Below are 57,671 nucleotides of genomic sequence, written 5' to 3'. Positions count from 1 at the left end.
GATTCCACGGAGAAAGTGCAGCTGGTGCTGGAGCGGATTGAGCGGGCGTCCATGGAATCTGGTCTGCAGCCGGTAATTATCACCAGCATCGTCTCCGACGAAATCCGCCGACAGCTGCACCGCAGCCCGGCGCTGATGCTGGATGTGTTCGAGAGCTACCTCACGCCGCTGGCGAACCTCTTCGGCCGCGATCCGGCGCAGACGGTGAATATCTCCCACGGCATCGCCGACGACCGCCGCTACAGCGAGCGCATCGAGGCGGTGCACTTCGCCATGGATAATGACGACGGCCGCCGGGTGCGGGAGTTCGAGCGGGCGGACATCATCCTGGTGGGCGTCTCCCGCTCCGGCAAGACGCCCACCTGCCTCTATCTGGCTCTACAGTTCGGCCTGCGCGCAGCCAACTACCCCATCACCGAAGAAGATATGGATTCCACTGCCCTGCCGAAGATCCTGCGGCCCTACCGCGACAAGCTGTTCGGGCTCACCATCGACCCGTGGCGACTGATGAGTATTCGCCAGGAACGCCGCGCCAACAGCCGCTACGCTTCATTGGAACAGTGCGAATTTGAGGTGCGCCAGGTGGAGCAGATGCTGCGCCGCGCCCAGGTGCCCTTCCTCAACGCCACACAGCTGTCGGTGGAGGAACTGGCCACGCGGTTGATGTCCCAGGCGGGTATTGAGCGCCGTATTAGTTGACAGAGGCCGGACGCCAGAAGACAGATAGGGTGGTCGCCACACCCGGTTTACGCTAATGTGCGCCGTTTTCCGTAGTCAGGTATCTGTCCTCTAAGATGCAAATCGTCTCCCTGCCCTATTCCGTCAACACCCCGGTGGCCTTTCAGGCGGTCGCGGACCTCCCCGCGCCGGTTTGGCTGGACAGTGGCCGGCCGCTGGCATATGGCGGGCGCTTCGACATCATCAGCGCAGATCCGGTGCAGACCCTGCAACTGCAGGCGGACAGCCCGGAACCCTTCGCCCACTTGGATGACCTGCTGTGCGAACTCTGCCCCCAGGAGAGCGACGGACAACTGCCCTTTTGCGGCGGTGCCATCGGCTACGCCGGCTACGAACTGGGAGGTGAGGGAAACCACCTCGACATCGACCCTCGTGCCGCGGACCTGCCGGCGGGTTTTTTCGGGCTCTACACCTGGGCCCTGATCGTCGACCACCAGCTGTGCGCCAGCCACCTGGTGTTCCACCCCGCCTGCACCCAGATACAGAAACGCGACCTGGTCGCCCGGTTTACCGCGGTGCGCTGGCAGACAGAGCCGCGCACGGAATCATTTCGTCTGCTGTCGCGCTTCACCCATGAATTTTCCTCTCGGGAATATCGGGATCGTATCGGGAAAATTCTCGACTATATCCGCGCCGGTGATATCTACCAGGCCAACTTTACCCAGCGCTTCTCCGCCGGCTATGAAGGCGACCCCCTGACCGCCTATCTGGCGCTGCGCCAGCGGGCCGCCGGCCCCTTCTCCGCCTATCTGGAACTGCCCCAGGGCAGCCTGTTGAGCCTCTCCCCGGAGCGCTTTATCCGCGCCGATGGCGGCGACCTGCAGACCGAGCCTATCAAGGGCACGGCCCCCCGGGCGGATGACCCTGAGGTAGACACCCGGCTGGCGAATGCGCTGCAACACAGCGCCAAGGACCGGGCGGAAAACCTGATGATCGTGGACCTGTTGCGCAACGACTTGGGCAAACTGTGCGAGCGCGGCAGTGTGCGGGTTCCGAAACTGTTCGAGCTGGCCAGTTTCGCCAATGTTCATCACTTGGTGAGCACTGTGACCGGGCGCCTGCCGGAGGGGCGCAGCTTTGCGGAGCTGCTCGCAGCCTGCTTCCCCGGCGGCTCCATTACTGGCGCGCCCAAGCGGCGGGCGATGGAGGTCATCCGCGAGCTGGAACTCAGCCCCCGCGGCGTCTACTGTGGCAGCGTCAGCTACATCAGCAGCTGTGGACGTGCGGACAGCAACATCTCCATCCGCACTTTCACTGCCGCCGGGGGCCGGCTTACCTGCGCCGCCGGCGGTGGCATAGTGGCGGATTCCGATCCGGCGGCGGAGCATGAGGAGTGCCTGAACAAAGTCCGGTTGTTGTTGGAAACGGCAGAGCAGTTTCTTGCCTGACTGCCCGTTGTAGGAGCGGCCGCTGGCCGCGATCGATCTTTCAGTGTGCGCTGGGATTCTGATCGCGGCCAGCGGCCGCTCCTACAGGGGAGAGTTTTCTCACGCTCAAAAGTTATAAACCTATCCACTATTGATATTTCAAAGTTATTAGACGCTCTGCTAGATTTTGCGCCACCCCGGAAAAACTCCGGATCTCGGAATAACAAGGAATCTGAAGTGAAAATAACCCTGGTCAAGAAAATCCTCGTCGACGGCTCCCCTTGCGCCAAGTGCCGGGATGTGGAAGAGAGACTGGAGCAGAACGATCAGCTGCGTTTTATCGATGAGACCCTGATCGCCGACGAGCGCGATTCAGAGAGCCCGGGCATGCAGGTGGCGAGAGAGCACAATGTGAGCCGCGCCCCTTTCTTCCTGGTGGAAAACGAAGATGCGGAACCGCAGATCTACACCGTGTATTTCAAGTTCGCCAAGGAAGTACTGGAGCCAATGACCAATTGATTATTGGTCGCGGGCAGTTGATTCAGTAGACCGGCAGTTCCATCCCCGAAAACAACTCGTCCACTTCCGCCCGCGAAGTCGCGTGCGTGGCTTGGTCCACTAAGTCCCGAGTCAGATGCGGTGCGAACTGCTGAATAAATTCGTACATAAAACCGCGCAGAAAAATCCCCTTGCGGAAGCCGATCTTGGTGATGCTGGATTCGAACAAGCCGCTGGCATCCAGTGCCACCAAGTCCTCATCCGCTTCTTCCACGGCCATATCCGCGACAATACCGATCCCCAGTCCCAGGCGCACATAAGTCTTGATCACATCCGCGTCCGCGGCGGTGAACACCACTTTGGGCGACAGCCCTTTTTCCAGGAAGGCCTCGTCCAGCTTGGAGCGCCCGGTAAAACCGAACACATAGGTGACGATTGGGTGCTTGGCCACCTCTTCCAGGGTGAGCTTGCCGACTTGGCACAGGGGGTGGTCCCGGGGTACCAGGATACAGCGGTTCCAGCGGTACACCGGCATCATCACCAAGTCGCTGAACAGCTCCAGGGCCTCGGTGGCGATGGCGAAGTCCGCGGTGCCGTCCGCGGCCATTTCGGAAATCTGCATCGGCGTGCCCTGGTGCATATGCAGGGACACCTCTGGGTAGCGGGCAATAAAGGACTTGATCACCGGCGGCAGCGCATAGCGCGCCTGAGTGTGGGTGGTGGCGATGGACAGGCTGCCCTTTCTGTCGTTGCTGAACTCCTGGGCAACCTGCTTGATATTCTCCACCTTGCGCATGATCTCGCCGGCGGTTTTCAGTATCGCCTCGCCCGCCGGGGTAACGCGGGTTAGGTGCTTGCCGCTGCGGGCGAAGATCTCTACGCCGAGTTCGTCCTCCAGAAGACGGATCTGCTTGCTGATACCCGGCTGGGAGGTGTAAAGGCTCTGCGCCGTCGCGGAAACATTGAGGTCGTGATGGGCCACTTCCCAGATATAACGCAACTGCTGAAGCTTCATGGTTTCTCCCTGGCGATTTTCCCTCTGCAGGAGCGGCTTGTGACCGCCTGCACAAGTTATAAAAACTTGGTTAGTTTATGCGAGAAAAGAATAGCAGCCAAACCTTACGAGAGCCAATCACTCAAAGGTGGGAATGTGAACCGAACCCATTTTCCTCTCGCGGCGAGGCTACTGACACAAGCTGACAGTCAGGCTCTTTTACCCTGGCGATCTTCGTCAACCAATTGGAGATCTCCATGAACCAGACCGAAAACCCCTCCATGATGAGCCATGTGTCCATCGGAACCAACCGCTTCACCGAAGCCACGGCATTCTACGACAAAGTGTTTGGGACACTGGGAGTGCAGAGGGTGCTGGATTTTCCCGAGGCTGTCGCCTATGGCAAGGTTTTCCCCGAATTCTGGGTACACCCGCCCCACAACGGCGGAGAGGCCAGCGTGGGCAACGGTGTGCACTTTGCCTTCCTGGCCGATAGCCCGGAGCTGGTGGATGCCTTCTACGGCGCCGCCCTGGACGCTGGCGCCACCGACGAGGGCGAACCCGGTCCCCGCCCACAGTACGGAGAAGCCTACTATGGCTGCTTCGTACGCGATCTGGACGGGCACAAAATAGAGGCCATGCATTGGGATGAGAGCAAAGCCGCCTCCCACGGCTGATTCCCGGGCGCCTGTCGGGGGGCCGGACTTTCCGGTATCGTTTTGCGAAAGATCCGCACGGCCCCGCCCCGATGAAAAAATCCGAACGACTGTTGCAACTGCTGACTCTGCTGCGCGCCCGCCGTTCCGCCATTACCGCCCGCGCCCTGGCGGAGCGGCTGGGAGTATCGGAGCGGACTCTCTACCGGGACATGCAGTCGCTGGTGCTGTCCGGTGTGCCGGTGGAGGGAGAGGCGGGTGTCGGCTATCGGCTGCGGCGGGGATCGTTTATCCCGCCGCTGATGTTCAGCGAGGAGGAACTGGAGGCACTGCTGCTGGGCGTACGCATGGTGCAGGGCTGGGGCGATGAGGATATCGGCAGCGCCGCGGATTCGGCACTGCACAAGATCCGCTCGGTACTGCCGGACAGGGTGATTCAGGAACAGGACCTCCAGCGGGCTACCCTTCTGGTCCCGGACCTGCACCGCCGCGAGAAGGCCCGCTTCGGCGCGCTGATTCGCCAGGCAGTCAAAGCCCGGGAGATGTTATGGCTGGACTACGAGGATGAACAGGGAAATCGCTCTCAACGGCACTGCAATCCCCTGGGGCTGATTTACTGGGGGGCAGCCTGGACACTCCTTGCCTGGTGCCGGCTGCGCGGCGACCACCGGTTGTTCCGACTGGACCGTATCCTAGGCGCAGAGCTGACCGGCGAGCAGTTTCAGGTGGAGCCCCATCAATCGCTGGCCGCCTATTTCCGCCAGTACAATCCGGAATTCAATGATCGGGCCTTTTGAAAACCCTGTAGGGGCGAACAAGCACTAGTTTCTAAATGCGAAGCCCAGGTAGCAGGACCGCCACGAAGCTGGCTACAGGGTTCGATCCTCAGGGGTCCAAAGACAAGGGCGAACACGAGCTTCGCCCCTACGATACCGGCTCGTTGGCCACGCCGTGGGGGACGTGGCCGGTAGCCACGTGTTCCGCCGCGGAGGCGCAGTGGGCAGGCTGGTCGTCAAAGAAGACATCGGCACCGAAGGCGCGGAGAAATTCGCCCTTGGGCAGGCCTCCCAGGAATACCGATTCGTCGATACGGATATTCCAGGCGCGCAGGGTGCGGATTACCCGTTCGTGGGCCGGTGCCGAACGAGCAGTGACCAGCGCGGTACGGATCGGACAGGATTCGGCAGCGAACTCCGCCTGCAACTGCTGCAACGCCTCGAGAAATCCCTTGAAGGGGCCGCCACCCAGGGGCTGCTGCGCCGAAGCGCGCTCGGCGGCGGCGAAGGCGGCGAGGCCGTCGCGCTTGAAGATCTGCTCCGCCTCGTCGGAGAAAATCACCGCGTCGCCGTCAAAGGCGAAGCGCAGGGTCTCGTCGTCCCGCTCGTGGGAACTGCCCGCAACCAGGGTGGCCGCCGCCACGCCCCGCTCCAGGGCCCCACGCACGTCGCTGCCGTCGCTGGACAGGAACAGGTGGCAGCCGAAGGGCGCGATATAGCGCCAGGGGCTCTCGCCATTGCAGAAAGCCGCGCGGGTGATATCCAGGCCGTAGTGTTCGATGGAGTTGAATACCCGCAGGCCGGTGTCGGCGCTGTTGCGGGACAGCAGTATCACCTCCACCCGCGGCTCCTCGAGGCGCTGGTTGATCTGCAGGAATTTCTGCACCAACGGAAAGGCGTCGCCTTTCTCCAGCACGTCGTTCTCGTGGTCTATCTGGTAGGCCGCAAAAGCTTCCAGCCCCTGCTCCTCGAACACCCGGTGGCTGTCACCGAGATTGAACAGGGCCCGGGAGGAAATGGCGATCACAAGTTTGTCGCTCAGCTGTGTGCTCACGGCGCCTCCACGTCGTTGCGGCCGCCCGGGCGATTCTCGTTCCGATGGGATTGCAGCATGGTGAGCAGCATCAACTGCAGATCGTCGCGAGTGCGCCGGGAGCGAATACCCTTCTGGTTCACGATCACCAGGAAGAGTGCATGGCAGCACTCCAGGGTCGTGCGGGACAGGCGGTTCATTTCGTTGGGCGGACAGGTGAAACCCTGGCGGGCGAACATCGCCATCAGGTGGCTGATCACCAGTTCGTCGTGGCGCTCATCCAGTTCGTGCAGTTCCGGAATACCCCACATGGCCTGCACCAGCGGCAACAGGCCGCGCTGCTCCCGGTAGACGGCGATCAGTTTTTCCAACAGCTGGTCGAGGAACGCCTCCAGGGACAACTGTTCCAGGTCCTCCCCGGCCAGCTCTTCCAGCGCAGCGGTCATACTGGCCAGCCACTGCTCGCCCATGGCGTAAAGGATGGCGTGCTTGTTGGGGAAGTAGTGGTACAGGGAGCCGACGGAGACGCCGAGTTCTTTCGCGATCAGAATGGTGGTGAGATCGTTCAAGCCCACCTCTTCCAGCAACCGCCCGGTGGTATCCAGTATCTGCCGGGTGCGCTCGCGGGCGCGGGCCTGCACTGGTTCGCGCCGGGGGGCAAGCTGGCTTCTGCGCTTTCTCTGCTCTGCGTTGGACAAAACTCACCTTCCTCTGTCGGATGGCCGCAGTTTACCACGACAAAATGACAGGACTGCCGTTTTGTACAGCCGAAGGCTGTCCGCAGGATGCGGATTTGGACAGCTTCAGCTGGCCGGAGGCCGAGCCACAGGGATGTGGCGAGCGCAGTACGCCGGTTTTCTACTCCACCCTGTGAGCGAGTGATGAAACGGTCAGAAGCGGTAATCCAGGTCGACCCCCGCCACGCGGCCGCGGGATGGGTCCGTGCTGGTGGCCGGCAGGTTGTACAGCGCCTCCGCGTAGCCCCAGTGGTAGTACTCCTCGTCAAACAGGTTTTCCACGTAAACACCGGCAGTCCAACTGTCTTCCGGGGAGGTCAGCGACAGCCGCAGGTTGACCACGTCGCGGCTGTCCAGTTTTACCACATCGGTGTTTTCCAGGTTGGAAAACTGTTCGCCGGTGAAAGTGTACTCGGTGGAGATGGATATCTCCCCGAGGCCGGTGTCACGTGTGTAGGTGAGCACCGTGGCGGAGGAAAAGTCCGGTGAGAAAGCCATTTCGTTGCCGTCGCAGTTTCCACACAGCTCTTCCGGCGCGCCGGAAAACTCTGTATCCAGCCATGCCAGGCCCAGGTAGAGGTCCAGGTTGTCGGTGATCAGCCAGCGGGTATCCACCTCCAGGCCCTGCCCTTCGGACTCGCCCACATTGCGGGTAACCGCGGCGGCGCCGATAAAGAAAGCCTTCTGCAGGTCGTCATAGGTGTACTGGAAGGCCGCGGCGTTGATCGCCAGGCGGTTGTCCAGCAGGCGTGCCTTGAGGCCCAGTTCGTAGGAAAGCACCTTCTCCTCGTCGAACTTGAAGGGTTCAGCGTTGCTGGCGTCCACTGTCCACTCGTTTTCCCCCATCCACACCTCCGCGTCTTCATCGAAGGCCGGATCGGTGACGCGGTAGGAGAGACAATCGAAACCGCCAGACTTGTAGCCGGTGGCCACGCTGGCGTAGGCGGTGAGCGCATCGCTGAAGTCGTGGCTGAGGGTGGCGCGGCCAGAGATATTGCTCCAGGTGTCCTCCCCGGTGATGGGACCGTCGGTGTACATCACCTGATAGTTCCAACCACCCGTCCAGGTGTCCGGCCAGGGGGAGTCCACAGCGTAGGTCTTTTCGTCCCGGGTGTAGCGCAGACCCAGGCCAAGGCTGGAGGCGTCGCTGAAATCGAAGGTGGTGTTGGCGAAGACACCCCAACCGGAGTAGTCGCCGGCGGTGTCCGCTGCCTCGATGGACTGGCGGTCCGGCGCATACTCCCAGGGATCGCCCCCGAAGCCGAAGAATTCGTCGATCGCCTCCTGGGGCAGGCTGTCGCAGGTATCGAAGGTATCCAGCCCCCCCTCCCACTCGGCGTAGATGCCGTCGCAGATAAAGTCCTCGTTGTCGATACCGGCGAAGAAGGCATCGATATTCTCCCGATAATAGGAGGCGCCGAGCACGTAATTGAAGATTCCGCTGTTGTTGGAGGCCAAGCGGAATTCCTGACTGAAGAAATCTCCGGACTGGTCGCGCACAAAGGTATCGATGGGGTCGCCGGTGCCGTCGAAGTCCTCGACGTAGGTGTAGTTATGGGTTTTATAGCCGGTTATCGAAGTCAGGGTGATGCCGCCGGCGAAATCGTGCTCGACAGTGAGTATCACATCGCCAATCTCCGATTCGTCTTTGCCGGTAGTGTCGTTGTAGACCTGATCGTAGTCGCCCTCTGTATCCAGCGCGCGGTAGATGGTGCCGTCTCCGTTGCGGTCCTCGTACTGAGTCATCAGGGTGACGGTGGTGTTCAGGAAGCCGTCGTAAATGGCGGTGAGGCGCATTGCGTCGGCCTCGCTGGCGCCCAGATCCCGGCCGCCGGCGAGGTTTTCGATATGGCCTTCCTCGTCCCGATGCATACCGGCGATACGCACCGCCAGATTCTCACCCAGTGGCGTGTCGAGGCTGCCTTCGAATTCCCGGCGCCCGTACTGGCCGGCGCCGAATGATATTGCCCCGGCAAAAGTGTCGCCGGGTTTGCGCGAAACCATGGAGATGGCACCGGAGGCGGTGTTGCGTCCGAACAGGGTTCCCTGTGGTCCCTTCACTACTTCCACCCGCTCCAGGTCGTACATACTGGGCGTGGCGCCGGTGCGGCTCTGGTAGACACCGTCGAGGAATACGCCCAGGGCCGGATCGCTGCCGCTGCCAAAGCTGTTGTTGTTGACCCCGCGCACGGAGACCGAATCGAAGAAGGAGTCGCTGGTTTCCCCGGAGACACCTGGGGTTAACGCGAACAGGTCCTTGAAATCGCTCAGATTGCTTTTCCTGACCGTGTCGCCGGTAAAGGCGCTCACCGCCATGGGTACGTCCTTGAGAGATTCGACGCGCATCTGCGCGGTCACCGTCACCTCTTCGATTTCCGCCGCCGCGGCCCCACCGCCGACGGCGATGATCGCGGCTCCAATAGCGGTGGCAAGGGTATATTTGCTTGTCTGCAAAGGTCTATTTGAATCAGGCATTGGCCAATCCCCGTCATTGTTTTTATCAGGGGGTGGCATCCGATACCGCCGATAGCTGTACCCCAGCGAGTAAATCTGGAATGTCTGTTATCCCACAAACCGAATGATTGCTCAATTATCAACAATAAAGGAAGCGTCGAGAATCCCGCGTAATTGATCAACGCCCTAACTTGTCCTTAAGGCTGTAATAGAGCATCCCCGCCACCAGCGCCGGCCAGCGCAGGAGTGTACCGCCCGGGAAAGTCGGTGTTGGAATTTGCGTCAATACATCAAAGCGTTCCTCCGTGCCCGCGATCACCTCGGCGATCAGCTTGCCGGCGAAAGTGGCTGTGGGTACGCCGTGGCCGGAGTAGCCCTGGCTGTAAAAAACATTGGGTTCCAGGCGCCCCAGGTGGGGCATGCGATTGAGGGTGATCGCCAGGGTACCGCCCCACCCGAAATCTATTTGCGTGTCCGCCAACTGCGGGTAAACCCGCAGCATATATTCGCGCACGAAGCTGCGGATAGCCTGCGGAAATCTGGACGAGTAGTTTTCGCCGCCGCCGAAGATCAGCCGGTTATCGCCGGAGAGCTTCCAGTAGTTGATTACGAACAGGGTGTCTTGCAGGGCGTAGTCGTTGGCAATCAACTCTTTTGCCAGGGACTCCGACAGCGGCTCGGTAGCCAGCACGAAATTGTTGATGGGCATGATCTTGCCCGCCATGCGCGGCTCCAGTTTGCCCAGGTAGCCGTTGCAGGCCAGCACCACATTCCTCGCCTGGACCCGCCCTTTTGATGTTTCCACGATGCAGGGGGAGCCTCCGCGGTAGCGGGTTACCCGGCTGTGCTCATAGAACTCCACTCCGGCCGCAGCGGCGGCGTCCGCCAGCCCCAGGGCGAAATTCAGCGGGTGCAGGTGCAGGGAACCGCTGTCGATCTGGGCCCCGAAGTAGCGCTCCGAACCCACCAGCGAACGGACCTCCTCCTTGTCCGCATAGCGTATCTGCTCGTAGCCGTAGCGCTCACGCAGCAGTTCCACTTCCTCTTTCAGGTGCTCATCGTGGCTGCGCTTCGCGGCCAGATGCATAATGCCGCGCTTCAGGTCGCATCGGATCTCGTGCCTGTGGATCAGCGCTTCCACCAACTGCACCGCCTCCACACTCATATCCCACAGGCACTTGGCGGTGTGGCGGCCGAGCATTTTTTCCAAGTCCTCCTGGCCCCGGCGCTGGCCCACGCCCACGTGACCGCCGTTACGTCCGGAGGCACCCCAGGCCACCCGCTCGGCCTCCAGCACCACCACCTTGTAGCCGCGCTCAGCCAGGTGAAGAGCGGAAGACAGGCCCGTATAGCCGGCGCCGATCACACACACATCCGCCTCCACAGTGCCCTCGAACGTAGGGTATATCGATGCCGGGTTGGCACTGGCGGCGTAATAGGAGTCGGTGTGGCCGACCAGTTTGGTTACCGTGCCAGAGGCAATCATAGGCGGCTTCTCTCTCAACGCTGGGCATCGGCGCAAAACCGAAACCACGATTCAATTTAAGTTGAATAATAATTCGGTTTCTTGACATAATCAAAGTCAGTGGCGGGATGCGCTGCCGGCCACGCTTATACTACCCTCGGACGACCTTTTTCACGCTAGGTGGAACATGGACAAGATTACACAGTGGCTCGCGGAACACGATATTTCCGAAGTGGAGTGCCTGGTGCCCGATATGTCCGGCAATGCGCGGGGCAAATTTACCCCCACGGACAAATTCCTCACTGAAGACAGCCGCCTGCCCGAGAGCATCCTGGTGCAGACGGTCACCGGTGACTATGTCGACGAGCACAACGAACTGGTGGACCCGGCGGATACCGATATGCTGCTGATGCCGGACCCGGACTCCATCCGCCTGAACCCCTGGGCCAACGAGCCCACCGCGCAGATCATTCACGACTGCTACACCCGCGACGGCGAGCCCCACCCCATCAGCACGCGCAATATTCTCAAGTTCGTGCTGGACAAATACGCGGCCAGGGGCTGGAAACCCATTGTCGCGCCGGAGGTGGAATTCTACCTGGTCAAGCGCAACCTGGACCCGGACGAAAAACTCTCCGCCCCGGTGGGCCGCTCCGGTCGCACGGAGAAAACCCGCCAGTCCTACAGTATCGACGCGGCCAACGAGTACGAGCCGATCATCGAGGACATGTACGATTTCTGTGAGGCGCAGGGCCTGGATGTGGATACGCTGATCCACGAGTCCGGCACCGCGCAGATGGAAATCAATTTCCTGCATGGCGACCCGCTGAAGCTTGCAGACCAGGTGTTTACCTTCAAACGCACCGTGCGCGAAACCGCCCTCCGCCACGGCATCTACGCCACCTTTATGGCCAAGCCGATGGAGGACGAGCCCGGCAGCGCCCTGCACCTGCACCAGAGCATCATCGATACGGAGACCGGCAAGAATATTTTTGTGGACGACCGCGGTAAGGAAAATGACATCTTCCTGCACTTCATCGGCGGCATGCAGCAGTATATCCCCGGCTTTATTTCTTTCTTTGCCCCCAACGTGAACTCTTACCGGCGCTTCACCCCGGAGATGGCTGCGCCCACGAGTCTGCACTGGGGTTACGACAACCGCACCACCGGCCTGCGGGTGCCGGACAGTTCGCCCCAGGGCAAGCGCCTGGAGAACCGCTTCCCCGGCGCCGACTGCAATCCCTACCTGGCCATTGCCGCATCTCTCGCCTGCGGCTACCTGGGCATGATAAACCAGGTGGAACCCAGCGCGCCTTACGAGGGCGACTGCTCGGAAGAGCCCATCACCCTGCCCCGGACCCAGGAACACGCCTTGAATCTCCTGCTGGAATGCAGGGAGGCCACGGAAATGTTCGGAGCAAAATTCGTGCGCGCCTGGAGCGCGATAAAGCGGGACGAGTACGAGGAGTTCAACCGGGTGATCAGTTCCTGGGAACGGGAGTTTTTATTGCTGAATGTGTAGAAACATCGGCGCAGCGGAAAAAATATTGAATAGCCTCCGGCATCAGCGTTAATGGACAGAATTGCGCCCGCCGGGGGCCTTTTTATACTTGTACGGAATGGGACTAACGCACCAAAAAGCCCCTTTAAAGAAGGATAACCCTCTCAACATGTGAAAAAATTCGCAAAAAGAACAAACTATTCCGCCATTTTTTAATTTTCCTATCATCAACCCCCATCAATCGCTGTACTCTTAACCGGTCCGGGAACACCGGACACGCAAACTCTATGGTTTGAGAAAGCGGAGCGCCATTGTCGCCAGTCGCGGCCCCTTCCGGCGTTCCGGCCTGTCTTCTGAATTCTGACCATTCCAGCGAGCCGGCCTGTACGGGTGTGGGGCTTTGCTTTTTCCGGCGCAGGGATACGGTCGCCGGAAAAGCATCGCACAGGGGTGATCCCCCTGCCCGTGGAGGTCCGGCGAACAACCAAAAGCAACAAGGAATATAAGACAATGAAGAAGCATCTATTAGGGATTACCTGCTCACTGGCCCTGATGGCCGGCGCCCAGGCTGCGGATCGTATTCCGGCGACCCCGGATATGCTTTCCGTCCAGGGCCTCGCCGCGACGGGAACGGATGTCACATTGAAGGAAGTGCGCTCCCGCACCCTGGCCAACGGCAAAACCATTACCCGCTATCGCCAGGTCCACGAGGGCATACCGGTGTGGGGGCAGACCGTCACCAGCGCATCGGGCCAGGGGCTGGCTGCGGAAGTCAGCGGCGATGTGCTCACCGGCCTGACTGTCGAGGTGCCCTCCGTGCAACCCTCGATCAAGGCGGCGAATGCGCTGGAGCGGGCTATGTCACAGGCCATCAACAACCGCGTCCAGCAGGGGCTGGTTACTGGTGCGCTCTCGGTGCCGGCGCTGAAGCTGGCCGCCAAGAACCCGCGCCAGCAGCTCTATATCCATGTGGACGATCAGGACCGCGCCCGCCTCGCCTATCTGGTCAATTGGGTGGAGTACGGCGATGAGCCATCCCGGCCCTTTTTCTTCATCGACGCCCTGACCGGCGAAGTGCTGGAGCACTGGGAGGGTATCACCCACGCCCAGGAGGCCACCGGCCCCGGCGGCAACCAGAAAACCGGCCAGTACCTGTACGGCACCGATTATCCGGCGATGATCGTGGATGACAGCTGCCGTATGGATACCACCAATGTCGAAACCGTGAACCTGAACCACGCCACCGGCGGTGGCAGTGTTTTCCAGTTCACCTGTCCGTACAATGACTTCAAGACCATCAATGGCGCCTACTCGCCGCTGAACGACGCCCACTTCTTCGGCGGAGTGGTCTTCGATATGTACAGCGACTGGTACGGCACGTCACCGCTGACCCAGAAACTGCGTATGCGCGTGCACTACGGCAACAACTTTGAAAACGCTTTCTGGGACGGCAGCCAGATGACCTTCGGCGATGGTGCCAGCACCTTCTATCCGCTGGTCAGCCTGGACGTGTCCGCCCACGAGGTCAGTCACGGCTTCACCGAGCAGAACTCCAACCTGCAGTACTCCGGCCAGCCCGGCGGTATCAACGAGTCCTTCTCCGATATGGCCGGCGAGGCCGCCGAGTACTATATGCGCGGCAGCAACGACTGGCTGGTAGGAGCGGAAATCTTCAAGAGTAGCGGCGCACTGCGCTACTTTCAGGACCCGACCCAGGACGGCAGTTCCATCGGCCACGCCTCCGACTACTACAGCGGCATGGATGTGCACTACAGCTCCGGTGTCTTCAACCGGGCCTTCTACCTGATCGCCAACAGCAGCGGCTGGAACACCCGGCAGGCGTTCGATATCTTCGTGCTTGCGAACCAGATGTACTGGAACTCCACCTCCAACTATGTCGACGCAGCCTGCGGCGTGGTATCGGCCACCGAGGACCTGACCTACGACCTGAGCGCGGTGACCAGCGCTTTTGACACCGTGGGTGTGTCCACTGCCAATTGCGGTGGTGGCGGCAACCCCGGCGGTGGCGAACTGGAGAATGGCGTACCGGAGACCGACCTGTTCGGCAGTACCGGCGATGAGATCCACTACACCCTGGAAGTGCCCGCCGGCGCCAGCAACCTGGCATTCCAGATCTCCGGCGGCAGCGGTGACGCAGACCTGTACGTGCGCTTCGGTTCTGCACCCACCACTTCCACTTACGACTGCCGCCCATATCTCGGCGGTAACAACGAGACCTGCACCATCTCCAACGTACAGGCCGGCACTTACTATGTCATGGTACGTGCCTATAGCAGCTTCTCCGGCGTGAGCCTGGTGGGTAGCTTCGATGAGAGCGGTGGCGGCGGTGGTGGCACCGGCTGGGAGGAAACCAACCTGTCCGGCAGCCAGGGCTCCTGGCAGCACTTCACCCTGGAGGTGAACTCCGGCATGTCCTCACTGAACGTCCAGATGTCCGGCGGCAGTGGCGACGGTGACCTCTATGTGCGCTACGGCGCCCAGCCCACTACCGGCAGCTACGATTGCCGCCCCTACGAGTGGGGCAATGATGAAAACTGCAGCTTCAGCAATCCAAACGCGGGAACCTGGTATATCAGCATCCGCGGTTACTCCGCTTATTCCGGAGTGACCCTGGCGGCGCAGGCGAGCCCCTGACTTTGGTTGAGGTAAAACGAGAAAGGGGCAGCCACTGGCTGCCCCTTTTTTGTCGACCTGTTGTGTAGGAGCGGCCGTCGGCCGCGATGGACTGATCGCGGCCAGCGGCGGATGGCCGCCCCGCCGCTCCTACAGATAAATCATCTTATTTGTGGCTCGGGTCTTTCCAATACTCTTTCACCGTATCCTTCATCTCCCTGGCCAGCACGGAAATACCGAACAGGTTTGGCAGCGTCATAATTACAATCGTCACCGCGGACAGATTCCAGATCACCGTGGTGTCCTCGATCGCGGCCCAGAAGAAGGCCACCACATACACCAGCCGGTAGGGCATTACCGCTCTGGGGCCGAACAGATAGATCATCGAGCGGTCGCCGTAGTAGGACCAGGCGATGGCAGTGGAAAACGCGAACAGAAGAATGCCTAAGGTGACAATCAAGCTGCCGTACTCACCGAAGAAACCCTTCTGGAAGGCGCGGTTGGTCAGCGCCACCGAGTGCAGCAGCGAGTTGCCCCAAATATCCACATCCAGATTGGCGAACCTGCCTTCCGTTACCGTCAGCACACCGCTGTAATTATCTTCGCCCACCCGGTATTCGACATCCTCAGCCACAGAGCGCGCGTTGATCAGGGTGAATTCCCCTTCATTCAGCGCCTTGCCGTCGGCGACCACCACAGAGCCGCTGTAATACTGCACTTCGCTCTCTTTGCCGCGCAGGAAATTGTACAACTGGTCCACATCTTCAGGATTTTTGTCGCTATAAGAGCCGGCCACCACAAACATATCGGCGCGCTCGAACTGGTTCAGGTATTTTTCCGTCCAGGCTCCGGATGAGAGGATCACCAGCCCCGTTAAGGTGCAGATGATGATGGTGTCGATAAACGGCTCCAGCAGAGAAACCATGCCTTCGGACACCGGCTCGTCCGCCCGTGCGGAGGCGTGGGCGATTGGTGCCGAGCCCTGCCCCGCCTCGTTGGAAAAGAGACCGCGGTTCACCCCTCGGTTGAAGGCGTAGGCAAAGCTGGCACCGAGAAAGCCACCCGCGGCGGCACTGCCGTTAAAGGCCCCGCTGAATACCTCAATGAAAGACGGAATGATATTCTGGTAGTTGTAAATGATCACCGCCAATGCGCCAATCACATAAAACACTGCCATCACCGGTACGATGGTGGAGGTGACCTTGGCAATCCGGGTGATACCGCCGATAATCACCATGCCCAATAGTATCGCCAGGATGCCACCGGTCAGGGCCTTGTTCAGGCCAAAGGTGTCGTACATGGCCTGGGCGATATTGTTCACCTGCGGCAGGCTGCCGGTGCCGAACGAACTGATTACCGTGGCGATAGCAAAGAGCACCGCCAGCCATTTCATATTCAGCCGGCGCTCCATATAAAACATGGGACCGCCCGCGTAGTAGCCATCCGCCGCCTTGATGCGATACTTGTGCGACAGGGTCACTTCGACGAATTTGGTGGTCATTCCAAGAAAGGCGGTGACCCACATCCAGAAGAGCGCCGCCGGACCGCCGAGGAAAATCGCCAGCCCCACACCGCCGATATTGCCGGTGCCAACAGTGCCGGACAGTGCTGTGGCCAGAGCCTGGAAGTGGGAGGTGTCGCCGGGGTCACTGGGCTTGTCGTACTTACCCTGGGTGATTTTAACCGCGTGGCGGAAATAACGAATCTGGGGAAATCCGAGATACAGGGTAAAGAAAAGGCCGACGCCCAAAAGCACCCATGGGAACCAGGGCGCGGAGCCGAGGATTCCATCCAGTGATAAGAGCAGATGATTGAAAGATTCCAAACTAACCACCACTACTTTAATTCTGATTGTTTTCTGTACAGAGGCAAATGCCAATTGTTGCGCAGGTTAGCAGTTTCCGGAAAAGTTTATAAGAGGAATGAAAACTTCTCCCGGTGGGGGAATAATCCGAACTGACCGCCGGTATGTACGAATACCAGATTCTCAGTATCGTGGTAACAGCCCCGGTGGAGTTCCTGTAACAGGCCAGCGAACGCCTTGCCGGTGTAAACCGGGTCCAGCAACAGCCCCTCCTGCCCGGCCGCCTCGGCGATAGCGCGGTATACCGTCTCGTCGGCCTCGGCGTAGCCGGGACCGATATATCCATCATTGACCTGAATGTTCAGCTTCCCGGCGTCCGGCAAGGTGTTTCCCGCTTCGCGCCACTGCTCAATATCGTCCCGTACCTTGCGCTGAAAATACTCGGCGTTATCGCACACTGCATAACCGGTAACCTGCGCCCGGCTGCCCAGCAGGTGGCAGCCCAAGGTCAGGCCGGCTTGTGTACCGCCGCTGCCGGTGGCACAGATGATATGTTCAGGCTCGAAACCCTGCTCCCGACAGTCCGCGAGCAGCTCTTCGGCGCCGCAGATATAACCCCAGACGCCCAGGCCGTCGCTACCCCCCGTCGGAATACACAGCGCTTTATGGCCGCGCTGCGCGTAGAAGTCCCGCCAGTGTGCGAACAGCTTGTCGAGTTCGGCGAAGTACTGGCGTGCGGGATAAAAAGCCGCCGATGCGCCCGCCAGGTAATCCACCAGCAAGTTGCCGTCCGGCACCTGCTCCTCTTCGCCGCGCAGGATCAGTTGCACCCGCAGTCCCAGGCGCGCCCCCACCAGCGCCGTGGTGCGGCAGTGGTTGGACTGCACACCACCACAGGTGATCAGGGTATCGCACCCCTGCTCTTTAGCCACCCCGGCAATAAACTCCAGTTTGCGCAGCTTGTTGCCGGACATGGCGGTTTCAGTGAGATCGTCGCGCTTGACCCAGATGCGCGGCCCGCCGTGTGGGGTGGAGAATTTTTCGGTAATCCGGTCCAGAGGCTGCAGTGGGGTGGGCAGCCGGGCCATGTGAATCCGAGGCGGATAGGTGAGAGACATAGACTCTTCCTCACGACGTAAGGCTCTGCGCCAACTCTGTAGGAGCAGCCCATGGCCGCGATCGGGTAAATTCGGATACTGATCGCGGCCATGGGCCGCTCCTACAAATTTAAAGGGCCTGCGGCAGCATAGATGGAGCTGGAGTCCTCGCTCCCGCGCAATAAAAAACCCGGGCAACGCCGGGTTTCTGTCAAATGCGTCGCAGTATCAGATCTTCTTGATCGTGCCTTTCGGCAGTACCGCGTGCACTGCTACTTTCTGAAACTTGAGTGACATGTTGTCGGCGACCTCCAGAACGATGTAGTCGTCGTCCACCTTGTCGATACGGCCCAGCATACCGCTGGTCATCACCACTTCATCGCCCTTCTTCAATGCGCTGACCAGTTCCTGGTGTTCCTTTTGACGTTTGCGTTGCGGGCGAATAATGAAAAACCACATAAACGCAAACAGGCCCGCGAACATCAGCAGGGTTATGATTGGGTTACCCTGTGGCGCCGGAGCCGCCTCCTGTGCCACAGCAGCGGGAATAAAAAAGCTCATGAAAACCTCTAAGAATCGGCCTTGAATAATTGTGGGCCAACTCTAGCGGGTTTGTCGTCTGCAGGCAATGCATAGGGCCGGCCATGGCCGGCCCGCTCGCCCCGAGAGGATCAAAAGCGCTGGCGCACCTGCCGGCGGTAGCCGGTGGGCGACATGCCGGTCCAGCGCTTGAAGGCGCTGGTGAAGCTGGTCCTGTCAGAAAAGTCCAGGATACGGGAAATGCCGTCGACACTCAGTGCAGTATCCTTGAGGAAGTGCACCGCATGGCGGAAACGCACATGGTCGCGCAGCGAGGCGAAGCTGAGATTGTGCTCCTGCAGGCGGCGCTGCAGAGTGCGGGTGGACATGCTGAGATCGGAGGACACCGGGCGAATTGCCAGGGATGCCTTGCCGATACGCTGTTCCAACACATCGATCACCCGCGCGGCTATACCGAAGCTGGTTGCTTCCGGCGGCGCCAGCAACTGGTCGAGGATATTGGAGTCACCAGAGAGTCTGGCCTGCTGCAGGGGCTTATCTTCTGAAAGAGAAGCCTGGTCTGGCTGAATTTGGTTCATCGAGCTGCTCCTTATGGGGTCCGTGAGCCGCGGTTATTCTTCTACGCCCGCTTCCTGCGATTCCCTGTTACCACAACCTGCTCTCCCTGACTTATTGCGAGAGCAGACTACTATCCGAGTGCTGGGAGGCACCTGAAACAGACATCGAATCCTTCACAGAGCTGTACAAATTTTATCCTTTAACGCTCCGACACCTCCCCCGACGGGGTACAACTCCGGTGCCGGCGCACCTTTACACAACGCAGTATAGACCATGGAGGGAAAATGCAAGGGACGACAGGTGATTTTTTTGGGCCGTGTCACAAATGACAGGTTAGAGGTGAACCAGGGCGCTGGCCCACTCCAGGGGGCCAGGGTTCGAACGTCAGGGCTATGCGAGATTCTCCCGAATCCAGCCCAGCACATCGTCGTGGTGACTCTTGGTTTTGACCTTGTCGATGATATGGCGCAGACGTCCATTCTTGTCGATGATAAAGGTGGTGCGCAGCAGGCCCATATACTCCCGCCCCATAAACTTCTTCAGGCCCCAGCAGCCGTACTTATCGGCAACTTTGTGATCCTCGTCGGCGAGCAGGTCGAAATTCAGCTCGTGTTTGTCGATAAACTTCTGAAGCTTGCTCTCCGGGTCCGGGCTCACCCCAAGCACCGCAGTATCCAGTTTGGTAAAGTCCCCGGCACTGTCGCGAATGCCGCAGGCCTGGGTGGTACAGCCCGGTGTCAGCGCCTTGGGATAGAAATAGAGCACCACGTTCTTTTTGTCGCGGAAATCCTTGAGCGACACCTTCTCGCCGCTCTGATTCGTCAGTGTAAAGGCTGGTGCCAGATTGCCGATCCTGGGAAATGCCATCGATGCCCCCTGTAGAGCTGCTTTAAACCAGCCGGGGATTATACGGGAGCGAAAAGCGGATTAAAGTCAGAACTCCTCTACCCGGTAACAGCGCTCTTTCTGCGCGCAGATACCGCACTCACCAAGCTTCTGCACCAGCGAAGCCCGCTCGGCATCGGTGAGGAACTCCCCCACTTCCAGACAGCCCTCGGGCCCGCTGAAGCTGATGGACGCCGGCTCCGTAGCGCTGCCCCCCATACGCACCAGCACAGACAGGCTGTCGCGGGCAAATTCCTGGTGATAGATACTCTGCTGCCGGTAGCCCCGGCAGCAATCCAACACCACCCGCTCTGCGTTGATGCGGATCACTTCCCGGCGCGACCCCTCCAGATACACATAGCCGAACAGCACCGCCAGCAACAGCAACTCCAGCCCCGCGAAGGGCAGGATCATCCAGGCCCCCGCGAAAGCGAAGGCGAGGCTGATGCCCAGGGAGACGGCCACCAGGGAGATGAACACCCAAAGGTTACCCGAGAGGGACAGGGACTGGTTGGGGGCCAGCAGGATGCAGGCGCTGCGGGGGGAAGTGCGGCCGACTTCGGTGACCATAACTGCGGTTCCGGATGCTGCCTGATTTCAGTGTAGCACCGTGGTAAAAGGAGCCCAACGAGGGGCTCCAGCTATAGAGTCCACGGCGGCCAGAGGCACGGCACCATTTACTGCGGTGCTATCATCCGGCCTTTCCGGGCTTTGCGCGAGACTCTACCGCCGGCTTCGATGCCGCTGGGAGATGTTCGGTGCGCTCGCCGATATTGTGGCCGCTGGCGGTCCAGGCGGTGCTGCGTTCTTCTGATCACCGGGTTGGTTTCTATCAGGTAGAAGCTGCCGGCCTCCGATTTCAAATACCTACGGACTGGACAGGATACGTCTACGAGAAGCGAGCCAGATAGATGTATCTGGCTCGCCTCTCGCTTTATGGCAGAATTTGGCGACCGTCTCGCCGATTACCAAGAGGCAACTGGCAGAGGCAGTTACACAATTTAATTTACAGTCTCCAGTCCCGGTTTTCCCACTCTGCTACCAATCCTATTGAAAGAGCCGCACCTCAGTCTTGGGACGAATTGGTCATTTTCCCTTTTTTGTGACCGAGAACTTTTCCATCCTGTTTTTACTCAGATCATACCGGTGCATGTAAAGTGTAAAACGCGACCCCATGCTCCTCCATGTAAAGTGTAAAACGCGACCCCATGCTCCTCCCCGACCCCATGCCCCTCCCCATGTAAAGTGTAAAACGCGACCCCATGCTCCTAAAATTTTGGACACTCTCACCTGCCGGGCTATAAACGAACAGCGGGCAGGACACAGTTTATTCCCGGCTATCTAAAAACAAATCCTCTTCTCTATCTGTCTTATACTTCATAACTAGTCCAACTTCTAATAGAGCAACAGCACTTGACCCTGTCAACAAAAATGGAATCTGCTCAAGATTAGCCACAATAACCTCATAGGCAATGCTATATTCACCTGCATCTTCTATATATTCCCGAATTTGCTGGACTTCCTCTTCAAAAGACAACCCATCTTCAGGGTAACTCGTACTCAAGGACTTTTGAGCTTCCATTTCCTCTAATATACCTAGCAATTTTTTTTCAACGAAGCCATCTATATCAACTTTGCTCACTTACTATTCCTCGGCGTATTGGTTGGGTAGCCGGTAACAACTCTTCCACTTTTCGTATCAACAACAACTTTTATTTGTATTCCTTCGACCATTTTTGAGGCAGCAATATATCCACGCCTATCCGGTTTTGACCAATTCAATTTAGGGTCCGTAGCAATATCCGATATTTCGTGGAGAATCTTTTCATCACTCCAATTTCCCGGGAACTCACTTTTCCCAGGTTTACCGGTCCCATATCGATGACCTCCTCCTTTACCAGGGCCATCGCCCTCTAGAATATGCTTTCGACCCTTGTCATCTGTAAGGTCTATATAATTCGAATCACCATCAGATCCTCCACCGGAACTGCCACCAGAACCACCACTGGAACTTCCACCAGATCCACCACCAAAGCTACCACCAGAACCATTGTCATGAGACTGCCTATCACTGGTCTTTCTTCCAGGCAGCCCAATCCCCGTAGCAATGGATATGCCCAGATTGCTACCCTCAACAGCACGATCATAGGCTGCCTCATCTGCCTGTGTACCACCTTCCTGTCGCTCGCCGATGGCCCACTCGGTTACGCCCTCGGCAACGACTTCGGTAGCCTGTTCGATCTGCTCCCCAGCCGCGGCGTTGACCATTTCATTGATTACGACACCAGCGACCTGCTTGACCGGGCCACCCATTGCGAAGCTGGCCGCCAGCATGGCCATGTCCCGGGCGGTCGGGTCCAGGGTGTTGAGATAGTCGTTGGCGGTGGCCAGGCCGTCGTTTAGCTTGCCCGGCAAGGGCTGCTCGCCGCTGGAGGTGACTTGTACGTGCTCCAGCTCTCCGTCTGCTCCTGCTACATACTCTCCTGTTGCGCCAAAACTTAATTCCTGCCCTTCGACCAGTGCCGTCAGCGTTGCCGGGTCGGCTGACTCGATATCCTCTCTCAGTTGATTGGCCGTTTCCACTACATACTGCTGGAAGTCCGGGTCGGATAGGAGGGCTTGTGCCTCTTCCGGGTCGTATCCCTGGCGGATCAGGGTGTCGTGCATGCCTTCGCCAAGAGGGCCTGTCTGGTCGGCCAGTTCTTCCGGCAAGGAGACAACCACCGATTCCAAGTAGTCCGCTCCAACTGCGGCAGCCTCTTTAAGAGCCGCTGCGTCTTTCGAAATCTCTTCCCAGCCCTGTTTCGAAAGCACACGGTGATCGACAGTCACGTCGATATTGCCTTCCTGCCGATCGACTTCGAACAGTTCCTTTTCTGTGCTGGTTACATCCCGGTTGAGGCCGGCCAGGTCGCCGTTCTTTTCGCTGTCTTCGTCGCGGACGGTGATATTGCCCTGCCCTACGGTGGCCAGGCTCTTGTCCTTGCTGTAGTGGCTGTTGTTGCTGTACTGGACGTTGGAGGTGTTCAGTCGCAGGTCGTCGTTGCCGGTCGCATCCTGTGCGTTTTGCTGCGCGGGGTCGGCGGGGTTGGCGCCGTTCAGTCCGACGCTGGTGCTGAGGCCGGCGCTCTGCTGGCTGCTGTAGTCGGTGTTGCTGAGGTCGGCGTAGTCGAGGGTGCCGGTGCTCAGGTTGAGGTTGCCGAGGTCGTTGCCTTCTTCGTCTACGGTGGCCACCAGGGCGCCGGTGAGCTGGGTGTGGCCGCCGACGTCGATATTGGCTTCGCCGCCTGATGTGAGGCTGGTGAGGACGGTTTCTTTTGTCTGGTAGCGGCCGCTGGCGCTGTTGGCGCCGCCGTTGACGCTGCTGAGACTACTGTTGTCGCCACCGCTGGTGCCGAACCCGCCGCTGAGGCCGGCGCTGGTGTTGCTGCCGCTGGCGCGGTTCTGCTGGGATTCGGCGGTGAGGTCGCCGGCGATGTTGACGTCCAGTTGGTTGTTGGCGTGCACGTTGGCGCCGGTGAGTGCGGCGTCGCCGGTGGTGTTGAGGCTGATGTTGTCGGCGTTCAGGGTGCTGTTGTTGTAGGTGGTCTGGCGGTCGCGGCTCTGGCTGCGGTCCAGGCTGGCGTTGACGGCGGGGCCGCCGGTGACGCCGTAGACGGTCTGCTGGACGCTGATATGGCCGTGCTGGTTTTCGGTGCTGGACTGGGCGGTGTCCCGGCTGGCGGTAACGTCGAGGTCGCCGGTGTCGATGGTGATCCGGTTGTCCGCCTGCAGGTGGCTGCCGCGGATCAGGGTGTTGCCGGTGGTTTTCCCTCCGTTGCCGCTGCCGGTTTGGATGCGGATATTGCTGCCGCTGAGGCTGCTGGCCAGGGAACTGGTCTGGTGGCTTTCGGTATCGGTTTTTGAGGCGTCGATATCCAGTTGCACGCCGGCGTTGAAGCCGTAGGTGCCGGTGCTCTGGGCGGCGGCGGCGGTCTGCTGTACCAGCAGGGTGGTTTTTGAGGTGACGTCCGCGGCCGCGGCGGCAACGCCGGCCAGGTACCATTCCTTGTCGCCTTCGGCGTCGTCGATGATCTGTTTGAGTTCGACGATATCCGCCTGGGTGACGCCTGGCTCGTCATTGGCGTAGTCGGCCTGGAGCTGGTCCAGGGTGTCCTCAAGGTTGCCCAGGTCCTTCTGGTATTTGCGGTAGTCTTCCTTGGCCTGTTTGAGGTTGTCGGTGGAGTCTTTCAGGGCTTTCGCCGCTTTGGCGACTTCGACGGCCTGGTGTTGCACCACGGCGCTCATTTCGGCGCTGCCGGTGGTTTCGCTGGTTTTTGTTTGCAGGCTGTCTTTGGCTTCCTTGATGATGACGTTTTCGCCGGAGAGGACGACGTCGCCTTCGCCCGAGGTATCCGCATCGGCGGCGAGGTTGGAGCCTTCGATGGTGAGGTCGCCGATGGCGTTCAGTTCGATGTCGTTGCCGGCGGTAAGCTCGCAGCCTTTGTGGCTAACCTGGGTGCTTTCGCTGTCGAGCTGGTGGTACTCGGCGTCGGCCAGTTTGATCTTGAGCTGGCCGTCTTCGACCTTTACCAGGTCGTCCGGGTCGGCGAGGCTCTGCGCGGCGTCGCCGGCACTGACCCGCACCTGTTTTTCATCGTAGGTGGTGTGGGTGGTTTCCCGGGCGGCGAGGACTTCAAGATCGCCGATATCGGTTTCGGCGACGATGTCGTTGCCGGCGCTGAGGTCGGAGCCGATGACCTTGGCGCGGCCGGCGTCGATGTTGATATCGTTGCCGGCGCTGATCTGGCTGCCCTGGGCCAGGGTTTGCTCGGTGGCTCCGCTCTGTTGCTCGGAGGCGTAGAAGTCCCCGCCGCTGAAGTAGCCGGAGTCTTCGGACCAGGAACTGGTGGATTCGATGACTTCGCCGGCGGCGATCAGCAGGTCGTCCACGGCGGTGAGGTTGATGTCGCCGCTGCCCGCTATCAGGTTGCCGGCGGCGAGGGTGATGTTTTTGGCGGCGTCGAGGCTGATATTGCCGCTGGCGCTGTTGAGTTCGGAGGCGGCCAGCTGCAGCTGGTAGCTGGCTTCGCCGAGGCTTTCGTTTTCAAAACCGCCGGATTCGGTTTTGGCGCTGAGGTGGGATTCCTCGGAGGCGCTGGCGGCGACGGTGATATCTTCGCCGCTGAGGGCGATATCCTTTTCCGCATGGATACTGCTGCCCAGCACCGCCACGTCGCCCTCCGCAGCGATGGCGACCTGGCCGCTTTTGGCGGTGATATTGGAACCGATCACCTGTTCGCTGTGGTGCTGTTCGGTGACGGTCTTGTCCTTGTCGAAGGTGCCGGAGCCTTTTTCCTCGCGGTGGTAGTCGGTGGTCTGGCTGTCGGTGACGGACGCGATGGTGATGCCGCCACCGGCCTGCAGGCCGATATTGTCGCCGGCGGTCAGTTCCGCGCCGGACAGGCGGGTGTCGCCGCCGCTGGCCAGTTGCAGGTTGCCGCCGGCCTCGATGCCGCTGGTGAGGTGTTCGGTGCGCTCGCGGATGTTGTGGCCGCTGGCGGTCCAGGCGGCGCTGCGTTCTTCCAGCGCTTTGGTGTCCAGCACCAGGTCGCCGCCGGCGACCAGTTGTGCGTCCATGGCGGCATTGAGGCGGCTGGCGATCAGGCGCATGTCCTCCCCGGCCTGCATCACCAACTTGCCGCCGGTGGCGCTGACGCTGGCGAGACCGGCCACGGCGGTGTTGGTGGATTCCAGGCCCGCGCTGCCCTCGATGGTGCTCTTTTCCAGGGTGCGGGTGAGGGTCTCGCTGACGATGCTGCCGCCGGCGTTGAGCAGTACGCTGTTGCCCTGGAGGCGTCCGCTCAGGTTGTGGATGTCCCGGTCGGCGCTGGCAAGCAGATCGCCGCCGGCCACCAGATCGCCCTCCTTGTTGACGATGGAGCCCTCGGAGAAAAGCGCCAGTCGGCCGCCGCTTTTGAGGCCGCCGCTGTTGTGGATTTCGCTGCCGGACAGCTGGATATCGCCGCCGGCGCTGACCAGGGCGCCGTTTTCCAGCAGTTGGCGGTTGTCGATATCCGCCAGGTAGATCACCGGTACCAGCACCGCCTGGCCCTGGACTTCGCTCTCCACCAGCCAGACGATATCGGTTTCCAGCAGGGCGATCTGTTCGCTGGTGAGCGCCACACCCACGGACAAATCCAGGTCTTCCGCTGTGGCGACGGCGTTGTCCATCAGCCACTGGTACTGGTCGTAGTCGCTGGCCAGACTGGGATGCAAAAAGCGCTGGCCGGTGGCCTGGAAGATACTGTCGCGCAGTATCTGATTTTCATAGAAGCCGTCGCCCAGACGTTTGGGCAGGGCTTCGGCGTCCAGGTCCAGTTGGCCGAGGAAGTAGTCGGAGCTGATAAAGTTGGTGAAGTCGGTGATCGCCGGGTTGGTTTCTATCAGGTAGGGGCTGCCGGCTTCCAGGTTTTGCACGAAGAGGCCGCCGTCCGGCAGTTGGAAGCCGTGGGTGGCGAGCGGGTCCAGGGCCGCCTTGCCGGCCTCGGCGATGCGCTCGAGGTTTTGCTCAGCGGTGTTCTGCGGTCCACTTTGATCGACGGTTTCCGCCTCGCGAACAGCCTCGCCGACGACTCCGCCTATCTCGCCGTCTTCACTCTGGCGGGCGTCGATGCTGACGGTTTCACCACTGCCGTCGGGTGCGCTGGTGCCGAGCGCACCGGTTTCCACACTTTCCCTGCCGCTTTGCTTCGAATGTGCCCTGCGCGCCTTGCCACTGGTGGAGGTTTTCGCGGAACGCTGATTGTCGCTGTTATAAGCAACACCCCCGCTGATGGTTTCGTTGTTGATTTTTCCGGTAAAGGTGCCGGTGATATTGCCGCCGGCGTGGATCAGTGCGGGAACGGAATCAACGATCGTTGTATGAACCTTTGTGCTTTCGCCTTCTATCTGTTTATAGTCACCTTTATGGTAACCGTAGACGGTTCTTGTTATTTCTTCCTTGCGCTGCAGCTCCCGGCCGATATTGTCCAGGCTGCTGCCCGTCATCTGGATATTGCCGCCGGCACTGATGGTGCTGTATCGATTGGTGATACCGCCGCCGTTAAGGATAAGATCCCCTCCGGCCATCAGCTGCGCGGCTGCGCCAGCACTATCCACTTTTTCCCTGTAGGTGCTTTCGCCGGTATAGGTGTGCTCGATTCTGGCCAGGTAGTCCCGCTCACCCTCGCTGTCGTACCGTCCCAGCTCGAAATCGACAACCTGGAAACCCGGCTTGACATTGGAGAGTCGCGCACTGAGCGCATTGCGGCTTTCCGCTATCTTTTGTGGTACGGCCTCTTCCAGGTATTCAATTTCTTTTTTCAGAATATTCCAGACAAAATCTTTATCGGCTATTCCGGTAAAATTTGCCCATGGATAGAGGCTGTCTTTTACATCATCCACTACACCTTGGGGAACATCGCCTCCGGGCAGGCCATTGAGCCTTTCTATATGGCGGTCCACCCAAAATGAAACCCACTCTTCATTGGTCTCAAAGCTCTGCCCCGGCACACTCCACCCGAGTAGTGCCTGATCGAACAGGAAAACATCATTGGGATTGTCGATCAGATCGAGAGCGGAGAGGCTCTCATCCCTGGTTATATCCAGATGAGTGCGGCGGTTAACGATGTTGGCACTATCGATACGGATAGTGCCGTTCCGGCTCTCGATTAGCCCGGAGATATTCTCCATCCGGCTGTTCTTGGCGTTATTGTGGTCCCTGGCAATATGGATACTGTCCAGGGCATAAATATCGGCGCGATCATTGATCAGCCTATCGGAATAGAGATTGAGATTGGCGCCGGCAAAGATCAGCGCATCGTTACCGATCAAACCCGTGATAAAGGCCGTCAGGTCTCCGCCGGAGGCAATCACCGCGCCGCTGTGGTTGGCCAGGGATGTGCCCTCCAGACGCAGTGAGTCGGCGCCGATGAGACGTCCGCGGTTGACCAGGGCTCCGCCCCCGATCTTCGCGCTGCTCCCGGAAATAACCCCACCGGCGCGGTTGTCGATACCCTGGACCTGAACATCCAGGGCCCCCGCACTGGATATTTCCCCGGCGTTCTCCAACTGGTCCTTCGCGGTAAGCGTCAGGTCGGCATCGGTGCGGAATGTGAAACCGGCGGCCTGGGTGATCTTGCCCTGGCTATCGATAACGATCTGTTGTCCCGCCCGCACATCGCCCAGTTTTTCCAGGGCGACGCTGTCGGCGTTCAGGGTGACCTTGTTCCTGCCCTGGATAACCCCACTGCCGCCGTCGATGGCAGCCGCTTGGGCGCTCAGGTGGTTGTCGGAGTAGATTTCACCATCTGTGTTCAGCAGGCTGCCGCTGCCCAACAGCAGGTTCAGCAGCCCGGAGCCCTGTTCGATATAGCCGTTGCGGTTGTCCAGCCCCCTGGCATTCATCCACAGATCAGTCACCGCCAGCAGTGTACCGCCGTTGTTGTTGAACGGGTTGCCGGCGGTATTTAGGCGCAGGCCGCCGTTGGAGCCGATGGTGCCGTCGCCGGAATTGTTTATCCGAGCGGCAATGACATTCAGCTCGCCGCCGCCGGCGTGGCTGACCCGGCCGCCGCGGTTGTCGATAGCGGTGGCGGCTTTGATGCCCGCACTTTGTGCCGCTGTCTCGATACTCCCGCCGCTGCGGTTGTCGATGGCGCCGCGGCTGGCGAGATTGAAGGCTTCGCCGGCGCCGGCCAGGGTTCCGCCGACATTGCGCACTTCCTGCGCTTGAATGGAAAAATTCCCCGCGGAAGCGATGGTGCCGCCGCTGTTGTCCAACTGGCCAGCGGCATCCAGGGTCAGGTTGCCGCTGGCAGATATCCACCCCTTTCCACCGTTGAGAATTTCGTCGTTGCCGTCCATCAGCAGCGAGCCGTTGCCGGTGATTTCCCCTGCGCGGTTGTCGATTGTACCGCCTGCATTTACCGTCAACTGGCCGCTGCCGGAGTGCAGCAGGCTGCCCGCGGCGTTATTGAGTCCGCTGCCCACCTGTACCCGCATATTGGTGGCGGCACTGGCCAGGATGCCGCCCTGGCTGTTGTCCAGCGCTCCATCGACGATTAGCGAAAACTCCGCACCGCCCAGGGACTGGATCTGCCCAGAGCGGTTCTCGAGGGTCTGCAGGTTTATCGCCAGCGCGCCGCCCGCTTCCACAGTACCGCCACTGTTGACCGTTTCCCCGGCGTCGATCCACAGGTCGCCGGCGGCGATCAGGGTGCCGGCCACGGACAGGTCGCTGTTGAGGAAATTCTGTGTATCGACCCGGATAGCACCGTTGGAGAGAATCTTTCCGCGGTTGGTCAACTGGTCCAGCAGCGTCAGGCTCAGTTCGCCGCTGCCGCCATGGCGCAGCTCGCCGCCGGTATTGTCGAATCGCTCCAGGGAAAGGGACAGATTGAGGGCCGCGGTTTCGATCACGCCGCCGCTGTTGTCGACTGTCGAGACGTTCAGCAGCAGACTGCCGTCTTCCGCCGCCACCGCGCGCAGACTGCCGCCGCGGTTGTTCAGCGCACCTGCTTCGACGATCAAGCGGTTGGTGTCGATCAGGCCGTCGCTGTTGTCCAGGTCGCCGGACAGCGCCAGTTGAAGCCGGTCCGCTGAAACCTGGGCCCCTGCGAGAGAGAGGTGCTGTGCCGTGATTGCTGCCTGGTGCGAGACAGACAGGCGGCCGCCGGCGCTGTCGATATCGCCGGCGGTGCTCAGTTGCAGGCCGCCGGCACCCAGCTGTTTCAGGGTGCCGCCGATATTCTGGATGGACTCTTTAGCGCTGATGGAGAGTTCATCACTCTGGGACTGGATCACCCCGCCGTTGTTGCGCAGAGCGCCCAATTGAAAGCGGGCGGAGTCTCCTCCCAGGGTGGTAATGGTGCCACCGCTATTGTCCAGGCTCTGTGCGGACAGCAGCATGTCATTTTCCGACTGGATCTGCCCACCATCGCTGTTCAGAACGATGCCCGCTTCCAGGGAAAACAGGCCCTCACCGAAATGCAGCAGGCTGCCGCCACTGTTATCCGCGGAGGACTGCACCGAGAGTGCAAAGGTATCGCTCCGGCTCTGGATAGCGCCGCCCCGGTTGACGAGGCTTTCCACTTGCAGCTGAGAGGTTTCGCCGCCGAGCGCATTGATCACCCCGTCACTGTTGTCCAGGGAGCTGCCGGAAATCGCAAAAATCCCGGAGGACTGGATTTTACCTCCGCTATTGATCAGCGCCGTGCCCACATCCAGCGAGAGCCGATCCGCGCCGAAATACAGGATTCCGCCTTCGCTGTTGTCCACGGCAGACTGCGTGGCGATCGAGAAGGTATCGCTCTTCGACTGGATCAGGCCGCCGCTGTTGTCCAGCAGCCCAAGGTTCAGCAGCGTGGATGCGCCGCCCAGCGCGGTGACAGAACCCCCGCTGTTCTCCAGACTCAGGGCGCTCAGTGCGAGATCATGTTCCGCCTGTATCTGTCCGTCGCGGTTGTCCAGGACCGCGCCCACATCCAGCGACACGGCGCCTTCGCCGAAGTGCAGCAGCTGGCCACCACTGTTGTCCGCGGAGCCGGATACCGCGATGGTGAGGTTGTCTCCCTGGGTCTGGATCAGGCCGCTGCGGTTGCGCAGTTCATCAAATGTCAGTTGGGCGCCGTCGCCTCCCAGGGCGTAGATTTCTCCACCGCTGTTGTCCAGCGACTCTCCAGTGAGTGAAAGTGCCCCGGCAGACTGGATCTGCCCGCCGCTGTTGCGGAGCAGCGAGCCGGCATCCACGGAAAATCCACCGCTGCCGAAATGCAGCAGGCTGCCGTTGCTGTTGTCCGCTCTTTCCTGTGCGAAAAGGGAGAGCTGCCGACTCGCGGATTGAATCAGGCCGCCGCTGTTGGTGAAGCTGGTCAGGTTAAGTTGCGTGGACTCGCCGCCGAGTGCGGTGACAAGGCCGTCGCTGTTGTCCAGGCTCCGGGCATCAAGGCGGAGGGATTCCGCGGACTGTATCTGCCCGCCGATATTGTCCAGCGCAGCGCCGACATTCAGCGCGAGCAGGCCCTCGCCGAAATGGAGCAGTTTACCGCCACTGTTGTCGAGGGAATCCTCTGCAAAAAGAGAAAGACGCTCGCTGTTTGACTGGATAACGCCATTGCGGTTGGCGACCTGATCGAATGTCAACTGGGTATGCCCGCCGCCCAGCGCGTAGATCTCGCCACCGCTGTTGTCCAGTGTCTGCCCGCTCAACGAGAGCAGCTTGTCCGCCTGGATTTCTCCGGAGCGGTTTTCGATAACGGCGCTGTGCAACTGCACATTCTCCGCGGCAACCAAGCCACTGTTGCCCAGGCTGTCGGAGACGCGGATCTCCAGCGCGCCGCCGGCCACCGCCTGTCCCTGCCGGTCGATACCCGCGAGCAGGCTGCCGTTGTTTTGCAGTTCCGCACCCTCGATGGACAGGCTGGATTCGGCGGCGAGCAGACCGCTGTTGACGGTCTTCTGTGCGCTGATGGAAACTTGCGAACCATACAGCCTCTCGCCAACGGAAAGCTGTCCGGAGCTCTGTATCCGCGCACTCTCTCCCGCAACCGCGGAACTCAATTGAATACGCCCATCGGCGGTTAGGGTGAAATCGCCGGCGCTGCTCATATCGGCGCGCGATCGCACGCCCACTCCCTGCTCCGTGGCCAGCATAAAAATGCGGTTCGCCTGGATGGCGCCCAGGGCACTGGCGTCTATCGCCAGTTGGGGCTTTTCTCCGGATGAAGACAGCAGCAAGACCTGACGATCGCCGTAGGCCACCCGATTGACCCCGGCGATCAGACTGAGGTCCGAAGCCAGCAGCGGTGCGCTGAGTTTGATGCTGCGCGCCCAGATATCCAGGTTGTTCAGGCCACTGGCGTCCAGGCCGGAACCTTCCATAGCCACTTCGCCAGCGCGGATATCGAAACCGGTCAACTGGCCGTCCTGCAGGCGCGGCACACCGCTGGTCAGGGTGGCCCTCGGGGTATTGATAAAACCGCAGCCGGCACAGGTGATGCCGTAAGGGTTGGCAACCACCAGTTCCGCCGACTGGCCGGAAATTTCGATATGGCCCTTGAGACTGGAGCGATTGGCGTGGGTGACTTCGTTGAGAATCAGCGACGCACTGCCGCTTTGCGCGAGGTTGTTGTTGCCGGCGACCTGGCCGCCGAGTTGGGACTGATGGATTCCGGCATCGTTGTTGAGGATCAGGCCGCTGGCATCGACATTGAATTTTTCGTATTTGTTGTGGGAGACACCGCGTTGGTTGGCCGCGGCGATATTGACCATCTCGACGCCGTTGGCCGCCCGCTCCACTTCCGCTTGTTTTTCCTTTTCCGCACTCTTGTCCACCACAACTTCCGCGAGCAGGTTGACGGGCAGGACCAGTTGCAGGCAGAGCAGCAGTGTTAATGCGCGCATGCCGCGAGAGGCGGGGTTGGAAAAATCCTTGGTGGCGATAGTTATGCGATGCATTTCCAGGCTCTTGCTATATGTTCCAGCTTTTTCCAAATTTTTGATGGGCACGCTGCGCTTTGACTCACGCCATTCATGGCGCTCGCCCTTCGGGCGCCTGCGGCGTCCAAATCGGCGGTCCTGCCTATTTGTGCCCATCCTACGGTATTCCTTTGTAGGAGCCTGCTTACAGGCGAAGGCTATCCAGCCCTGCGCCAGGCCCCCTTTTCGCCTGGCAGATTTTTGCTCCTGCAAAATCTGCATTTCCGCCATCCATGGCGGTCACAGCAGGCTCCTACACGCTCGATCAAAATTCCCAGTTGAAAGAGCCGTAAACTGCCTCCCCCGGCACTTCGTACTCCCGCGGCGCCGCTATGGGGTCGGCGTAGGTGAGATTCAGGCGCAGGCCGTGGCCGCTCCAGTTGACAGTGCTGTACCAGCTCTTCAGCGACTGCTTGTGCCCCGCCAGGCTGACGTCGCCCGCTTCCAGACCCAACGCCAGCTGCACTCCGGTTTCCTCCAGCCAGCCGGACAGCGGGAGGTAACCGCTGATTTCCTGTGTGGTTACCGCGCCGCTGTCGCCACTCAATCCCAGGCTTTTATAGCCGCGCACACTGCCACCGGTGCCGATGGTGAACTGTTCGCTGCCGTATAGCCGGTCGTCGCTATACTGGCCGCGCAGGCCGCTGCGCCAGTACCAGTTCCGCCCCAGTGCGGCGAAGGCGGTGCGATAATTCAAATTCAAAGTGTATTTTTCAAACTGTGCTTCGGGCCCGCCGTTCAGGTCCGAGTCCTCCAGCGCGCCGAACTGTTTCAGGCCATGATGGTAGGTGAGTTCTGCAAAAACCGAACCACCGCCCTCGCCGTACCACTGCCAGGAGGAGCCCAGGGAACCGGCGGACAGGGTGCGGCTGGCCGTTTCCAGCAGTACATCCTCGATAAAGTTGCGGCTTTTCTTCCGCGCGAGCCCGAAGATCAAACTGAATTTGTTCTGCTGGTCCCGGTAGACCAGGCGATTGGCGGACGCGCGGACCGATTCGGAAATTCCCGCGGATTCGAAGCTGGTGAGAAAGCCTTCTACAGTCGAGAGGTATTCGAAGCGGCTGATATCCAGCGACCAGGTCCAGTAGCGGTAGGGAATGCTGTAGTGCAGGCTGGCGCTCTCGCTGCCGAGACCGTCTGCGGTATCTTTTACGTCGCCCTGGTAGTACAGGTAGAGGTAGTCGTTCAGGGTGAGAGGACTGTCCCATTCCAGCAGCAGGTTGCGCTGCGTTTCGCCTGTGGATTCGTCACCGCTGTTGTCGTAGCCGAAGGTGGCGCGGTAGCGACGGGATGGCTGGTTATCGATCAGCACGCGGCTGCCGCCGGGCTTTTCTCCGGGCGCCAGTTCGACCGTCGCATTGTTGGAGGAAAGGCGGTTGAGCTGGTCCAGCCCCTGTTCCAAGGCGCGCAGATTGAACAGGTCGCCTTCTTCCAGAGGTACAGCGGAGTTCAGGAAAAGGTGGCGGTTTGCTTCCGGCGAGGAAAAGGCCAGGGCTTCCACCGTGCCAGGCAAAACTTCCAGACGCAGGGCGCCGTTGCTCAGGTCCTGTTGCGGAAGATAAACCCGGGTGGTGACGTAGCCGAGGTCGAAGTAGTAACGGGTCAGCCGCTCGACCAGTTGGTTGATCTGCCCTACGCCCACGCAGTAGCCGAAAAAACCCCGGCTCAGCTCATCCAGCTTTTGTTTCGGTAGCAGGCCGCCGTCGCCGCGCAGATCCAGTTCGGAGAGGGGGAAACAGTGCTTCTGTACTCCATCGGAGCGATAACGCTCTTCCGGCGGCAGGCTCAGCCGGTCCTCTTCAATCCTCTGGCGCTCCTTCTCCCGCTGCTCGCGGCGGAACTGTTCCAGGCGCCCTTCCTGCAAGCGAAGCTGGCGCTCGGCATCCGGCGGTGTTTGGGCGGCTGTGGGATTCGTGGCTGAAGACAATAGAAGCGTAAACAGAATGGCGGGCAGTAACTGCCTTCCCCCTCGACAAGCAGACAAATTGTTCATTCCTTGTTATTCAGCTGTTACCAGTGCAGGGCGCAATTCGACCGAGGTTGATTCAGCGGTCGCGAAGTCTAACTGATCAACAAAAAAAATCTATGCCGATCAATAAATAAATGTGAGCGTGTTCACATAAAGATGTCGGCGGTGTCTATGGTCTGCTATAGCTGGCCGGGGGGAGGCACAGGAAGCTGTTCACAAAAAAAAAGCCCGCATTGATGCGGGCTTTTCGTTTCACTGAATTGCCTTATCCGGCAATCCACATTACGGCAGCAAGTGCGCCACAGCGTCCCGCTCTTCCGCCAGTTCCTGTTCGGTGGCAGCCATTTTCCCGCGGGAGAAGTCATTGATCTCCAGGCCCTGGACGATTTCCCAGTCGCCGTTCTTGCAGGTACAGGGGTAGGAGTAGATCAGTCCTTCCTGGATGCCGTAGGAGCCGTCGCTGTAGATCCCCATGCTCACCCAGTCGCCCTCGGCGGTACCCAGAGCCCAATCGCGCATGTGGTCTATAGCGGCGTTGGCGGCAGAGGCGGCGGAGGAGGCTCCACGGGCCTTGATAATGGCCGCGCCACGCTGCTGTACGGTGGGGATAAAGTCGTTTTCGTACCAATCCTGCTCCACCTTCTCCATGGCCGCCTCACCGGATACTTTGGCTTGATACAGATCCGGGTACTGGGTGGAGGAGTGATTGCCCCAGATGGTCATATGGGTGACGTCATTGACCGTGGAATCGGTTTTATTGGCCAGCTGCGACAGCGCGCGGTTGTGGTCCAGGCGGGTCATGGCGGTGAAGTTGCGCGGGTCCAGGGCCGGGGCGTTGCGCTGGGCGATCAGTGCATTGGTGTTGGCGGGGTTGCCCACCACCAGTACTTTCACGTCGCGCGAAGCCACGTCGTTCAGCGCTTTGCCCTGGGCGGAGAAGATCGCCGCGTTGGCTTCCAGCAGGTCCTTGCGCTCCATACCCGGGCCGCGGGGGCGCGCACCGACCAGCAGCGCGTAATCGGCATCCTTGAAGGCCACGGTGGCATCATCGGATTGCACAATGCCCGCCAGCAGCGGAAAGGCGCAGTCTTCCAGTTCCATGGCCACACCCTTGAGGGCTTCCAGCGCCGGGGTGATTTCCAGCAGTTGCAGGATAACTGGTTGATCTTTGCCCAACATTTCGCCAGATGCGATGCGGAACAGCAACGAATAGCTGATCTGGCCGGCAGCGCCGGTCACAGCAACACGAACAGGTGCTTTCACGATAAGTCTCCGTAGTTTTCAGGCGCCCGCATTATAGGGCTTTGGGGGTAAATTGCACCTGGGGCGGAGTTCCAGCCCTGTTGGCGGGCCGGAGACCCGCAAGCCGCGGGTGGAAGAGCGTAAGGAATGACGCAAATACCGGGGAGGGTGTGCCCGGACGGGCACGCACCCTAGGCGACAGCCAGCTCGCGGTAGCGGCTCTGCAGTGCGGTGTAGAGCTGACGGCTGTAATCCGACGCGCCCGTGTCCAACTGTCCGGCCAGCTCTGCCAGGTGCTCGTTGTCTTCGCGACCGGCCCAGTTCTTCACGTAGCTCCCGTCCTTGTAGCCGTGATCCTGGCGGAAGCGGTTGAGAATATTCTTGCCTACATAGCGGCGGTAGAGTTCTTCGAACGACAGCTCCACGTCGGCCATCAATTGGGTGAAGCCCGCCAGGTCGAACTGGCGACTGGCCAGGGTTTCCAGGGTAAAGGCTTCCAGGTTTTCGCGGAAATCGCCAGGCCCTTTCTGCCTACCTTCGAATTCCGCCTGCATACGCCCGGCCACCTGCTCGGGACTACCCTGCTGCAGCTCCAGGCTGAGGCCAAAGTGCCAGATATCCACCAGTTCCAGTTTGACCTGATCCAGGTCCGGCTGCTGTTTTTTCCACCACTTCCAGCCGTAGTGGTCGAGCAGCTCCGCACTCTCGACCCAGATAGCCCGGTACCAGGCGTGGTTCTGTTCGCGCCAGTTATCGCTGACCAGTGTATTGATCTCATCTTGCAGAGCCAGCATGACCTGCAATTGTTGTCGCATCATGGAATGGATTTCCTCAGGCGGCCCGTTTGAACAGGCGGTGAAAATTTTCTGTGGTAATTTCGGCCAGTTGTTCGTAGGGAATGCCCCGCAACTCGGCGATAAATTCGGCCACTTCGCGCACGTAGGCGGGAATATTGGGTTTACCCCGGTAGGGAACCGGTGCCAGGTAAGGAGAGTCCGTTTCCACCAGCAGCCGGTCCAACGGCAGTTTTTGCGCTACGTCGCGCAGTTCCCCGGCGTTCTTGAAAGTCACTATGCCGGACAGGGAAATATAGTAATTCAGGTCCAGCGCGGCTTTTGCCATCTCCCAGCTCTCGGTAAAGCAGTGCAGTACGCCGGCGTGTTCCGGACTGCCGTGTTCGCGAATCAGTTCAATGGTATCTTCGCGAGCATCGCGGGTGTGCACTATCACCGGCAGTTGCGCGCGGCCGGCGGCCTGGAGGTGGGCGGTAAAACTTTGCTGCTGTATTTCTTTGGTATCAGTGCTGTAGTAATAGTCCAGGCCGGTTTCGCCGAGGGCCACCACCTTGGGCTTCTGCGCCAGCTCCAGCAACTTGTCCACATCGGCGAGGCCGGAGTCCACATCCAGTGGGTGTACGCCCACGGAGCAGACCACATCCTCGTGACGCCCGGCGATATCCACTACCCGGTCGACGTTCTCCAGGCTGATACCCACGCACAGGAACTTGCCGACACCACGACTGCGGGCCAGCTCGAGCACCGCGTCCAGGTCGCCGTCGAATTTGTCCAGTTTGAGTCGGTCGAGATGACAGTGTGAATCTACTAGCATTACAGGGTGTGAGTCGGTCGGCTGGATTCCAGGGACCCGGCCAGGTAGGTTTCGATCTTGTTCTGGGCGACATTGTCCTTGTCGGAAAACTGTACACCAATACCGGGGGTACGATTGCCCTGCGCACCCGCCGGGGTGACCCACACCACTTTACCGGCCACCGGGACCTTTTCCGGTTCGTCCATCAGGTTCAGCAGCAGGAACACCTCATCGCCGAGGTCGTAGGATTTGTCAGTGCTGATGAACAGGCCGCCGTTTTTCACGAAGGGCATGTAGGCCGCGTAGAGTACGGACTTGTCCTGGATTTTCAGCGAAAGGATGCCGTTGCGGGCACCGCCACCCATGGCTTTCATGGCCGGACCTCTTTTTTTTGGTTGTCGGTACGGTAGCGGAGCATACAACCGCTGTCCAGAATTTTGGGGCTATGAATTCGTCTCAAGCAGCCATCCCCTGGAACGACGCGCGGCCCGGCCATCCACGGCCGGTCGTGAAGCTGTATGGCGAGCAGTGCTCGCTAAGCGTACAACTTCGCCCAACGGATCAACAGGTCCTCCAACAGCAGTCGCTTGTTGGGGTTGGCTCCGCCGCTGAGCAGTTGACGCGCCTCAGCCAGTTGGTCGGAAAAGCCGAACAGCGGCCGCAGACTTTCCGTACCCCTACCAGGCAGCCGCTGCAGCAGCCCGATAACCTGCCGGTCCGCGGTCAGGTCACAACTGCGCGCGCGCAGCATCTGCGCCAACCACTGCTGCCAGAATTTCAATAGCTGGCTCAGCTCGATACCCTCACCGGGATTCTCCCAGCGCCCTGCTGCGGCCACCGGCGCCTCGGCGGATTGCGCCAGCGCGATCAGATCGGCGAGAAACTGTTCCCGGGCCTCCCGCGCTTCCGGTTCCACCAGTTCCAGCGCCAGCAACGGAGCGCCGCCGGAGAGGGCAAGTGCGCTGCGCGCGGATTGTCCGTCGAGCCCACCCTCGTGCAGCCAGCGCAGCGCGGCCTCTTCCGAAGGTGCGGGGAAAGCCACTGACTGGCAGCGGCTGCGAATGGTGGGTAACAGGCCGGAGGGCGAGTCGCTGACCAACAGGAAGATCACCGATGCGGCGGGCTCCTCAAGGTTTTTCAGCAGCGCGTTGGCGGCGTTGACGTTCATCGCCTCCGCCGGTGCCAGCCAGACCACCCGTGCACCTTCGCGGCCGCTGGTGCGGCCGACAAAACCGCCCAGTTGGCGGATTTGCTCCACTTTCAACGGCCCGCCAGGCTTCTCCGGCTCCACGCGCAGGAAATCCGGGTGCGAACCCGCGCGCCACAGCCGGCAGCCCCGACAATCACCACAGGCCAGGCCGTCGCGGGGTTGTTCGCACAGCGCCAGCGCGGCAAAGGCCTCGGCGAAACGCCGCTTGCCGAGGCCCGGCTGGCCGCTGAACAGCAGCGCGTGCGGGCAGCGGCCGGCGCGCCACTGGGCGCCCAGGCGCTGCCACTGCTCGGCCTGCCAGGGCAGCGGCGAGGGGACAGTTGGGTTTTCGATGGTTTCGGGCACTTGGGGTCAGTTCTTTCCAGTATTGGTAGGAGCGGCGGGGCGGCCATCCGCCGTTGGCCGCGATCGATCCCGCTTTGTAGCACCCATCGATCGCGGCCAACGGCCGCTCCTACAGGGGTTATTCAGAGGTCGGTAAAACGAGTCGTTCGAGTTCTGTTTGCAACTGTCGCTGCACCTGCTCCAGCGGCTGACTAGCGTCAATCACCGCGTAGCTCTCCGGAGCCGCTTCGGCGCGCTCCCGATAGGCGGCGCGCACTCGCAGGAAGAAGGCGAGCTGTTCGTTCTCGAAGCGGTCGGCAGCACCGATATCGGCGGCGCGGGCCAGGCCGGTCTGCGGGTCCAGATCGAGCAACAGGACCCTGTCCGGGCGCAGGTCTCCCTGCACTGTCTGCTCCAGTTGGGCGATCAGTGTGCGGTCGAGCTGGCGACCGCCGCCCTGGTAGGCGTAGGTGGCATCGGTGAAACGGTCGCAGATCACCCAGTCGCCTCGGGCCAGCGCCGGCTCGATGACTCGGGCGATATGCTGGGCGCGGGCAGCAAAGACCATCAGCAGTTCGGCTGTGGGGTCCACCGCTTCGTCGCGGTTGCACAATAGCAGCTCGCGCAGTTCTTCCGCCAGCGGCGTGCCGCCGGGTTCCCGTGTCTGTATAAAGGCGATATCGCGATCCCGCAGCCAGCCGGTAATGAACTGGAGGTTGGTGGACTTGCCCACCCCCTCGCCACCTTCGAGAGTGATAAATTTTCCGCGCCGCAAAATTAGTTTTCCTTGTTTTCTTTCAGGGCCGGGCTGGAGCGATAGTTTGCGTGGCGCTTCAACTGGTACTCCCGCACTGCGCGATTATGCTCCGCCAGGGTGGCGGAGAAGTGGTGCGAACCATCACCCTTGCCAACAAAGTACAGGCTGTCGCCCGCTTTCGGGTTCAGCGCCGCGCGAATGGCTTCGCGCCCCGGCAGGGCAATGGGTGTGGGCGGCAGCCCGTCGATGACATAGGTATTGTAAGGGGTTGATTCTCGCAGATGGGCGCGGGTCAGGTTGCCATCAAATTCCTCGCCCAGGCCGTAAATCACCGCCGGGTCCGTCTGCAGGCGCATGCCCTTGGTCAGGCGGCGAATAAAAACACCGGCAATCTCGCTTCGCTCCGAGGGCTGGCCGGTCTCCTTCTCGATCAGCGAAGCCATGATCAGCGCTTCATAGGAAGAGCTGTAGGGGAGATTGTCGTCGCGGACCTGCCACTCCTCTTCCAGGATTCGCCGCATACGCCGGTAGGCCTGCCGCAACAGCTCGATATCCGTAGTGCCGGAGCGGTAGATATAGGTATCCGGAAAAATCCAGCCTTCGGGGCTTTCGCCATCGAAGCCCAGCGCGCGAGCGGCACTGGCGGCGTCCCCGCCCTCCTCCGACTTTACGATATTGCGGCCGGCGCGCACCTGCTCCAGGGCCTGGCGGAAAGTCCATCCTTCCACCAGGGTGAGCCGGTAGCGGGTGACGTCGCCGCGGTTCAGGCGCTCCACCAGGTCCTTGGCGTTGCTGCCCGCCGGCAGCAGATATTCGCCCGCGTGGATTCCGGTCTTGCCCTTCCAGTAGGCATAGGCGAGCACCAGCCGCGGCCACCGGAGTACGCCGCGTTGCTCCAGGTCCCGGAGGGCCCGGGACAGACTGCCGCCGCTGTTTACTTCGAAACGCAGCCCGTCGTTCCCGACCGCCAGCGGCCGCACCAGGGCGGCCTGCATCGCCCACAGGGAAGCGGCCGCGACCAGCAGCAACAGGGCGGAGGCACCCAGCAGGTAGCGCCAGGGACGTTTTTTCGCTATAGCTTGTTTTTTCTTCACCACAACTCTTCCGCAATCAACCGCTGCAGCCGGCGGGTTTCCGAACCCGGGAGCCAACGGCGATGGTCAATCAGTTCCCGCACCGGCATAACGCCCCGCAAGCTGTTACACAGCGCGACTTCCTCCGCGACGCACAGGATCTCGAGATCGATATCCACTTCCCCGAGGGGAATCCGCGCACTCAGCCAGTCGCGCATTACCCCCCGAACCCCACAGCGCCGCAGGTCCGGCGTGATCCAGGCGCCCTCCAGTCTTACCAGCAGGTTGCAGCGCAGGCTTTCGATCACCCGCCCCGCAGCGTCCAACAGCAGACCATCGCAGGCCTCCCCGGGGGGCAACTCGGCTTTGGCGCGATTATATCCCGCGCGGTCCAGGGATTTGCAGCCCAGGTTGGCAGTTTTGCCGCCCGGTAGCCGCCCGGTGCAGAGGAAAAGACGGGCGCCCTCTTCCAGTTCCGACGTGGGCTCCAGCGGCAGCAGGCTGACATCCCAGCACCGGCGGCCGCCCCGATACCCCAGGCGCACACGCAGTTTGGCGGCCGGGACCGGGCAGTCGGCGGCGATTCGCTCCAGGGCCTGTTCTATTTCGGCCAACTCCCCCTCCCCCAGCCGACTGCAGCGAAGCAGGCGGGCGCGGTGCAGCGGCCACAGGGGTACCCGGCCGCTCTGGCAGCGCATGGTCTCGAGCAGTCCGTCGGTATAGGCGTCGTCCGGTGGCAGGGAGACCACGGCAGCAGCCTTTTCAAAGAAGAGCGGGAGTGTGGTCATGATCCCCCGGGATAGAGATGCGCCCGCCGGAACCGGCGGGCGCTAATATCTTGGTATTGGTCAGATCCGCTTGAAGACCAGCGATCCGTTGGTGCCGCCAAAACCAAAGGAGTTGGACAGCACCGCATCGATAGTCTTTTCCTGGGTCTCCATAGGCACCAGGTTGATGCCACTGCAGGCTTCGTCCGGGTTCTCGAGATTGATGGTGGGTGGCGCCACCTGATCGCGCAGAGCCAGCACCGAGAAAATTGCCTCCACCGCTCCCGCGGCACCCAGCAGGTGACCGGTCATGGACTTGGTGGAACTCACTGCCAGCTTGTCGGCGGCGGCACCGAACACCGAGTGCACTGCCTGAATCTCCGCTTTATCTCCCAAGGGTGTGGAAGTGCCGTGGGCGTTGATGTACTGGATGCCGTCCGCCGACAGACCCGCATCCCTGAGCGCGTTCTGCATGGACAGGGCTGCGCCAGCGCCGTCTTCCGGCGGCGAGGTCATGTGGTATGCATCACCGCTCATACCGAAGCCGATCAGCTCCGCGTAGATCTTCGCCCCACGCGCCACGGCCCGCTCGTACTCTTCCAGCACCAGGACCCCTGCCCCCTCGCCCAGCACAAAGCCGTCCCGATCCACATCCCAAGGGCGGCTGGCCCGCTGGGGATCGTCGTTGCGGGTGGACAGCGCGCGTGCCGCGCAGAAACCACCCAGGCCCACCGGGGTGGTGACCATTTCCGCTCCGCCGCACACCATCACATCGGCGTCACCGTACTGAATCGTGCGCATGCCCAGACCCACTGCATGGGTGCCGGTGGTACAGGCGGTGGTGGTGGAAAGATTGGGGCCCTTCATGCCGTATTTGATCGACAGGTTGCCGGAAACCATATTGATGATGGCGCCCGGTACGAAGAAGGGGGAGACGCGGCGCGGGCCCCGCTCTGCGATCAGCATGGCGTTGCGTTCGATCTCGGCGATGCCACCCATGCCGGAGCCGATACAGGCGCCTATCCTCGGCGCATTGCTCTCGGTAATTTCCAGGCCGCTGTCTTCCATCGCCTGTATACCCGCGGCCATACCAAAGCGCAGGAATACATCCATTTTGCGCGCTTCCTTTTCCGGTATGTACAGCGCGGGATCGAAATCCTTTACCGTGGCGGCGAAGCGGGTAGAAAAATCAGAGACATCAAAAGACTCGATAGGTACCGCGCCGCTGGTGCCGGCGAGAATCGCGGTCCAGCTATCTTCCAGGGTATTGGCCAGGGGGCTGATCATGCCCATTCCGGTAACGACTACTCTTCTACGCGACACTCGTGTTTCCCCCGAGATCATTTCAGGACGACCGGGATTTAAGCCGGCAGTCACTTTCGCTTAGTGCTACATAAAAGGAAAGCCGCACTATGTAACATAGAACGGCTTTCACAATACTTTCAGCATCGGGCAACAGGTGGTTACCCGATGCCTAAACCACCCAGCGGGAATTAACCAAGGTTTTCCTTGATGTAATCGATGGCCAGCTGAACAGTTGTAATTTTTTCGGCTTCTTCGTCGGGGATCTCAGTTTCGAATTCCTCTTCCAGAGCCATTACCAACTCAACTGTGTCAAGGGAGTCAGCGCCCAGATCTTCAACAAATGAGGCTTCAGGCTTTACGTCTTCTTCCTTCACACCCAGTTGTTCAGCAACGATCTTTTTAACGCGCTCTTCAATGCTGCTCATGATTCAATTTAACTCCTAGTGGATAAAAATCTGTTGTAGTCGTTTTCAATTTCTGCCCCGCGATATTCAAAGCGGGATAACGACCGGCTCACACAGCTTCGGTTAATGCGAGGCGGCATTGTACCCCAACTTTTTCGGGATGTAATGCGCCGCCTTTCGCTCCCCAAAGCACCATTGCAAACTCTTTGTTAATCAAACAGTTACAGCAATTTTTTGAGGAAAAATATCAGGCCATATACATGCCGCCATTCACATGAATGGTCTCTCCGGTTACGTATCCACCCGCATCACTGGCTAAAAAAGCGACAACTGAAGCAATCTCTTCGGGAGCGCCCAAACGTCCCAGCGGGATCCGGCTCATCAGTGCTTCGCGCTGGGCTTCCGGGAGTACCTTAGTCATATCGGTATCGATAAATCCGGGAGCCACGGTGTTCACCGTAATACCCCGAGAGCCCACTTCCGCCGCCAGCGAGCGCGCAAAACCGGCGACCCCGGCCTTGGTGGCCGCGTAGTTGCTCTGGCCGGCGTTACCCATGCTGCCCACAACGGAGCTGATATTGATAATCCGCCCCCAGCGCGCCTTGGTCATATCCCGCAGGCAGGCCTTGGTCACACGATAGACCGCGGAAAGGTTGGTGTCGATCACCTCAGCCCACTCCTCGTCCTTCATGCGCATCAGCAGGTTATCCTTGGTAATGCCCGCATTGTTGACCAGGATCACCGGTGCGCCGAAATCCTTTTTCACCGATTCCAGTAGTGTAGCCAGACTTTCCGCGCGGGTGACATCCAGCTCTTTGCCAACACCGGAGATGCCCTTTTCAGCAAAGCGCGCGGTGATTTTTTCCGCACCAGCGGCGCTTGTGGCGGTGCCGATCACCGTGGCGCCCAAGGCGCCCAAGGTATCGGCTATGGCCGCACCGATGCCGCGGCTGGCACCGGTGACCAGGGCCACTTTATCGTTGAGGGAAGTTGTCAGTGTCATTGTCGCTCCACTCGAATTCGAGATATTACTCCGCAGTGGCCAGCAGTGCGGTATTGAATTGGTCCGGGGTGTCGATGTTGTGGCAAGTCAGGCTGCGGTCGATGCGCTTGGCCAATCCCGCCAACACTTTGCCCGGTCCGCATTCCACCAGTTGCCCGGTACCGTCCGCCACCATGGCCTGCACACACTCGGTCCAGCGCACCGGGCTGTAGATCTGCTCCACCATTAATACCTTGATGGCCGCGGGGGCCGACTCAGGGCGGGCGTGCACATTGTGGATTACCGGGATTTCCGGCGCATGAAACTCTGTCGATTCAATCTGCGCGGCCAGCTTTTCCGCCGCCGGGCGCATCAATTCGGTGTGAAAAGGCGCGCTCACGGGCAGCAGCATAGCGCGCTTGGCTCCGGCAGTCTTACAGGCCTCGATGGCGCGACTTACCGCAGCACTGCTGCCGGCGATAACCACCTGGCCGGGGGAATTGTAGTTGACCGCCGCGACCACCTCGTCCTCTGCCGCTTCGGCACAGGCAGACTCAACCGCAGTATCATCCAGGCCGATCACTGCAGCCATTGCGCCCTCTCCCGCAGGCACCGCCTTTTGCATCAGGCGGCCGCGCTCCTGTACCAGATGCACGGCATCGGTAAAGGCCAGAGTGCCGGCGCACACCAGGGCTGACCACTCGCCCAGACTGTGGCCGGCCATTCTCGCGGGATGGACTCCGCCGCGGGCGCACCAGGCGCGGTACAGCGCCACACTGGCGGTGAGCAACAGCGGCTGGGTGCGCTCAGTGAGGTTGATATCCGCCTGCTCGCCGTTCTGACACAGGTCCCAGAGGTCGTAGCCGAGTACATCGGACGCCTCGGAAAAAGTGGTGTGGATCTCGGGAAATTCAGCCGCGGCATCCGCCAGCATACCTATCTGCTGGGAACCCTGGCCGGGGAAGACAAATGCGAGCCTTGCATTGGTCATGGAACATCCTTAAACCTGGTTGGCAATGGTTGGGGGGTTACGCCTTTACCTGCGCCATGGCGCGGCCCAGCCTGGCGGCCAGGTCGGCTTCGGCGCACTCTTTGGCAGTGATCATCGCCCGGTAGAACGCCTCGCTGCTGGCGCCACCGTGACTCTTGATCACGTTACCTTTCACCCCTAAAAAGCTGGCGCCATTATAGCGGGCGGGTTCCACCTGTGTACGCCATTTTCGCAACAGCTTTATGGCTAATTGGCCAAAAAAGCGCTTGATCGGACTCTTTCTCTCAATGGTGAAGGCTTTCTGACCCATGAGTCGGATTACACCTTCGGCGGATTTCATCGCCACATTCCCCATCAGGCCGTCGCAGACCACCACATCCACCACGCCGGTGAAAATATCGTGCCCCTCGACAAAGCCGGCGTAATGGATGGCCGGGTCCTTCTCCAGCAACTCCGCCGCGCGGCGGACCTCCTCCGTTCCCTTGTGCGCCTCCGCACCTATATTCAGTAGCGCTACCCGAAGATCCCGCTTGCCGGTATGCACCCATTGCGCCTCGATGCCCATGCGGGCGAATTGCAACAGATCCTCCGCAGTGCAGTCGATATTGGCACCCAGGTCCAGCAGAAAGCAGGACCCCGCTTCCGCGGGCAGGGACTTGCCCAGCGCCGGCCGGCGCACGCCCTCGATGGTACCCAGAATGCTGCGGCTCAATGCAAGCAGTGCACCCGTGTTGCCGGAGGTCACCATCGCCTGTACCTCCCCCCGGGCCACCGCCTGCAGCGCCCGGGCCATGGAGGATTCGCGCTTGTGGCGCAGCGCCTGTATGGGATTGCAGCTCTGTGTAACCACCTGTTCGCAAGAGGTGATATGCAGCCGCCCATGTAACTGGGGTTGCCGCTGTTCGTCGAGGAGAGCCTGAAGCTGAATCTGCGGACCGAAGAGCTCCAGTTCCGCTTGGGGGAATCGATTGAGGAATCTGACACAGGCCGGAACGACAGAGCGGGGACCTAAGTCCCCGCCCATCACATCCACGGCCAATCGCAATTGGCTGGACAAAGTTTACTCTTCTACTTCTGCGCCGCCGACGTCGATCACTTTACGGCCGCGGTAGAAACCGTCTTTGGTCACGTGGTGACGGCGGTGCTTCTCACCGGTAGTCGGGTCGACAGACAGGGTCGGTCCACCCAGCGCGTCGTGGGAACGACGCATGCCGCGACGGGAACGGGTCTTTTTGTTTTGCTGAACAGCCATGGCTTGCTCCTAAAATAACAAATTACACTGGAACCGGGGCGCCTCATCGGCGAGCCCAACTCATCGCTTGCGCGATGAACCCTTCAACTGTTCCAGCACTTTAAAGGGGTTTTCCCGCTGCTCATCCGCCTCTCCGGCATCCTCACCATAGTGGAAGCGGTCGCGGGCGACACACTCCTCCTGGTGGTAGGCCACCATGGGCAGATTGAGCAAAATCTCTTCTTCGAGCACTTCGTACAGGTTCAGCTCATCGCCTTCCTGCACCACCGGGTCCAGATCCTTGGGCAGTGACTTACCCTGCTCTTCGGACCAGACCACCCCCCAGCGAAAAGTTGCCTCTATCTCTTCTGGCACCGGCTCCAGGCAGCGCTGGCAGAGCAGCTGCACCCGGCAGCGCACCATACCGTCCACTGCCAAATAACCTTGCAGGTCCCGCGCAAAGGTCAGCTCGGCCCGGACATCCTCGTCGACAGACTCGGTCGCCAAGAGCAGCCGCTGCAGTGCTGACCGCGGCAGCGTTCCGGCCAGCTGCTGCTCGCGATGCACTAGCTTGCGAGCATCGACAAGGCGCGGCAGCGCAGCATTAGAGGGGGGCATCGACATAAGCGCGCAATTCTATGGACTACCCCCACCCTTGTCAAAACAATTCCGCCCCCGCAAGATCGGGCGATTTGCACAGGAAAACACCATGCCTCGTCCCCTGATTCTAGCCTCCAGCTCCCCCTACCGTCGGGCCCTGTTCGAGCAGTTGCAACTGCCCTTTGAAGCCGACTCGCCCCATATAAATGAAGAAGCACTGCCGGGAGAGGCTGCCCGGGATCTGGCCCAGCGACTGGCGGCGGAGAAGGCCCAGGCATTGCGCGCCGCTCACCCGCGGGCACTGATTATCGGCTCCGACCAAGTGGCCGAATGTGACGGCCACATCCTGGGCAAACCTGAGGAGCGCGACAGGGCCGTGGAGCAACTGCGCCTTTGCTGCGGACGAGCGGTGCATTTCCACACCGGGCTCAGCCTACTGGATGCCGCCAGCGGCGAGCAGCGTACGGAACTGGAAACCTTCACTGTGCACTTTCGCCGATTGACCGGAGCGCAAATAGATCGCTATGTGGAGAGAGAAAAGCCCTTCGATTGTGCAGGTTCGTTTAAAGTGGAAGGTTTGGGGATAACCTTATTCGAAAAAATGGAAGGGTCGGACATGAACTCGCTGATCGGCCTTCCATTAATTCGATTGGTTACCATGCTCGGAACGTTTGGCGTGGACCCGCTGGCCTGAGCCCCGACGCGGGTCGCCAAGGCCAACCGCGGAATAGCGCTCAATCAGACTCCCAGTGGTGGCCACTCCAGCAGCTCCGGAAAGCGGTCGATAATCGCTCGAGGGCCACAAGCCTGCAGCCGTTCCCGGTCGTGAACTCCGTAGCTGACCCCGATAGCAGCCATGTCCATCGCCGCAGCCATATTCAGGTCGTAGACCGTATCTCCCACCATCACCGCCTCCTCTACCGGGCAGCCGGTCTCCACCAGCAGCTCGCGCAACATGCGCGGGTCCGGCTTGGAGGCGGTCTCATCAGCACAGCGGCTGGCCACAAACATGCACCCGAGCCCCAACTCCCGAAACTCGCGCTCCAGCCCCCGGCGACTCTTGCCAGTGGCCACCGCCAACTTGTGTCCCGCGCCCAGCAGGCTATCAAAGGTGGACAGCACCCCGTCAAACAGCGGCAGCGGCTCGCTGCGCGCAGCCAGCCATTCCTCCGAGTAGCGCTCGCGCAAGCGCTGGCGCTGGTCATCGACGACCTCGGGAAACAGGATTCCCACCGCCTCGGGCAGCCCCAGACCAATAATGTTACCGACCGCTCCTGCAGCCGGCGCAGGCAGACCCACTCCCTCGGCGGCGCGCTGCATACAGGAGACGATGCGGGCCTCGGAATTACAGACGGTGCCATCCCAGTCCAGGATTACCAACATAACGATTTCCTACTGCTTAAGACCTGTTTAACACTAAATTTACAACCGCAGGCAAGGTGCGAAGAGTGTGGTTAAGCACATTAAACGAGCGGCGAGTGACGCCGTTGCTTTTTGGAGGCGCACCAAGAAGGGACGAGGCTAGTGAATGCAGCCTGGCAGGCTATCTATAAGCCGCCGCTCTCGCGCAGAGCTGCCAGAACGGATTCCAGCTCCTCCGGCAGAGCCGCCTCTATGCTGACCTTTTCGCCCCCCGGGAGGGAACAACTCACCCTCGCAGAATGCAGGAACAGCCTTTTCAGCCCCTGCTCGCGAAAGGCGCAATTCACCTCATCCGGCGCGTACTTTGCGTCACCGGCCAGCGGACAGCCAACAAACTGGGCGTGCACCCGTATCTGGTGGGTGCGCCCGGTAACCGGCTCAGCGGACACCAGAGTCGCACCACGGAAACGTTCCAGCACCTGAAACCGGGTTTCCGAATCCTTGCCCGAGGGATCGACCGATACCATCCGCTCACCGCTCTTCAGGGTATTCTTGCGCAGGGGCGCCTCCACCAGGCGCCGCCCTCTCGGCCATTTTCCCGCCGCCAGCGCCAGATAGGACTTGCCAACCCTTCCCGCGCGCAACTCCGTTTGTGCATGCAGCAGAACAGAGCGTTTGCGTGCGACCATGATTGCACCACTGGTATCCCGGTCCAGCCGGTGCACCAGCTCCATAAACGGGCTCTGGGGAAACATCTGTCGCAATATCTCGATCAGCCCCAGTCGCACTCCGCTACCGCCGTGTACCGCCAGCCCCGCCGGCTTGTCGATCACCAGCAGCCCGTCGGCGTCGTACAGTATGGATTGCTCCACCAGCCGGCGCAGTTGGTCACCGGCAACCGGCGCCGGTGCCTGGGCGGCAGTACGCACCGGAGGGACCCTCACCACATCCCCCGCCTGCAGCCTGTATTCCGCTTTCACCCTTCCTTTATTCACCCGCACCTCGCCCTTGCGCAGAATGCGATAGATGCGCGAGCGCGGTACGCCCTTGAGGCGGGCCTGCAGGAAATTGTCGATCCGCTGGCCTGCCAGCTCCTCCGGCACAGTCAGGAACTGCACACTGCCTGGCGCCTGGGCAGAGCCGCCAGGGACCTGGCCGGAATTGGATGGTGAGGCCGGTAAGGCCGGGACGGGGGGATGGTCACTTCGCATGGGGCGCATAATAGCCGCCGCGCCCGAATATTGCACCGCCCCGCTCCCCCTGATCCGGCGCGATCTCCCGGTGGTGGTCACAATTGAAGCATCCTTCGGCCTGTGTTATATTCGGCCGGCCTGAATTGGGCTGGTTTTCGGCGGTGTGCGGCATCCACTAAGAGGGGCCACAGGCATCGTAACTGGAGAAAATACCGCCAATCGGCCGGTGCGCGCCTCTTTCACATATATATGAGGCCGCGTCATTGAAAAACTTCGCCGGTGAGGCCACCCCTGTAATTGTGACCAGGGGCGCCTCGCCGGCCACAACGCCCCGCATTAGTGCGGGTAACTATCGCGAAGGTAAGACGGGCTGAAGCCTGCAGCGCTTGGAAGGACGACTCAAACACTTACGTCCGCTCTGTTGAAGTAGCCAGCGACCGAACTGGCAGCCCGGGCAGCGATGCCGGCCCGGCGGCAAAACATACAGAAGCGAAAGGCCTGGCCAAAAGCCGGTCACAACAGAGCCGAACGAAAAGACGTAAACCTCGCCGCCCGCGATTCCTGACCGGAGGGCGGCGCCCGGTACACGGATGCGACAAATCGCATTATCGTTACTGGGTAGTACTACTGACGGGTACTAAAGGTACCAACGAATGCTGCGCCAACTGCAATGCATTCGGAGTTACAGCAGTGTGACAATCGGAGCCCGCACCGCCAGTCTTTGGCGGCGCCGCCCCGGTCGTCCCTGCCCCGCCCTGTGGCTTCGACGCCGCGCGGCGACCGTACAAAGCCTGCAAGCTTCAGTGTCCCCTTTGCGCAACGCAAGGATACAAGACACGCATGAAGAGAATGCTAATCAACGCGACTCAGCCGGAAGAGATTCGCGTCGCCCTGGTCGATGGCCAGTGGCTCTACGACCTGGATATTGAAAACCGCACCCGCGAACAGAAAAAGGCCAACATCTACAAGGGTAAAATTACCCGTGTGGAACCCTCCCTCGAAGCCGCGTTTGTCGACTACGGCGAAGAGCGCCACGGCTTCCTGCCGCTGAAAGAAATCTCCCGCGAGTACTTCACCAAACAGCCCAAGGACATAGACGGCCGCATCAAGATCAAGGATGTGGTCAAGGAGGGCATGGAAGTCATCGTGCAGATAGACAAGGAAGAGCGCGGCAACAAAGGCGCGGCGCTAACCACCTTTATCAGCCTCGCCGGCCGCTACCTGGTACTGATGCCAAACAACCCCCGTGCCGGCGGTATCTCCCGCCGTATCGAGGGCGACGAGCGTTCCGAACTGCGCGATGCCCTCTCCAGCGTGGAGGTTCCCTCCGGCATGGGCATCATCGTGCGCACCGCCGGCGTTGGCCGCAGCGGCGAAGAGCTGCAGTGGGACCTCAACTACCTGCTGCAACTCTGGGACGCCATCGAGAAGGAAGCGAACAGCTCAAAGGCGCCCCACTTCCTGTTCCGCGAGAGCAACGTGATCATCCGCGCGATTCGCGACTATATGCGCGATGATATCGGCGAAGTGATAGTGGATGAAAAAGGCGCCTACCAACTGGCTGCGGAGTTCGCCCGCCAGGTGATGCCCGCCTACGTCAACAAGGTGAAGTATTACGAGGACGCCATCCCGCTATTCAACCGCTACCAGATCGAAGGCCAGATCGAGACTGCCTTCGAGCGCGAAGTGAAACTGCCTTCCGGCGGTTCCATCGTGATCGATGTCACCGAGGCCCTGGTCTCCATCGATATCAACTCCTCGCGCGCCACCAAGGGCGGCGACATCGAGGAGACGGCGCGCAACATCAACCTGGAAGCCGCGGACGAGATCGCCCGCCAACTGCGCCTGCGGGATATGGGCGGCCTGGTGGTGATCGACTTTATCGACATGCAGAGCAAATCCAACCAGCGCGATGTGGAAAAGCGTATGGAGAAAGCACTCAGCATGGACCGCGCGCGGGTGCAGATCGGCCGCATCTCCCGCTTCGGTCTGCTGGAGATGTCCCGCCAGCGCCTGCGCCCCTCCCTGGGTGAGACCACTTTCCGCGTCTGCCCCCGCTGCAGCGGCCAGGGCACCATCCGCGGCACCAAATCCCTGGCGCTGTCCATCCTGCGCCTGGTGGAAGAGGAAGCCAAGAAGGAGCGCAGCGCGGAAATCCGCGCCATCACCCCGGTGAACGTGGCCACCTACCTGCTCAATGAGAAGCGTAAGGCCATCTCCCAGATCGAGTCCCGCAACAAAACCCGCGTGGTGATCGTGCCTAACGCGGATATGGAAACGCCACACTTCGAAGTACAGCGCCTCCGCGACGACGAAACCGGCACCGTGGAGACCTCCTACAAGATCTCCGGCACCATCGAAGACACCAGCGGCAAGGAAGAAGAGCCGGTGCGTGTGCCGGCCCAACCCGCAGTGCAACAGATCGCACACACCGCCCCGGCCCCCTCGCCGGTGGCCAAACCGGTTCCCGGGCTGTTCAGCCGGCTGATCAGCGCTGTTTCCGAGCTGTTCAGCAGCGATGAGGACAAGACCAAGAAGCACAAGAAATCCAAAGGTCGCGGCAAGAGCTACGAGAAGCAGCAGCCGCGCGGTCGAAGCCAGCGCGGCAACCGCGGTCGGGGCGGCCGCCGCCGGGAAGAGCCCCGCGAGGAAAAACGCGAGGATCGCCGCGAAGCCAAACGTGACGAAGGACGCGAAGCCAAACGTGACGATGTCCGCAAGGGCAAACGTGAGGACAAACGCGAGGAAGCCCGCGAGGCCACAGCCGAGCGCCCCCGCGGTGAGGGTCAGCGCCGTCGCCGTCGTCGTGGAGGCGGTGGCGGTGGCGAAGACAAGCGCCGTCGCGAAGCCCAGCCCGCAGTGGAGGCCGACGCAACCACTCAGGCCCCAGTGGAAGAAACCAAGGAAGCCGAGCAGCACCCGGCTCGCCGTCCCAGCAATGTCCGTGGGCGCCCGCAGGCCCGCCGTCGCGGCCGGCGCGGCGACAACGTCGCCGCCGCAGCCGTCGCCCAGAACCAGGAAGAGCTGGAGCAGGAGGTAAGCGAGGCCATCGACGAAGCGGAGAGTGAAGCGAAAAAATCTGCGAACAAAACCGCTGAAAGCAGAAAGGCTCCAGCCCAGACCGCGGGTCCGATTGCGGAGAAACGCGAAAAGGTAGAGAAACGCGAAGAGGTGAAAGCCGAGACTCCGGCTGAAAAGGAAGCTGCCCGGGAAACCATCGCAGAAAGCACCGCACCGGCAGTCGAAGAGCAGCCAGCCCCGGTTGAAGCACCACAAGCTGATACCGCTGCGACCGCTGCTCCGGAGAAACAGCCCGAGCCCCGGCCGGAGGAGGTCGCTGCTGTGGAAACTGTAGAAGAGGCCCCGGCCATCGAGCCACAGGCAGCAGAGACAGAGACCCCCGTGGCTACCGCAACTGAAACAACCACAGTTCCTGCTGGGAGGGAAACCCCGACCGAAGAGGAACTACCGGCCGCGGCGGGGATAACCCCAGCGGCTCCGCAAGCAGAGGCTGCGGAGGAAGCACCGCGCGGTCGCGCCAGCAACGATCCGCGGGAAAATCCCCAACCGCTGCAGCAACTGGCGATCATCACCGAGCACCGCGACCTGGGACTCCTGCAACCGCTGGATACATCCCAACCCGCGGCCATCGAACACAACCCGCGCCCCCTGCCCCGCCCGGCCAACGACCCCCGGGTCGCCCGCCAGGAGACCCAGGCAAACGACAGCGGTAGTGACGAGTCGGCGGAGGCCAGCTGAAGCGAGTGAGGGTTGGCTGATCGGCAGGGGCCCCCGATTTGGACTATGCCGCAGGACCCCCAAAGAGCCAGCGCCAGGAACGGCGCTGATCACAAATCGGCAGGGATTGCCGATTTGGACTGTGCCGGAGGCACAGCCCGAAGGGGCAGCGCCAGGGATGGCGCTGATCAGTAAACAGCTAACTCATTGAACTTACTAAAAAAATCGTCCGCACCCTTGTACCGGCCAAACGGGCCGGTATAATGCGCCGGACAATTCGGTGGGGTGGCTGAGTGGTCGAAAGCGGCGGTCTTGAAAACCGTTGACTGTAACAGGTCCCAGGGTTCGAATCCCTGCCCCACCGCCATATAAAAAAACCCGGCTTATGCCGGGTTTTTTTATATGGCGGTGGGGCAGGGTGAGAAGCCTGGCGGGTTCGACAAATCGGCAGGAAAGCCGATTTGGACGCCATAGGTGACCGCCATGGATGGCGGAGTGCCGCCCAGCGGAAATGCAGGTTTTGCAGGAGCAAAAACCTGCCGCCCGAAGGGCGAGGGCCATGGACAAATTTGCCAAGAGCAAATTTGGGCAGCTTCAGCTGGCCGCAGGCCGAACCACAGGGACGTGGTGAGCCATTGCCCGAGTCAATCCCTGCCCTATCAATATCCATTAAAAATTCCGCGTCAACCCAACCACCACGTTCCCATCCGCTAGCTCCGGGTCCGCCAAAAACGGTTCGATTCCGTTGGTATCGTGCCAGCTCAGTTCGAAGGAAAAATCGCTACAGGTCCTGGACAGGGCCAGGCTGTAATAGGTGTAGTCGAGTTCGTCAGCGCTGGAGCCGAAAGTCTGCCGCCCCACCACCCCGGAAAGCGTGATATTCAGGGGAAATTCGTAGCTCAGGGTCAGGTCGTAGGCGAAGGAGGAAACGCCGTTGAGAAAGTCCTTGCCAAAATAGTTATCGGAGTACCAGAAGCTCGGTTTGGCGGAGAATTTATTCACCTTGTAGGTGAGCACCAGGTAAGACTCCTGATAGTCGAGATCGGATTCAGAGCCCGGGTAGTTGTAGGACCAGAAACCGATATCGTAGCTGAAAGGTGTCTCCCCCACATCGCCGGCAAAACCGATATAAGGGTCCAGTTCCATGCTGTTGCCAGGGCCGCCAAAATTCGTATTGGAGGCCCAAATGCCCGCGTATAAGCCGACGTCATGGGACCAGTTCAGGTCGCCGCGGACCTGAGGGCGATTGTTGGAGTTGGATATCCCCCGGAACATGTAGTTGCTGGATAGCAACAGGCTGCCGCTAACGCTGCCGTATCTGTCGGAGGTATCAGAGGCGTCCTCTTCTTCCGCGCTCTGCACCGCTCCGCTGAACAATATCGCCACAGCTGCCGGAGCAAGAACGCGGGGATCAAAATGTATCACTATTCACTCCCTTGGTACTTGGCTGACCGGCAACACCCCGATTCCAGACCAGTGCTGATCGCAACCTTTTTCCATGCCACACTTCCATATAGCCGCTCAGCGCCATTTTGCAAGACGGTTACACCTCTTCGGTAAACTTGCAGGCCCCGCCCAGAACCCGCTTCATTTGACTAGTCTATAAGTTGGCAAGCGCTAAAAGTTGCGGTCTTCGAGCTATTTTCGGGCGGGAACATGACGGCAAAGCATTCCCTCGTGTGGATCATCCTGATCAGTATCCTGGTCGTAGCCGCCGTGTTGGCCCTGCTCTTCTACTTCGACCTGGACGAGCGGATTGTAGCCGTACTACAGTGGCTGGAGAGTCGCGGCTGGCAGGCGAGCCTGCTGTTTATCCTGATCATGGCCGCAGCGATTGTGGTGCTCCTGCCCGGGGTCATTTTCACCATGGGCGCCGGCTTTGTATTCGGCGTGGTGAAGGGTACCCTGCTGGTTGTCGCCGGCACGGCATTGGGTTCGACCCTGGCTTTCCTGATCGCGCGCTACCTGTTCGGCCCGCGGCCGTCGCGCTGGCTGATGTCGCATATCAAACCTCCCGACCTCGGCGAGATAATCAGGGACGAGGGCTGGCGCATGGTGATGCTGACCCGCCTGGTGCCTCTTTTTCCGTTCAAGCTTTCCAATTATTTTTTTGGCCTGACGCCGTTGCGCCTGCGGGATTTCGCACTCGGCAACCTGATCGGCATCATTCCCTACAGCCTGAACAATGTCTACCTGGGCTCCATCGCCTCGGACCTCGCCACCATAGGAAGCGCACCCACTGAACGCACACCACTGCAGTGGTTTTTCTACGTCATGGGGTTCGTGCTGGCGGTGATCGCGGTGATCGGGTTGACCCGCATGGCCCGCCGAGCGCTGGCGAGGAAAATCGACCGAGAGGATCTCTGATGCCCTGGATGAAATGGCTGCCCTGGCGTTTTTTCGTGCGCAAATTTGCAACGGCCCATGGCTTCCTCGATCCCATGTCAGTGATGGCAAGAATGCAGCGCTTTGCCGAGCCCTCGGAGGTGAGCGAGCCCATCGAACTGTTGCGTGCGGGAATGGTTTTTCACGCCCGCGCACTGATCAACAGCAAAGTGATCCAGCACAATCTGGACTGGGTCTGGCCCTACTGGATCGAACGCCAGTTCAATCCCCGCGACGAGTCCTTTATTCCGCGCGCTTTCTCTATTACCCATTGCAACCTGAGCCACCGCAACTGGACTGCGGTGGGAATTCCCGACTGCGAGGAAATGCCGATCGTGGACCCCCGCGGCCTGCTCACTCCCCATTACGACGGCTGGTCCGTCGACGCCTGGGTGATTGGCGATGAGGGTGAACAATTGATTCCATCGCAACTGAAGACTTGCGACCAACGCCTGGAAATGGACGAAAATACGTCTGTGGTTACCGAAAGTACCCTAGGTGAACTCTATCTGCACAACCGCGCCAAAGTGGAGCTGGACAGCGACGACAGCCATTGCCTGCTGGAACTGCAGGCGCGGAGTGCCGGCGGCGGCTGGCTGGTGGTTACCCTGCGTCCCTGTAACCCGGAGGGAGTGAGTTTCGTGCACAAAGTGCGCCTCGACGACGACCGGCGCCATTGGTTGATCGAGGAAAAAACCGCAGTGGAATTCGACCGGCCGGTGGACCGCCATCTCGCCTCCAATTACCGCCACGGCGATATTTTCCTGCGCCTGACGGAGCAAGCCGGCCAGGTCCACGGCGAATGCGAGGTCGGTATGGCCACCGCCGCCGCGCTGTTTCGCATTGAGGCCGGCAAGCCTTTGCACACCGGGGTAAAGATCCCGCTGCACAGTGGTCGACGCAAAAGCAAATTGCCAGCAAGTTGGCAGGATAACCTGCAAAACCACTGCGCCATGTCGGTACCGGATGAACAGCTGCAGTTTCTCTACGATGCCGCCATCCGTACCCTGGTGCTGCACTCCCCGCAAGACGTATATCCAGGGCCCTACACCTACAAGAGATTCTGGTTTCGCGACGCCGCATTCATGATCCAAACCCTGCTGCACGCCGGACTGGTCGAACGGGCCGAACGGGCACTGGACCAGTTCCCACACCGGCAGAAACACGACGGATTCTTCCATTCCCAGGACGGTGAATGGGATTCCAATGGCGAGGCATTGTGGATCTTCGACCTCTTCTGCCAATTCACCAACCGCCCCCTAAAGGCCGATTGGCGCGAGGCGATACTGCGCGGGGCGCGCTGGATAGACGCCAAGCGGCTGCCCAGCGACGGCAGCCGTTGCGGCGGCCTGCTGCCGGCGGGCTTCAGCGCGGAACACCTGGGCCCCAATGACTGTTACTACTGGGACGACTTCTGGGGAGTCGCCGGCCTGAGAGCCGCGGCGGCGATCTGCCGGCGGGAAGGACTGGAGAATGACGGGAAAACCTTTGCTGCCCAGGCCGAAGACCTCCAGCGGACCATCGATGAAAGCCTCGCCGATGCCGCCGAACGCCTGGGCAGGCCCGCCATGCCCGCCTCCCCCAACCGGCGCCTGGACGCGGGGGCCATCGGTTCCATCGCCGCCGGCTACCCGCTGCAGCTGTATCCACCCGACGATCCCCGGTTGACGGATCTTACGGAATTTTTGATGGACAAATGCTTTGTCAGTGGCGGCTTCTTCCAGGATATGATCCATTCCGGCATCAACGCCTACCTCACCCTGCACATCGCCCAGGTGCTGTTGCGCGCCGGCGATGCCCGCTGCGTGGAATTAATGCGCAATGTGGCCAGGCTGGCATCGCCCACCGGTCAATGGCCGGAGGCTATTCACCCGCACTCCCTGGGTGGCTGTATGGGCGATGGTCAGCACGCCTGGGCAGCGGCGGAATGGGTAGCCATGCAACGCAATTGTTTTGTACGCGAAGAAGGGGAAACCCTGATCCTCGCCTCCGGCCTGCCCGAGGAGTGGCTGGCGGAGACGTCTGCGGGCTCCATTCGTTTCGGCCCCGCCCCGACCCGCTTCGGCACTCTGTCCCTGGAAATAACCCCCGGCGGTAACCCCAGGGTAACCTGGAGCGCAAATTGGCACCGGGCCGCTCCCCCGATTGAAGTGCGCGCCCTCGGTCACATCCCGGTGATTGCCGCGCCCGGCGCCAGCACTGTGGAGCTATCGCGCCAATGAATATCGTGATGCTGACCAACACCTTCCTTCCCCACGTAGGCGGCGTGGCCCGATCGGTGGCGGCTTTCAGCGAGGAATATCGCAAACGTGGCCA

44 protein-coding genes and 1 tRNA gene (2 of these 45 cut by a window edge) are annotated in these 57,671 nt (G+C 60.6%); 13 read left to right on the top strand and 32 right to left on the bottom strand.

The window, feature by feature from the left end:
• The 3 genes from ppsR to FHS09_RS04000 all read left to right on the top strand — a co-directional run.
• Positions 1 to 699: the 3' portion of a posphoenolpyruvate synthetase regulatory kinase/phosphorylase PpsR gene (ppsR, locus tag FHS09_RS04010; protein WP_183456972.1), read on the top strand. 129 nt of this gene lie to the left of the window's left edge; the window shows 699 of its 828 coding nt (coding positions 130-828); its start codon lies beyond the left edge, outside the window; its stop codon occupies positions 697 to 699.
• 95 nt (positions 700 to 794) lie between these two features.
• The gene (gene pabB / locus FHS09_RS04005; protein WP_183456970.1) at positions 795 to 2,126 is read left to right on the top strand and encodes an aminodeoxychorismate synthase component I; all 1,332 of its coding nucleotides are present in this window, start codon (positions 795 to 797) and stop codon (positions 2,124 to 2,126) included.
• Positions 2,127 to 2,342: 216 nt separating this feature from the next.
• Positions 2,343 to 2,624, top strand: a complete 282-nt coding sequence (locus FHS09_RS04000) for a hypothetical protein (protein WP_183456968.1) — start codon at positions 2,343 to 2,345, stop codon at positions 2,622 to 2,624.
• Positions 2,625 to 2,646: 22 nt separating this feature from the next.
• Here FHS09_RS04000 and cysB read toward each other — a convergent pair whose 3' ends face one another.
• On the bottom strand, positions 2,647 to 3,618 hold the full coding sequence (gene cysB, locus FHS09_RS03995) for an HTH-type transcriptional regulator CysB (RefSeq protein ID WP_183456966.1): 972 nt from the start codon (positions 3,616 to 3,618) through the stop codon (positions 2,647 to 2,649).
• Positions 3,619 to 3,854: 236 nt separating this feature from the next.
• On the opposite strand from cysB, the gene FHS09_RS03990 reads away from it, so the two are divergent.
• Both FHS09_RS03990 and FHS09_RS03985 read left to right on the top strand, forming a co-directional pair.
• Entirely contained in the window at positions 3,855 to 4,274 is a 420-nt protein-coding gene (locus FHS09_RS03990) for a VOC family protein (protein WP_183456958.1), read from the top strand.
• A 71-nt stretch (positions 4,275 to 4,345) separates the two neighbouring features.
• Complete coding sequence (locus FHS09_RS03985) at positions 4,346 to 5,050, top strand: helix-turn-helix transcriptional regulator (protein WP_183456956.1); 705 nt, start codon at positions 4,346 to 4,348, stop codon at positions 5,048 to 5,050.
• Between the two features lie 127 nt (positions 5,051 to 5,177).
• Here FHS09_RS03985 and FHS09_RS03980 read toward each other — a convergent pair whose 3' ends face one another.
• The 4 genes from FHS09_RS03980 to FHS09_RS03965 all read right to left on the bottom strand — a co-directional run bounded on the left by FHS09_RS03980 (position 5,178) and on the right by FHS09_RS03965 (position 10,739).
• Positions 5,178 to 6,083, bottom strand: coding sequence for a 5'-nucleotidase (locus FHS09_RS03980; RefSeq protein WP_183456955.1), 906 nt, complete (start codon positions 6,081 to 6,083; stop codon positions 5,178 to 5,180).
• Entirely contained in the window at positions 6,080 to 6,760 is a 681-nt protein-coding gene (locus FHS09_RS03975) for a TetR/AcrR family transcriptional regulator (RefSeq protein WP_183456953.1), read from the bottom strand. Before FHS09_RS03975 ends, FHS09_RS03980 begins: the two co-directional genes overlap by 4 nt.
• Positions 6,761 to 6,952: 192 nt before the next feature.
• On the bottom strand, positions 6,953 to 9,274 hold the full coding sequence (locus FHS09_RS03970; RefSeq protein ID WP_183456951.1) for a TonB-dependent receptor: 2,322 nt from the start codon (positions 9,272 to 9,274) through the stop codon (positions 6,953 to 6,955).
• Positions 9,275 to 9,431: 157 nt separating this feature from the next.
• On the bottom strand, positions 9,432 to 10,739 hold the full coding sequence (locus FHS09_RS03965; RefSeq protein ID WP_183456949.1) for an NAD(P)/FAD-dependent oxidoreductase: 1,308 nt from the start codon (positions 10,737 to 10,739) through the stop codon (positions 9,432 to 9,434).
• Between the two features lie 166 nt (positions 10,740 to 10,905).
• Between FHS09_RS03965 and FHS09_RS03960 the strand changes: the two genes are divergently transcribed.
• Together FHS09_RS03960 and FHS09_RS03955 are read left to right on the top strand one after the other, a co-directional pair.
• Positions 10,906 to 12,240, top strand: a complete 1,335-nt coding sequence (locus FHS09_RS03960; protein ID WP_183456947.1) for a glutamine synthetase family protein — start codon at positions 10,906 to 10,908, stop codon at positions 12,238 to 12,240.
• Positions 12,241 to 12,729: 489 nt separating this feature from the next.
• Positions 12,730 to 14,874 (top strand): M4 family metallopeptidase, encoded by a 2,145-nt coding sequence (locus FHS09_RS03955; RefSeq protein WP_183456945.1) that lies wholly within the window; start codon positions 12,730 to 12,732, stop codon positions 14,872 to 14,874.
• A gap of 145 nt (positions 14,875 to 15,019) precedes the next feature.
• Here FHS09_RS03955 and FHS09_RS03950 read toward each other — a convergent pair whose 3' ends face one another.
• The 24 genes from FHS09_RS03950 to FHS09_RS03835 all read right to left on the bottom strand — a co-directional run bounded on the left by FHS09_RS03950 (position 15,020) and on the right by FHS09_RS03835 (position 46,701).
• Positions 15,020 to 16,687, bottom strand: coding sequence for an alanine/glycine:cation symporter family protein (locus FHS09_RS03950; RefSeq protein WP_343057398.1), 1,668 nt, complete (start codon positions 16,685 to 16,687; stop codon positions 15,020 to 15,022).
• Between the two features lie 77 nt (positions 16,688 to 16,764).
• On the bottom strand, positions 16,765 to 17,775 hold the full coding sequence (locus FHS09_RS03945; protein ID WP_183456941.1) for a 1-aminocyclopropane-1-carboxylate deaminase/D-cysteine desulfhydrase: 1,011 nt from the start codon (positions 17,773 to 17,775) through the stop codon (positions 16,765 to 16,767).
• Between the two features lie 207 nt (positions 17,776 to 17,982).
• Complete coding sequence (yajC, locus tag FHS09_RS03940) at positions 17,983 to 18,315, bottom strand: preprotein translocase subunit YajC (protein ID WP_183456939.1); 333 nt, start codon at positions 18,313 to 18,315, stop codon at positions 17,983 to 17,985.
• A gap of 110 nt (positions 18,316 to 18,425) precedes the next feature.
• On the bottom strand, positions 18,426 to 18,872 hold the full coding sequence (locus tag FHS09_RS03935; RefSeq protein ID WP_183456937.1) for a helix-turn-helix domain-containing protein: 447 nt from the start codon (positions 18,870 to 18,872) through the stop codon (positions 18,426 to 18,428).
• Between the two features lie 370 nt (positions 18,873 to 19,242).
• Positions 19,243 to 19,719 (bottom strand): thioredoxin-dependent thiol peroxidase, encoded by a 477-nt coding sequence (gene bcp, locus FHS09_RS03930; protein WP_183456935.1) that lies wholly within the window; start codon positions 19,717 to 19,719, stop codon positions 19,243 to 19,245.
• 66 nt (positions 19,720 to 19,785) lie between these two features.
• On the bottom strand, positions 19,786 to 20,307 hold the full coding sequence (locus FHS09_RS03925) for a DUF2244 domain-containing protein (RefSeq protein WP_183456933.1): 522 nt from the start codon (positions 20,305 to 20,307) through the stop codon (positions 19,786 to 19,788).
• A 757-nt stretch (positions 20,308 to 21,064) separates the two neighbouring features.
• Positions 21,065 to 21,379 carry a hypothetical protein gene (locus tag FHS09_RS03920; protein ID WP_183456931.1) on the bottom strand — a complete coding sequence of 105 codons (315 nt, stop codon included), beginning with the start codon at positions 21,377 to 21,379 and terminating at the stop codon, positions 21,065 to 21,067.
• Entirely contained in the window at positions 21,376 to 32,214 is a 10,839-nt protein-coding gene (locus tag FHS09_RS03915; protein WP_183456929.1) for a two-partner secretion domain-containing protein, read from the bottom strand. Before FHS09_RS03915 ends, FHS09_RS03920 begins: the two co-directional genes overlap by 4 nt.
• A 286-nt stretch (positions 32,215 to 32,500) precedes the next feature.
• Positions 32,501 to 34,099: a ShlB/FhaC/HecB family hemolysin secretion/activation protein gene (locus FHS09_RS03910; RefSeq protein ID WP_183456927.1), complete on the bottom strand. Its 1,599-nt coding sequence runs from the start codon at positions 34,097 to 34,099 to the stop codon at positions 32,501 to 32,503.
• A 387-nt stretch (positions 34,100 to 34,486) separates the two neighbouring features.
• On the bottom strand, positions 34,487 to 35,467 hold the full coding sequence (locus tag FHS09_RS03905; RefSeq protein ID WP_183456925.1) for a malate dehydrogenase: 981 nt from the start codon (positions 35,465 to 35,467) through the stop codon (positions 34,487 to 34,489).
• A gap of 170 nt (positions 35,468 to 35,637) precedes the next feature.
• Complete coding sequence (locus FHS09_RS03900; RefSeq protein ID WP_183457292.1) at positions 35,638 to 36,261, bottom strand: dUTP diphosphatase; 624 nt, start codon at positions 36,259 to 36,261, stop codon at positions 35,638 to 35,640.
• A 16-nt stretch (positions 36,262 to 36,277) separates the two neighbouring features.
• On the bottom strand, positions 36,278 to 37,054 hold the full coding sequence (locus FHS09_RS03895; protein WP_183456923.1) for a TatD family hydrolase: 777 nt from the start codon (positions 37,052 to 37,054) through the stop codon (positions 36,278 to 36,280).
• Positions 37,054 to 37,407 carry a PilZ domain-containing protein gene (locus FHS09_RS03890; RefSeq protein WP_183456921.1) on the bottom strand — a complete coding sequence of 118 codons (354 nt, stop codon included), beginning with the start codon at positions 37,405 to 37,407 and terminating at the stop codon, positions 37,054 to 37,056. Before FHS09_RS03890 ends, FHS09_RS03895 begins: the two co-directional genes overlap by 1 nt.
• 161 nt (positions 37,408 to 37,568) lie before the next feature.
• Complete coding sequence (locus FHS09_RS03885; RefSeq protein ID WP_183456914.1) at positions 37,569 to 38,588, bottom strand: DNA polymerase III subunit delta'; 1,020 nt, start codon at positions 38,586 to 38,588, stop codon at positions 37,569 to 37,571.
• Between the two features lie 118 nt (positions 38,589 to 38,706).
• Complete coding sequence (tmk, locus tag FHS09_RS03880; RefSeq protein ID WP_183456912.1) at positions 38,707 to 39,342, bottom strand: dTMP kinase; 636 nt, start codon at positions 39,340 to 39,342, stop codon at positions 38,707 to 38,709.
• Positions 39,343 to 39,344: 2 nt separating this feature from the next.
• A complete protein-coding gene (gene mltG / locus FHS09_RS03875; RefSeq protein ID WP_183456910.1) occupies positions 39,345 to 40,418 on the bottom strand; it encodes an endolytic transglycosylase MltG in 1,074 nt (357 codons plus the stop codon).
• Positions 40,415 to 41,185 carry an aminotransferase class IV gene (locus tag FHS09_RS03870; protein ID WP_183456908.1) on the bottom strand — a complete coding sequence of 257 codons (771 nt, stop codon included), beginning with the start codon at positions 41,183 to 41,185 and terminating at the stop codon, positions 40,415 to 40,417. Before FHS09_RS03870 ends, mltG begins: the two co-directional genes overlap by 4 nt.
• A gap of 60 nt (positions 41,186 to 41,245) precedes the next feature.
• Positions 41,246 to 42,487 carry a beta-ketoacyl-ACP synthase II gene (gene fabF, locus FHS09_RS03865; RefSeq protein ID WP_183456906.1) on the bottom strand — a complete coding sequence of 414 codons (1,242 nt, stop codon included), beginning with the start codon at positions 42,485 to 42,487 and terminating at the stop codon, positions 41,246 to 41,248.
• 170 nt (positions 42,488 to 42,657) lie between these two features.
• Positions 42,658 to 42,894, bottom strand: a complete 237-nt coding sequence (gene acpP / locus FHS09_RS03860) for an acyl carrier protein (RefSeq protein ID WP_067080870.1) — start codon at positions 42,892 to 42,894, stop codon at positions 42,658 to 42,660.
• A 226-nt stretch (positions 42,895 to 43,120) separates the two neighbouring features.
• A complete protein-coding gene (fabG, locus tag FHS09_RS03855; protein ID WP_183456903.1) occupies positions 43,121 to 43,876 on the bottom strand; it encodes a 3-oxoacyl-ACP reductase FabG in 756 nt (251 codons plus the stop codon).
• A gap of 25 nt (positions 43,877 to 43,901) precedes the next feature.
• Positions 43,902 to 44,846, bottom strand: a complete 945-nt coding sequence (gene fabD, locus FHS09_RS03850; RefSeq protein WP_183456901.1) for an ACP S-malonyltransferase — start codon at positions 44,844 to 44,846, stop codon at positions 43,902 to 43,904.
• A gap of 37 nt (positions 44,847 to 44,883) precedes the next feature.
• Positions 44,884 to 45,903, bottom strand: a complete 1,020-nt coding sequence (plsX, locus tag FHS09_RS03845) for a phosphate acyltransferase PlsX (RefSeq protein ID WP_183456899.1) — start codon at positions 45,901 to 45,903, stop codon at positions 44,884 to 44,886.
• A 3-nt stretch (positions 45,904 to 45,906) separates the two neighbouring features.
• Complete coding sequence (gene rpmF / locus FHS09_RS03840; protein ID WP_183456897.1) at positions 45,907 to 46,098, bottom strand: 50S ribosomal protein L32; 192 nt, start codon at positions 46,096 to 46,098, stop codon at positions 45,907 to 45,909.
• 60 nt (positions 46,099 to 46,158) lie between these two features.
• Positions 46,159 to 46,701, bottom strand: a complete 543-nt coding sequence (locus tag FHS09_RS03835; RefSeq protein ID WP_183456895.1) for a YceD family protein — start codon at positions 46,699 to 46,701, stop codon at positions 46,159 to 46,161.
• A gap of 85 nt (positions 46,702 to 46,786) precedes the next feature.
• Here FHS09_RS03835 and FHS09_RS03830 point away from each other — a divergent pair, with 85 nt between their 5' ends.
• A complete protein-coding gene (locus FHS09_RS03830) occupies positions 46,787 to 47,371 on the top strand; it encodes a Maf family protein (RefSeq protein ID WP_183456893.1) in 585 nt (194 codons plus the stop codon).
• A 44-nt stretch (positions 47,372 to 47,415) separates the two neighbouring features.
• On the opposite strand, the gene FHS09_RS03825 is transcribed toward FHS09_RS03830, so the two are convergent.
• Both FHS09_RS03825 and rluC read right to left on the bottom strand, forming a co-directional pair.
• A complete protein-coding gene (locus FHS09_RS03825; protein WP_183456891.1) occupies positions 47,416 to 48,060 on the bottom strand; it encodes an HAD-IA family hydrolase in 645 nt (214 codons plus the stop codon).
• A gap of 164 nt (positions 48,061 to 48,224) precedes the next feature.
• Entirely contained in the window at positions 48,225 to 49,262 is a 1,038-nt protein-coding gene (gene rluC / locus FHS09_RS03820; RefSeq protein ID WP_343057401.1) for a 23S rRNA pseudouridine(955/2504/2580) synthase RluC, read from the bottom strand.
• 810 nt (positions 49,263 to 50,072) lie between these two features.
• On the opposite strand from rluC, the gene rne reads away from it, so the two are divergent.
• Both rne and FHS09_RS03810 read left to right on the top strand, forming a co-directional pair.
• Positions 50,073 to 52,991, top strand: a complete 2,919-nt coding sequence (rne, locus tag FHS09_RS03815; protein WP_183456889.1) for a ribonuclease E — start codon at positions 50,073 to 50,075, stop codon at positions 52,989 to 52,991.
• A 258-nt stretch (positions 52,992 to 53,249) separates the two neighbouring features.
• A tRNA-Ser gene (locus tag FHS09_RS03810) sits at positions 53,250 to 53,337 on the top strand.
• A gap of 302 nt (positions 53,338 to 53,639) precedes the next feature.
• Here FHS09_RS03810 and FHS09_RS03805 read toward each other — a convergent pair.
• The gene (locus tag FHS09_RS03805) at positions 53,640 to 54,395 is read right to left on the bottom strand and encodes a TorF family putative porin (RefSeq protein ID WP_183456887.1); all 756 of its coding nucleotides are present in this window, start codon (positions 54,393 to 54,395) and stop codon (positions 53,640 to 53,642) included.
• Between the two features lie 231 nt (positions 54,396 to 54,626).
• Here FHS09_RS03805 and FHS09_RS03800 point away from each other — a divergent pair, with 231 nt between their 5' ends.
• The 3 genes in view from FHS09_RS03800 to FHS09_RS03790 are tightly spaced (each overlapping or abutting the next) and all read left to right on the top strand, a layout consistent with a single transcriptional unit that may run on beyond the window.
• Complete coding sequence (locus FHS09_RS03800; RefSeq protein ID WP_183456885.1) at positions 54,627 to 55,337, top strand: TVP38/TMEM64 family protein; 711 nt, start codon at positions 54,627 to 54,629, stop codon at positions 55,335 to 55,337.
• Positions 55,337 to 57,577 carry a glucosidase family protein gene (locus tag FHS09_RS03795; RefSeq protein WP_183456877.1) on the top strand — a complete coding sequence of 747 codons (2,241 nt, stop codon included), beginning with the start codon at positions 55,337 to 55,339 and terminating at the stop codon, positions 57,575 to 57,577. Before FHS09_RS03800 ends, FHS09_RS03795 begins: the two co-directional genes overlap by 1 nt.
• On the top strand, positions 57,574 to 57,671 hold the 5' end (the start) of the coding sequence (locus FHS09_RS03790; RefSeq protein WP_183456875.1) for a glycosyltransferase. 1,201 nt of this gene lie beyond the right edge of the window; only the first 98 of its 1,299 coding nucleotides appear in the window; it begins with the start codon at positions 57,574 to 57,576; the stop codon falls past the right edge of the window. Before FHS09_RS03795 ends, FHS09_RS03790 begins: the two co-directional genes overlap by 4 nt.

Origin of the sequence: Microbulbifer rhizosphaerae, from assembly GCF_014191725.1 — a bacterium.
Lineage (GTDB): Bacteria > Pseudomonadota > Gammaproteobacteria > Pseudomonadales > Cellvibrionaceae > Microbulbifer > Microbulbifer rhizosphaerae.
The sequence above is the reverse complement of the archived record's forward strand: the minus strand, read 5'-3'. Positions and strand labels throughout refer to the sequence as shown.

Coding starts and splice junctions, on each gene's coding strand:
- pabB (WP_183456970.1), top strand. CDS start 795: ATGCAAATCGTCTCCCTGCCCTATTCCGTCAACACCCCGGTGGCCTTT.
- cysB (WP_183456966.1), bottom strand. CDS start 3,618: ATGAAGCTTCAGCAGTTGCGTTATATCTGGGAAGTGGCCCATCACGAC.
- FHS09_RS03990 (WP_183456958.1), top strand. CDS start 3,855: ATGAACCAGACCGAAAACCCCTCCATGATGAGCCATGTGTCCATCGGA.
- FHS09_RS03985 (WP_183456956.1), top strand. CDS start 4,346: ATGAAAAAATCCGAACGACTGTTGCAACTGCTGACTCTGCTGCGCGCC.
- FHS09_RS03970 (WP_183456951.1), bottom strand. CDS start 9,274: ATGCCTGATTCAAATAGACCTTTGCAGACAAGCAAATATACCCTTGCC.
- FHS09_RS03965 (WP_183456949.1), bottom strand. CDS start 10,739: ATGATTGCCTCTGGCACGGTAACCAAACTGGTCGGCCACACCGACTCC.
- FHS09_RS03960 (WP_183456947.1), top strand. CDS start 10,906: ATGGACAAGATTACACAGTGGCTCGCGGAACACGATATTTCCGAAGTG.
- FHS09_RS03955 (WP_183456945.1), top strand. CDS start 12,730: ATGAAGAAGCATCTATTAGGGATTACCTGCTCACTGGCCCTGATGGCC.
- FHS09_RS03945 (WP_183456941.1), bottom strand. CDS start 17,775: ATGTCTCTCACCTATCCGCCTCGGATTCACATGGCCCGGCTGCCCACC.
- yajC (WP_183456939.1), bottom strand. CDS start 18,315: ATGAGCTTTTTTATTCCCGCTGCTGTGGCACAGGAGGCGGCTCCGGCG.
- FHS09_RS03935 (WP_183456937.1), bottom strand. CDS start 18,872: ATGAACCAAATTCAGCCAGACCAGGCTTCTCTTTCAGAAGATAAGCCC.
- bcp (WP_183456935.1), bottom strand. CDS start 19,719: ATGGCATTTCCCAGGATCGGCAATCTGGCACCAGCCTTTACACTGACG.
- FHS09_RS03925 (WP_183456933.1), bottom strand. CDS start 20,307: ATGGTCACCGAAGTCGGCCGCACTTCCCCCCGCAGCGCCTGCATCCTG.
- FHS09_RS03915 (WP_183456929.1), bottom strand. CDS start 32,214: ATGCATCGCATAACTATCGCCACCAAGGATTTTTCCAACCCCGCCTCT.
- FHS09_RS03900 (WP_183457292.1), bottom strand. CDS start 36,261: ATGCGACAACAATTGCAGGTCATGCTGGCTCTGCAAGATGAGATCAAT.
- FHS09_RS03895 (WP_183456923.1), bottom strand. CDS start 37,054: ATGCTAGTAGATTCACACTGTCATCTCGACCGACTCAAACTGGACAAA.
- FHS09_RS03890 (WP_183456921.1), bottom strand. CDS start 37,407: ATGAAAGCCATGGGTGGCGGTGCCCGCAACGGCATCCTTTCGCTGAAA.
- FHS09_RS03870 (WP_183456908.1), bottom strand. CDS start 41,185: ATGACCACACTCCCGCTCTTCTTTGAAAAGGCTGCTGCCGTGGTCTCC.
- acpP (WP_067080870.1), bottom strand. CDS start 42,894: ATGAGCAGCATTGAAGAGCGCGTTAAAAAGATCGTTGCTGAACAACTG.
- fabG (WP_183456903.1), bottom strand. CDS start 43,876: ATGACACTGACAACTTCCCTCAACGATAAAGTGGCCCTGGTCACCGGT.
- fabD (WP_183456901.1), bottom strand. CDS start 44,846: ATGACCAATGCAAGGCTCGCATTTGTCTTCCCCGGCCAGGGTTCCCAG.
- rpmF (WP_183456897.1), bottom strand. CDS start 46,098: ATGGCTGTTCAGCAAAACAAAAAGACCCGTTCCCGTCGCGGCATGCGT.
- FHS09_RS03835 (WP_183456895.1), bottom strand. CDS start 46,701: ATGTCGATGCCCCCCTCTAATGCTGCGCTGCCGCGCCTTGTCGATGCT.
- FHS09_RS03830 (WP_183456893.1), top strand. CDS start 46,787: ATGCCTCGTCCCCTGATTCTAGCCTCCAGCTCCCCCTACCGTCGGGCC.
- FHS09_RS03825 (WP_183456891.1), bottom strand. CDS start 48,060: ATGTTGGTAATCCTGGACTGGGATGGCACCGTCTGTAATTCCGAGGCC.
- rne (WP_183456889.1), top strand. CDS start 50,073: ATGAAGAGAATGCTAATCAACGCGACTCAGCCGGAAGAGATTCGCGTC.
- FHS09_RS03800 (WP_183456885.1), top strand. CDS start 54,627: ATGACGGCAAAGCATTCCCTCGTGTGGATCATCCTGATCAGTATCCTG.
- FHS09_RS03795 (WP_183456877.1), top strand. CDS start 55,337: ATGCCCTGGATGAAATGGCTGCCCTGGCGTTTTTTCGTGCGCAAATTT.